This window comes from Sphingomonas sp. PAMC 26621 (assembly GCF_000251145.1).
Classification (GTDB): Bacteria; Pseudomonadota; Alphaproteobacteria; order Sphingomonadales; family Sphingomonadaceae; genus Sphingomonas.
This window is the reverse complement of sequence record NZ_AIDW01000017.1, coordinates 1-49,998: the sequence shown is the minus strand read 5'-3', so window position 1 is coordinate 49,998 and position 49,998 is coordinate 1. Positions and strand designations below refer to the sequence as shown.

At 66.5% G+C, this 49,998-nt stretch carries 36 protein-coding genes, 1 tRNA gene and 1 pseudogene; 20 read left to right on the top strand and 18 right to left on the bottom strand.

Going from position 1 to position 49,998, the window contains the following annotated elements; translation table 11 throughout:
* Positions 1 to 78 precede the first annotated feature (78 nt).
* From rodA to treF, 7 genes and pseudogenes are all read left to right on the top strand, one after another.
* Positions 79 to 1,193, top strand: a pseudogene (rodA, locus tag RI03_RS09430) (rod shape-determining protein RodA).
* Between the two features lie 108 nt (positions 1,194 to 1,301).
* A tRNA-Lys gene (locus tag RI03_RS09425) sits at positions 1,302 to 1,377 on the top strand.
* A gap of 181 nt (positions 1,378 to 1,558) precedes the next feature.
* Positions 1,559 to 2,230 (top strand): RNA polymerase sigma factor, encoded by a 672-nt coding sequence (locus RI03_RS09420; protein ID WP_238542336.1) that lies wholly within the window; start codon positions 1,559 to 1,561, stop codon positions 2,228 to 2,230.
* Positions 2,231 to 2,270: 40 nt separating this feature from the next.
* Positions 2,271 to 3,185, top strand: a complete 915-nt coding sequence (locus tag RI03_RS09415; RefSeq protein WP_010216907.1) for a FecR family protein — start codon at positions 2,271 to 2,273, stop codon at positions 3,183 to 3,185.
* A gap of 84 nt (positions 3,186 to 3,269) precedes the next feature.
* Positions 3,270 to 5,942 carry a TonB-dependent siderophore receptor gene (locus RI03_RS09410; protein ID WP_010216906.1) on the top strand — a complete coding sequence of 891 codons (2,673 nt, stop codon included), beginning with the start codon at positions 3,270 to 3,272 and terminating at the stop codon, positions 5,940 to 5,942.
* A gap of 159 nt (positions 5,943 to 6,101) precedes the next feature.
* Positions 6,102 to 8,528, top strand: coding sequence for a TonB-dependent receptor (locus RI03_RS09405; RefSeq protein WP_010216905.1), 2,427 nt, complete (start codon positions 6,102 to 6,104; stop codon positions 8,526 to 8,528).
* Positions 8,529 to 8,587: 59 nt separating this feature from the next.
* Positions 8,588 to 10,183: an alpha,alpha-trehalase TreF gene (gene treF / locus RI03_RS09400; RefSeq protein ID WP_010216903.1), complete on the top strand. Its 1,596-nt coding sequence runs from the start codon at positions 8,588 to 8,590 to the stop codon at positions 10,181 to 10,183.
* Between the two features lie 162 nt (positions 10,184 to 10,345).
* Here treF and RI03_RS09395 read toward each other — a convergent pair whose 3' ends face one another.
* The 11 genes from RI03_RS09395 to RI03_RS24625 all read right to left on the bottom strand — a co-directional run bounded on the left by RI03_RS09395 (position 10,346) and on the right by RI03_RS24625 (position 25,127).
* Positions 10,346 to 11,644 carry a glycosyltransferase gene (locus RI03_RS09395; RefSeq protein ID WP_010216901.1) on the bottom strand — a complete coding sequence of 433 codons (1,299 nt, stop codon included), beginning with the start codon at positions 11,642 to 11,644 and terminating at the stop codon, positions 10,346 to 10,348.
* Between the two features lie 362 nt (positions 11,645 to 12,006).
* Positions 12,007 to 12,420 (bottom strand): hypothetical protein, encoded by a 414-nt coding sequence (locus tag RI03_RS09390; RefSeq protein WP_010216899.1) that lies wholly within the window; start codon positions 12,418 to 12,420, stop codon positions 12,007 to 12,009.
* A gap of 36 nt (positions 12,421 to 12,456) precedes the next feature.
* Positions 12,457 to 13,164 carry a phosphatase PAP2 family protein gene (locus RI03_RS09385; protein WP_010216898.1) on the bottom strand — a complete coding sequence of 236 codons (708 nt, stop codon included), beginning with the start codon at positions 13,162 to 13,164 and terminating at the stop codon, positions 12,457 to 12,459.
* A gap of 20 nt (positions 13,165 to 13,184) precedes the next feature.
* A complete protein-coding gene (locus tag RI03_RS09380; RefSeq protein ID WP_010216896.1) occupies positions 13,185 to 15,680 on the bottom strand; it encodes a TonB-dependent receptor in 2,496 nt (831 codons plus the stop codon).
* A 186-nt stretch (positions 15,681 to 15,866) separates the two neighbouring features.
* Positions 15,867 to 17,210 carry a sensor histidine kinase gene (locus tag RI03_RS09375; RefSeq protein ID WP_010216895.1) on the bottom strand — a complete coding sequence of 448 codons (1,344 nt, stop codon included), beginning with the start codon at positions 17,208 to 17,210 and terminating at the stop codon, positions 15,867 to 15,869.
* On the bottom strand, positions 17,191 to 17,871 hold the full coding sequence (locus tag RI03_RS09370) for a response regulator transcription factor (protein ID WP_010216893.1): 681 nt from the start codon (positions 17,869 to 17,871) through the stop codon (positions 17,191 to 17,193). The genes RI03_RS09375 and RI03_RS09370 overlap by 20 nt, the downstream gene beginning before the upstream one ends.
* A 94-nt stretch (positions 17,872 to 17,965) precedes the next feature.
* On the bottom strand, positions 17,966 to 18,865 hold the full coding sequence (locus tag RI03_RS09365) for an ROK family protein (protein WP_010216892.1): 900 nt from the start codon (positions 18,863 to 18,865) through the stop codon (positions 17,966 to 17,968).
* Between the two features lie 112 nt (positions 18,866 to 18,977).
* On the bottom strand, positions 18,978 to 20,240 hold the full coding sequence (locus RI03_RS09360; RefSeq protein ID WP_010163732.1) for an ROK family transcriptional regulator: 1,263 nt from the start codon (positions 20,238 to 20,240) through the stop codon (positions 18,978 to 18,980).
* A gap of 79 nt (positions 20,241 to 20,319) precedes the next feature.
* Positions 20,320 to 21,846, bottom strand: a complete 1,527-nt coding sequence (locus RI03_RS09355; RefSeq protein WP_170318367.1) for a tryptophan halogenase family protein — start codon at positions 21,844 to 21,846, stop codon at positions 20,320 to 20,322.
* Positions 21,847 to 21,957: 111 nt separating this feature from the next.
* Positions 21,958 to 23,556 (bottom strand): TonB-dependent receptor domain-containing protein, encoded by a 1,599-nt coding sequence (locus tag RI03_RS24630; protein WP_010216888.1) that lies wholly within the window; start codon positions 23,554 to 23,556, stop codon positions 21,958 to 21,960.
* Positions 23,532 to 25,127, bottom strand: coding sequence for a TonB-dependent receptor plug domain-containing protein (locus tag RI03_RS24625; RefSeq protein WP_010216885.1), 1,596 nt, complete (start codon positions 25,125 to 25,127; stop codon positions 23,532 to 23,534). Before RI03_RS24625 ends, RI03_RS24630 begins: the two co-directional genes overlap by 25 nt.
* Before the next feature lie 452 nt (positions 25,128 to 25,579).
* Here RI03_RS24625 and RI03_RS09345 point away from each other — a divergent pair, with 452 nt between their 5' ends.
* The 5 genes from RI03_RS09345 to RI03_RS09325 all read left to right on the top strand — a co-directional run bounded on the left by RI03_RS09345 (position 25,580) and on the right by RI03_RS09325 (position 35,204).
* On the top strand, positions 25,580 to 28,135 hold the full coding sequence (locus RI03_RS09345) for a glycoside hydrolase family 3 protein (protein WP_010216883.1): 2,556 nt from the start codon (positions 25,580 to 25,582) through the stop codon (positions 28,133 to 28,135).
* A gap of 106 nt (positions 28,136 to 28,241) precedes the next feature.
* Positions 28,242 to 31,652, top strand: a complete 3,411-nt coding sequence (locus tag RI03_RS09340; RefSeq protein ID WP_010216881.1) for a glycoside hydrolase family 2 — start codon at positions 28,242 to 28,244, stop codon at positions 31,650 to 31,652.
* Positions 31,649 to 32,971, top strand: coding sequence for a sugar porter family MFS transporter (locus RI03_RS09335; protein WP_010216880.1), 1,323 nt, complete (start codon positions 31,649 to 31,651; stop codon positions 32,969 to 32,971). The genes RI03_RS09340 and RI03_RS09335 overlap by 4 nt, the downstream gene beginning before the upstream one ends.
* Positions 32,971 to 33,723 carry a GDSL-type esterase/lipase family protein gene (locus RI03_RS09330; protein WP_010216879.1) on the top strand — a complete coding sequence of 251 codons (753 nt, stop codon included), beginning with the start codon at positions 32,971 to 32,973 and terminating at the stop codon, positions 33,721 to 33,723. Before RI03_RS09335 ends, RI03_RS09330 begins: the two co-directional genes overlap by 1 nt.
* Positions 33,720 to 35,204 carry a carboxylesterase/lipase family protein gene (locus RI03_RS09325; RefSeq protein ID WP_010216878.1) on the top strand — a complete coding sequence of 495 codons (1,485 nt, stop codon included), beginning with the start codon at positions 33,720 to 33,722 and terminating at the stop codon, positions 35,202 to 35,204. Before RI03_RS09330 ends, RI03_RS09325 begins: the two co-directional genes overlap by 4 nt.
* Before the next feature lie 97 nt (positions 35,205 to 35,301).
* Here the strand turns inward: RI03_RS09325 and RI03_RS09320 are convergent, their stop codons facing one another.
* Together RI03_RS09320 and RI03_RS09315 are read right to left on the bottom strand one after the other, a co-directional pair.
* On the bottom strand, positions 35,302 to 36,030 hold the full coding sequence (locus RI03_RS09320; protein ID WP_238542335.1) for a fatty acid desaturase: 729 nt from the start codon (positions 36,028 to 36,030) through the stop codon (positions 35,302 to 35,304).
* 53 nt (positions 36,031 to 36,083) lie between these two features.
* Positions 36,084 to 36,608: a sterol desaturase family protein gene (locus RI03_RS09315; RefSeq protein WP_010216876.1), complete on the bottom strand. Its 525-nt coding sequence runs from the start codon at positions 36,606 to 36,608 to the stop codon at positions 36,084 to 36,086.
* Positions 36,609 to 36,819: 211 nt separating this feature from the next.
* Between RI03_RS09315 and RI03_RS09310 the strand changes: the two genes are divergently transcribed.
* Positions 36,820 to 37,794 carry a phosphatase PAP2 family protein gene (locus RI03_RS09310; protein WP_026046595.1) on the top strand — a complete coding sequence of 325 codons (975 nt, stop codon included), beginning with the start codon at positions 36,820 to 36,822 and terminating at the stop codon, positions 37,792 to 37,794.
* On the opposite strand, the gene RI03_RS24620 is transcribed toward RI03_RS09310, so the two are convergent.
* Both RI03_RS24620 and RI03_RS24615 read right to left on the bottom strand, forming a co-directional pair.
* Positions 37,676 to 38,194, bottom strand: coding sequence for a glycosyltransferase (locus RI03_RS24620; RefSeq protein ID WP_238542334.1), 519 nt, complete (start codon positions 38,192 to 38,194; stop codon positions 37,676 to 37,678). The two genes, RI03_RS09310 and RI03_RS24620, sit on opposite strands and share 119 nt — an antisense overlap.
* Positions 38,191 to 38,997 carry a hypothetical protein gene (locus RI03_RS24615; RefSeq protein ID WP_238542333.1) on the bottom strand — a complete coding sequence of 269 codons (807 nt, stop codon included), beginning with the start codon at positions 38,995 to 38,997 and terminating at the stop codon, positions 38,191 to 38,193. Before RI03_RS24615 ends, RI03_RS24620 begins: the two co-directional genes overlap by 4 nt.
* Positions 38,998 to 39,151: 154 nt before the next feature.
* On the opposite strand from RI03_RS24615, the gene RI03_RS09300 reads away from it, so the two are divergent.
* From RI03_RS09300 to RI03_RS09285, 3 genes are all read left to right on the top strand, one after another.
* A complete protein-coding gene (locus RI03_RS09300) occupies positions 39,152 to 39,562 on the top strand; it encodes a DUF2946 family protein (protein WP_010216872.1) in 411 nt (136 codons plus the stop codon).
* 84 nt (positions 39,563 to 39,646) lie between these two features.
* The gene (locus RI03_RS09295; protein WP_010216871.1) at positions 39,647 to 41,698 is read left to right on the top strand and encodes a TonB-dependent receptor; all 2,052 of its coding nucleotides are present in this window, start codon (positions 39,647 to 39,649) and stop codon (positions 41,696 to 41,698) included.
* Between the two features lie 297 nt (positions 41,699 to 41,995).
* Entirely contained in the window at positions 41,996 to 43,228 is a 1,233-nt protein-coding gene (locus RI03_RS09285; RefSeq protein ID WP_338009631.1) for a DUF2252 family protein, read from the top strand.
* A gap of 49 nt (positions 43,229 to 43,277) precedes the next feature.
* Here RI03_RS09285 and RI03_RS09280 read toward each other — a convergent pair whose 3' ends face one another.
* Positions 43,278 to 44,387 carry an aldo/keto reductase gene (locus tag RI03_RS09280; RefSeq protein WP_010216868.1) on the bottom strand — a complete coding sequence of 370 codons (1,110 nt, stop codon included), beginning with the start codon at positions 44,385 to 44,387 and terminating at the stop codon, positions 43,278 to 43,280.
* A gap of 96 nt (positions 44,388 to 44,483) precedes the next feature.
* Between RI03_RS09280 and RI03_RS09275 the strand changes: the two genes are divergently transcribed.
* Positions 44,484 to 45,401 (top strand): LysR family transcriptional regulator, encoded by a 918-nt coding sequence (locus RI03_RS09275; RefSeq protein WP_010216867.1) that lies wholly within the window; start codon positions 44,484 to 44,486, stop codon positions 45,399 to 45,401.
* A 111-nt stretch (positions 45,402 to 45,512) separates the two neighbouring features.
* On the opposite strand, the gene RI03_RS09270 is transcribed toward RI03_RS09275, so the two are convergent.
* Entirely contained in the window at positions 45,513 to 45,698 is a 186-nt protein-coding gene (locus tag RI03_RS09270) for a helix-hairpin-helix domain-containing protein (protein WP_010216866.1), read from the bottom strand.
* Positions 45,699 to 45,979: 281 nt separating this feature from the next.
* Here RI03_RS09270 and RI03_RS09265 point away from each other — a divergent pair, with 281 nt between their 5' ends.
* The 3 genes from RI03_RS09265 to RI03_RS09255 are packed head-to-tail and all read left to right on the top strand — an operon-like array spanning position 45,980 to position 49,246.
* A complete protein-coding gene (locus RI03_RS09265) occupies positions 45,980 to 46,714 on the top strand; it encodes a SapC family protein (RefSeq protein ID WP_010216865.1) in 735 nt (244 codons plus the stop codon).
* Positions 46,701 to 47,753 carry a cupin-like domain-containing protein gene (locus RI03_RS09260; protein ID WP_010216863.1) on the top strand — a complete coding sequence of 351 codons (1,053 nt, stop codon included), beginning with the start codon at positions 46,701 to 46,703 and terminating at the stop codon, positions 47,751 to 47,753. Before RI03_RS09265 ends, RI03_RS09260 begins: the two co-directional genes overlap by 14 nt.
* Positions 47,750 to 49,246 (top strand): tryptophan halogenase family protein, encoded by a 1,497-nt coding sequence (locus RI03_RS09255; RefSeq protein ID WP_010216862.1) that lies wholly within the window; start codon positions 47,750 to 47,752, stop codon positions 49,244 to 49,246. The genes RI03_RS09260 and RI03_RS09255 overlap by 4 nt, the downstream gene beginning before the upstream one ends.
* A 176-nt stretch (positions 49,247 to 49,422) precedes the next feature.
* Here the strand turns inward: RI03_RS09255 and rpmE are convergent, their stop codons facing one another.
* On the bottom strand, positions 49,423 to 49,656 hold the full coding sequence (gene rpmE / locus RI03_RS09250) for a 50S ribosomal protein L31 (protein WP_010163703.1): 234 nt from the start codon (positions 49,654 to 49,656) through the stop codon (positions 49,423 to 49,425).
* Positions 49,657 to 49,998: the final 342 nt, after the last annotated feature.

Here is a 49,998-nt window from a genome sequence, read left to right as displayed (position 1 = left end):
GGCGGCGGAGGCGCTCGCCAACAGCGCGGCGAGCGGCCGCACGGTCGCCGAAGACGGCAGCCCGGAGCACGACCCGCGATGAGCTCGCGTAGCATCGTCCCTGCCCCGCTCGTCCAGCTCCCGTGGAAGATCATCCTGCTCGTCATCGCAATCGGCTGTTTCGACCTGCTGGTGCTGTACTCGGCGGCGGGGGGCAGCGTGCGGCCCTGGGCGCTGTCGCAGGGGATCCGCTTCTTCATGTTGCTCGGCGTCGCGCTCGCGCTGTCGCGGATCCCCGAGCGGTGGTGGAACAGCAGTGCGCTTCCGGCCTATGTCATCCTGTGCGTCATGCTGGTGCTGGTCGAGCTGGTCGGCGCGGTGCGCGGCGGCGGGCAACGCTGGCTCGACTTCGGGCTGATCCGGTTGCAGCCGTCCGAGCTGATGAAACCGTGCATCGTGCTTGCCTGCGCCAAATTCTACGACATGCTCCCGCCCAACGAGACGCGCCGGTTCGGCGCGATCTGGCCCGCGGCGATCCTGATCCTGATTCCGGCGGCGCTGGTGATGAAACAGCCCGACCTGGGGACCGCGCTGATGATCACGATCGGTGGCATCACCGTGATGTTCCTCGCCGGTGTCCCGCTGCGCCTGTTCATCGGCGGCGCGCTCGCGCTCGGCGCGGCGGTCCCGATCGCGTTCAACTTCGTGCTGCACGACTATCAGCGCAACCGGATCCTCGTTTTCCTCGATCCCGAAAGCGATCCGCTCGGGATCGGCTATCACATCAGCCAGTCCAAGATCGCAATCGGATCGGGCGGGATCTTCGGCAAGGGGTTCCTCAACGGCACGCAGAGCCATCTCGACTATCTGCCTGAAGGGCATACCGATTTTGCGCTGGCGACGATGATGGAGGAATGGGGGCTGGTCGGCGGCGTGCTGCTGATCATCGCGTTCGTGCTGATCGTGCAATGGGGAATCTCGACCGCGCTGTCCGCGCAATCGCGCTTTGCAAAGCTCACCGCGGCGGGGCTGGCGGCGACGATCTTTTATTACGTGTCGATCAACATGGCGATGGTGATGGGGATGGCCCCCGTCGTCGGCGTGCCGCTCCCGCTGATCACAACGGCGGATCGAGCCAGATGACGTTCATGCTGTGCCTGGGAATCCTGATGTCGATCGAGCGTTCCAACCGCAAGACCGAGACCCGCTGGTAGATTTTTTGCGGTGCGGTGCAAAAAGGGTTTGCAACCTCCGACCACGCTGCTAACAGACCGCCTCCCGGCAACGGTGGCGCAGACGCGCCGCCCCTACCAAGCGGGAATGGACGCATAGCTCAGTTGGTAGAGCAGCTGACTCTTAATCAGCGGGTCCTTGGTTCGAGCCCAAGTGCGTCCACCATTTCTTCCTGAGTTCAAAATCAACTAAGGTCGGTTCCTCTTCTGGGGCTGAGCCTGAACGGTTTCGCGCCGGAGTAACGGTTACGGCCTTGCCGGATCGTGCCTCCGCAGCGTTCGGCTCGGTCAAACCTGCGTCTGGACGTCATCTGGCCGGCATCAAGCCCCACAAGCTTCGCTGAAATGTGGGCGCAGCGGTCCGCGTGGCCCGATCAATGGGCGTCTCCATTTCCTTCCAGGGCGTCCGGTCGGCGCTCCTTGAAAGCGGTGTCCAGAGGTGGCAAGCGGTCGGAATGGAGCGCGATAGAACGTTCATATCAGAGAGGGTTCGCGCAGACGGTCCGGTCGCGGATCGCAGCGTCGTGCTGGCACGACTGGCGCATGTCTATGAGCGCGCGCTGAGCCGCTACTTTGCCCGCCGGGTTCGCTCGAAGGCGGACGTGCCGGATCTGGTCCAGGACGTCTATCTCCGGCTCAGCCAGATGCCGGACCCGACCGCGATCGAGAAACCCGAGCATTTCCTGTTCGTGACCGCCGCGAACGTGTTGAAGGACCGCGCCCGGCGCGATGCTGCGCGGGGCGGCGGGCTGCACGACGAAATTGGGGACACCCTCGCCGGTTCGGAAATTCCGCCCGACCGCGTCTTGGAAGGCAGGGAGGCAGCGGATCGCCTGCAGGCGGTGTTGCTGGAGCTTCCCGAACGGACACGCGACGTGTTCGTTCTGCGTATGCTCGAGGGATTGCGAATGGCCGACGTTGCCCATGGGATCGGTATTTCAACGCGTGCCGCCGAAAAACACCAAGCCAAGGCGCTCGCCCGCGTGACGGCGGCGTTGGAGGACTGGCGCCATCGTTGAGTCCACGCTCCTGATCGAAGCCGCCGAATGGCACGAGCGGATGCGCGACGCCGACGACTCCACGTGCGCCGCGTTCGAAACGTGGCGCGGGGAAAGCGCGATGCGCGCGGCGGCGTATGGCGCGGTCTGTGCCGCGCATGCCCGCACGCGCGCGCTTGCCGAGGAAGCGCCACTGCTGTCGCTGCGCCAGCAGACGTTAGCACGAACGATGCTCGCACGGCGGCCGTCGCGGATGCGGTGGCGGGTCGTCGCGACCGGCGCGGTGCTGCTGGCGGCGGCTCCGCTCGCCGCTTATGGCATCAGCGCCTGGACCGCGCCCGTGGCCCCGCCGCCTGCCGAGATTTTCCGCACCGGCATCGGCCAGCAGGCCGATGTGACGCTCGCGGACGGGTCGATCGTGACGCTCGACACCGCAACCACGCTCGAGGTCCGCGTGTCCGAGGGCATGCGCCGGGTCAGGCTCGACGGACAGGGCTGGTTCAAGGTGAAGCCGGCGAGCACGCCGTTCGAGATCAGCGCGGCGGGCCGGACCTTCGTCGCGACCGCCGGCGAGTTCAACGTGCGGACCGATGCCAGGCGGATGCGCGCGTTCGCCGCGGACGGGACACTCAAGCTCGTCGGGGCCGATAGTTCGCTCGCCTTGCCGGCCGGGCGCATGATTGCGGTCAGCGGCGACGACGTCACCGTCCGCACGCCGAGCAATCCCGGCAGTTTCAGCGGCTGGCGGACCGGTGCCCTGCAACTCGACGACGTGCCGCTCGCCGAGGCGGTGAGCGAATTCAACCGCTATCGCCGCCACCCGATCCGGCTTGCCGATGGTCGCGCGGGGGCGTTGCGCGTGTCGGGCGCGTTCCGCACGACCGGTTCGCTGGCGTTCGTCGATGCGCTCGCGGTCGGCTTTCCAGTGCGCGTAAAGCGGGACGACGATGCGGGTATCGTCATCTCCGCGCGCTGAGGCGCCAGCACTTTTGAGAAAAAGAATGCGATTGCGGTTCGGGTTTTGTCCGGGCGCGCGTCTTGTCCTTCGAAAGCCCCGCACATGATGGGGCTGCCGAAGGGGGGATGGTTGCGATGGCGCGCGTATGGCGGACATTTGGGTGCGATCGTCGCAGCCCTCGCCGTGCCGACTGCCGCGATTGCCGCGCCCCCCATGTCGTTCGACATTCCTGCCGGTTCGTTGGGCGATGCGCTCATCGCATTTGCGCGGCAGAGCGGGCGTCAGATCCTGTTCGCGCCGACGCAGGTGCGCGGGTTGCGCGCGCCGAGGGTGCGCGGCGCGCACGACCCGGATCGTGCCCTGGCACGGTTGCTGGCGCGAACCGGCTTTCGCGTACGGGCCACGCCCGGCGGCGCCTGGCTGCTGGAGGCCGTTCCGGTGGCTAGCGCTGCACGACGCCCTTCCCTTCCGCAGGCGGACCTCGCGCCCGCCGATGTCGCGCAGAACGCCGACATCGTCGTGGTCGGTACGCCGGGTGGCGGCCGTCGACGGCAGGAAGCCGCGTTCGCGGTGACGTCCGTCAGCCGTTCCGCGATCGACCGACTGGGTGCCGCGAGCACCGCCGACGTGCTCAAGCTCGTGCCCGGCCTCACCGTCGAAACCTCCGGCGGAAAGAACGGCGCGAACATCTTCGTGCGGGGGTACCCGTCCGGCGGCGATGCCGAATACGTCACCTTCCAGACCGAGGGCGTGCCGTTCTTTCCGCCGGCGACGCTCTCTTTCCTCGAGAATTCGCAGCTTTACCGGATCGACGAGACGGTACAGCGCGTCGAGGCGCTGCGCGGTGGCACCAGCGCGCTGCTTGCCTCGGGCCAGCCCGGTGCGACCGTCAACGTCATCCAGCGTGAGGGCGGCGATCACCTTGCGGGCGAGATCAATGGGAGCATGATCGACACGGGCGAGGTGCGTACCGACGCCTATGTCGCCGGGCCGCTCGACCAGGACACGCGGTTCCTGATCGGTGGCTATGCCTCGCGCGGCACAGGTATCCGCTCGCCGCGCTTCGCCGCGGATCGCGGGGGGCAGATCACCGCCAATCTGCGGCGCAACTTCGCGTCCGGCTCGGTGCTGCTGTTCGCGCGCTACCTCGATGATCGCAGCCAGTGGCTGTTGCCGATCCCCGTCGTGCAGAGCGGACGGCGGATCACCGCTTACCCCGGTTTCGATGCCGGAAGCGGCACGCTGGCCGGGCCCGATACGCGCACCGGCATCCGCAACGATGGCAGCCGCTACGATCTCGACGACGGGCGTGGTGCGCGGATCGTCAACATCGGGACCAATATCGAGCTGCGGCTCGGCAGCGGCGTAATGCTGCGCGACAAGGCGAGCTGGCTTTCCGGCCACGCCGACACCACGGGGCTCGTATCGGAGAATATAGCGCCAAAAAGCGCCGCCGCTTACGCGGCGAGCCTGGGCGGCGGGATCGCATCGCTCGTCACGACCGCCGACGGCCGCACCGTGTCGCCCGATCAGGCAGTCGTGCGCGCGGGCATCTGGACGGTCGCCAAGCGAATCGACGCGCGCGTCAACGATGCCACGCTGGAGTGGAAGACCGGACCGAGCAAGGCGACCGTCGGCGTCTATGCGGCGGACTATGGCGCGCGGGACCATTGGGATATCGGCAACGCGCTGCTGCTGACCGCGCAGCCCAACGCGCGTCGGCTCGGCCTGACGCTGACCAACGGCGACATCGTCTCGCGCGACGGCTTTGCCAGCGGCTCCAGCTTCCTCGTCGACGCGCGCTATCGCGGCAGCGATCTCGCTTTCTACGCGGTCGAGGAACTGATGGTGGCGGATCGCCTGCGGCTCGACGGCGGGATCCGCCATCAACGCCACGCGGTCGACGGCTGGGCTGTGGACACCAAACCCCCCGGTCCCGGTGGCCCCGACGGCAACCCGGCCACGCTGTACGACAATGACGACGTAGTGTTTACGGGCACGCAGACCCCGGTACGGTATCGCGGCGGTGCCTGGTCGTGGACGCTCGGGACCAATTACGACGTCACCCGCACCCTCGCCGGGTTCGTGCGTTTCAGCCACGGGAACAGCTTCCCGTTCTTCGACAATTTGCGCGACGGCATCTCCGTCGCGCCGCGCGTCGATACGATCGAGGGCGGCGTGAAGCTCTCGACGCAGTCGCTCAACCTGTATGCGACGCTGTACCGCAACCGCTTTAAGGGCCTTGCGACGACCGTCATCACCAGCGGCGCGCCGCTCGCCTCGATTGGCGGGGCGCGCGCGACCGGGGTAGAGCTCGACGGACTGTGGCGGCCGGTGGCACCGCTTTCGGTGACGTTCTCGGGCAGCTGGCTCGACGCGCGTTATCGTGGCTTTTTCACCGACGACGGGCGGACCGACCTCAGCGGCAATCGCGTCCAGCGCCAGCCGCAATGGCAATGGCGCATAACCCCGGCCTGGGACTTCGCCGTCGCCACCCGCAAGGCGAGCCTGTTCATGACGTTGAGCCGGATGGGCGATCGCTGGTCCGACGTGCAAAACCGACAGTTGTTGCCCGCTTTCGTCAAATGGGACGCGGGTGCGGCACTGGACGTGAACGACCGGCTGCGCGTCCAGCTCAGCGCCGACAACCTCACCGACACGATCGGCCTGACCGAAGGCAACCCGCGGACGCTCGGCGCGCAGGCAACGGGGGCAATCTTTGCGCGCCCGATCCTGGGGCGCTCGGTCGAGCTGTCGGCACGGTACAGGTTCTGAGGATGCCCCGTTTGCGCAGCCCTCCGTAACCCGTCCGACGCTTGGCCGTGCCCACCGATCCGCATCGCCGCGACGCTGTCCGGCGATACGACGGCGCGCGTCCACCGTTTTCCAATGCCATCCCGATTACCAAGACCAGAAACGTTCAGGAGGAACCTCATGACCCATACCCGCACCATCATGGCACTCGCGCTGCTGTCCGGCACCGCGCTCGGCGCCCTGCCCGCCTTCGCGCAAGACGTCCCCGCCCAGGCAGCGGTCCCGGCAACCGAGCCCGTCGCCGATCAACCCGACATCGTCGTCACCGGCAACGCCAACCGCGCGGGCCAGCGCAAGCTCGATGCGAGCTATTCGATCTCGACTGCGACCGCCGAGCAGATCCGCGAAGTCCAGCCGACCTCGACCGCTGACCTGCTCAAGATCGTGCCGGGCGTGTGGGTGGAAAGCTCGGGCGGCAACGCGGGCGCGAACGTCTTCATCCGCGGCTTCCCGTCGACGGGCGATGCGCCGTTCCTTACGCTCCAGCTCAACGGCTCGCCGGTCATCGCGCCTTCGTCGCTGTCGTTCCTCGAGGACAGCTCGATCTTCCGCCTCGACGACACGATCGAGCGGCTCGAAGTGCTGCGCGGCGGCCCGAGCCCGATCTTCTCGAACGGCCAGCCCGGTGCCACGACCAACTTCATCCTCAAGGAAGGCACGCGCGATCCGCACCTGTCGCTGCGCGCGACCTATGGCACCGAGGGCACCTATCGCGGCGACTTCGTCGCACAGGGGCCGCTCACCTCGGACACGACCTATATGGTCGGCGGCTTCTATCGCTATTCGGATGGCTTCCGGAAGACCGGCTTCCCCGGCGACCTCGGCGGGCAGATCACCGGCAGCATCACGCACAAGTTCGACGCGGGCAAGCTCACCGTCTACGGGCGCTATCTCGACGACAAGAACGCCTTCTACACGCCAATGCCGCTGGTCGAAACCAACGGCAAGTTCAGCACCTTTACGGGCTTCGACGCACGCACCGACACGCTGGTCGGCCGGGAAATCGAGAATACGCTGATCGAGGTCGGCCCGAGCATCAACGGTGGCCCGACGCAGAAGAAGGCAGTCGACCTGTCGCGCGGGCGCGGGTCGAACGTCTACACCTTCGGCTCGACCTTCAGCTATGACGTGGGCGGCGGGTTCGCGGTGCAGAACAACGTCAACTTCACCAAGGGCACGTCGACGACGTTCGCGCTGTTCACCGGGTCCAACCCGCAAACGGTCGGGCAATATCTCGCGGGTGCAGGCGGCGCGGGCGCGGTGACCTATGCCGGCACCGGTCAGGCGTTGACCGCCGGGCAACAGACGATCCAGGCCGGAATCTGGTCGGTGACCAAGCAGATCGAGAGCTTCACCGACGAGCTGAAACTCTCAAAGGAGCTGTTCTCGGGCAACACGCTGACGCTCGGCGGCTATTATGCGCATGTCGGTGATCACGACCAGTGGAACCTCGGCAACAACATCCTGCTCGCGCTCGAACCCAATGCGCGCGTGCTCAACGCGACGCTCGTCAACGGCACGATCCTGACGCGCAACGGCTTCACCAGCGCCAACAGCTATGACGTCAATGCGTTTTACACGAGCAGCAACGTCGCCGGATATCTGAGCGACGAATGGAAGCTCGGCGCGCTGCGGGTCGACGGCGGCGTCCGCGTCGAGCGCGTCGTGCTCCACGACCGCTTCGAGAACAGCGCGACCGGCGATCTCGATAACAACCCGCTGACTGCGTACAACAATGGCGCGACGTATCTCAACGGCACTTTCAGCACGGCGCGCTACGCCAAGACGCAGGTGTCGTGGACCGCTGGTCTCGATTATGCCTTCACCAACAAGCTGAACGGCTTCGCCCGCGCCAACTCGGGTGCGCTGCTCCCGCAGTTCGACGATCTGCGCGGCAATGCGACGTCGCTCCAGAACATCAAGCCGCAGACCGCCGACCAATATGAGCTCGGACTGAAGACCGCGACTCGCTATTACGACCTGTACCTTACCGGCTTCTACAACCGCTTTCACAACCTGATTTTCCAGGACATCCGCGTGATCGGCGGGGTCGAGCAGAACGTCGTGCAGTTCGGTGGATCGCGCGCGTACGGGCTCGAATTCGAAGGCGCGTTGCGCCCGGTCGACGGGGTCCAGCTCGCGGTGCGGGGCGTCGTGCAGGACGGCAAGTTCAAGGATTTCGGGACCAACACCGGCAATAGCGTCAACCGCCAGCCAAAATTCCAGATCGCCGCGACCCCGTCCTACACCTTCCGCAGCGCCTGGGGTAAGGCGCGGCTGTTCGGGACGTTCACGCATATCGGCAACCGGTTCGCCGATATCGAGAACCAGCAGCAGCTCGGCAGCTATGAAACGGTCGATCTCGGCGCGTCGCTTGACCTCAACGATCGCTTCTCGCTGCAGGCGACGGTCGAGAACTTGACCGACACGCTCGCGCTGACCGAAGGTAATGTGCGGACGGTCGGGTCGGCCAATTCCGCCGGCTTCTTCCTGGGCCGCCCGATCTTCGGCCGGCACGCGACGATCACCGCGGCCTACAAGTTCTGACCCTCCCGCCGGTCGGGGTTCACGCCCCGACCGGCACCTCTTATTTCGAGTTGCTCCTCATGACCTTGCGCCGATCCTTCGCCCTGCCCCTCGTCGCGCTGTCGATCGCCTTGAGCGCACCTGCCGCCGCGCGCGAGATCACGCCTGCGCTCGCCGCCAGCGCGGTCCGCACGCCCGAGGACATCTACGGCCCGCTGTACCGCGCGGTCGAGCTCGGCCGGGTATTTCCCGACAGCAAGACCTTCGCGGACATGGTTCCGCTCTCGGCACCCGACGCAATCCTCCAGGCGTATCGTACCGAAGCGCCGCAGGGTCGCGATGCGCTCGCCGCCTTCGTCGCGCGGCACTTCCGCAAGGTCGGGGACGCGGACGCGCGCAAGCTGTCGATGCGCGAGCATATCCGCGCGCTCTGGCCGGTACTCGCCAAGCCGCCGGTGGCGGTGGTGCCGGGTTCGTCCGCGTTGCAGCTGCCGCAGACCTATGTCGTGGCGGGCGGACGCTATCAGGAGATGTATTACTGGGACAGCTACTTCACCATGCTTGGCCTGAAGGCCGATGGCGAACGGCCACTGATCGAGTCGATGCTCGCCAATTTCAGCGCGTTGATCGCGCAATACGGGCATGTGCCGAACGGCACGCGCAGCTATTATCTGTCGCGCTCCCAGCCGCCGTTCCTCGCGTTGATGATGGACCTGTCCGACACGCATGACCCAGCGCTCGACCGCGAACGCCTCGCGACGCTGAAGGCCGAGCACGCTTATTGGATGGCGGGTGCGAAGTGCGTCGCCGCCAGTGGCGCGTGCGAGCACGTCGTTCGGATGCCCGACGGCAGCCTGCTCAACCGCTATTGGGACGCCCGCGACACGCCGCGCGACGAATCCTATGCCGAGGATATCGCGACCGCCGCCGCCGCTGCGGGTCGCGCCGCCCCGCAGGTCAATCGCGATCTCCGCGCCGCCGCCGAGAGCGGCTGGGATTTCAGCTCGCGCTGGCTCGCGGACGGCAAGACGCTGGCGACGATCCACACTACCGATATCGTGCCGGTCGATCTCAACAGCCTGATGTGGAACCTGGAAAAGGCGATCGCGCGACGCTGCACGACCATCGGGGACACCGCATGCGCCCGCGCGTTCGAGACCCGCGCCACCACCCGCGGCGTGGCGATCAGCAAATATCTCTGGTCGGCGGGCGACAAACGTTGGGTGGACTGGGACCGCATGACGGCCAAGCCGACGGAATCGGTCAGCGCCGCGATCCTCTATCCGCTGTTCGTCGGCCTCGCCACGCGCGAGCAGGCCGATGCGACTGCCGCGCTCGTCACGGCAAAGCTGCTCGCGCCCGGTGGCCTGCGGACCACGACCCTCACCACCGGCCAGCAATGGGACCAGCCCAACGGCTGGGCACCGCTGCTGTGGATCGGCGTTCAGGGCCTCGACCGTTATGGCAAGACCGCGCAGGCCGAGGACCTCGCGCGCCGCTGGCTGCGCACCGTCTCGCTTTATTATGCTTCCAACGGGCGGATGGTCGAGAAGTACAACCTCGAAACCGGCGAGGCCGGCGGCGGGGGCGAGTATCCGGTGCAGGACGGGTTCGGCTGGACCAACGGCGTGACGCGCGCCCTGCTCGCGAAATATCCCGCCTTGGATCACGGTTGATCCCCGGTGAGTGCTACCGTTTGACCAGGCGGGCATAGCGACATTGCGCGTGTTGACCGGCCCCGAGCAGCCAGTTGCCGCGCGGGCCGGTGAACCTGCGACGGGCGGACTACGCCCTGCTTCACGGGAGGGGCACGCCCGAGCCGGTCGGTCGCGAGCCGCCTAGCCTCTGCTGGCGGCGAGGGCATCGAGCGCGACGAGGATCGTGTCGGCTGCGGTATCCGCCCCGTTTTCATCGGCCATTGCCGCCGCCACGCGTTCGGCGGTCTCGCGGTACGTGGGGCTATGGAGCAGTCTGGCGATCAGCCTGGTCGCGCGACGGACGGTAAAGTGGCGTGCCTTGAGCCGTAATCCGGTGCCCATGCGCATCACACGATACGCGTGATCGTACTGATCCCCCATGTGCGGCACTACCAGTTGTGGTTTCCCCACGCGAAGAGCCTGGCCGGTCGTCCCGACACCCCCGTGCTGGATGATCACCGCGACATGCGGGAAGAGCAGCGAGTGTTGGGCATAGCCGACGCGAAGGATATCGCCGTCGATGCTCGGCTCGTCGGTACCGCCAACCAGAAGGATCGCCCGCATGTGCAGCGCTTTGGCGACGTCGCTTGCCTTTTCGTAAAAGCGGCCGGGACCATTGACCGCGAACGAGCCGAGCGTGAAGACCAGCGGAGCAGGCCCAGCCTCGAGAAACGCGACGATCGCGGGGTGGAGCGGGTCCTTCCCGCCGCTGCCCTGATCGAACAGCGGAAACCCGACGATCCGGGTCGTCTGCGTGGCATCGGGCGGCAGTGCGCCCAGTTGCGGTGAATAGCACCCGAGCCGCAGCAGGGCTGTCGGCGGCGGATCGAGGAGATGCGCGGCACCGCCCGCCGGCAGGCCGTGCTCGAACCGCACCCGATCGATCCGCTTCCCGTACAGACGGTCGACCAACCGGCGCAGCGCGCCGAAAGCGAAACGATTCCACGCCACGCCGATGCCAGTCATCGGCGCTCCGAGCATCATCCAGAAATCGAGCGTCCGGGGTGGATCGTAGGGCGAGAGCATCGCCATCGGTTGGAGGATCACGGAGACCAGCGGCAGGCGGCGCTTCTCTGCCACGATGGGGGCAGCAAAGACGAAGATCGACGCGACGATCGCCTCGGCATCCGCAACCAGCGCGTCGAGCGCGACGGTGCATTTGGACAGGCCCGGGAGCAGCACGCGTTCGAGCATGATGCGTTGATCGCTCATGATGCGGCGCACCGCGTCTTCATGACCGAGCCCCATTCCCGCACAGATCTCCGCGAAGCTCGTCAACACGCCGACCGCCTCGAGCCCTGCCTGCGTGCACTTCTGCACGTGATCCTCGGGGACCGCCAAAACGGGCGTGATGCCTCGCTCCCTCAGCGCCAAGGCGATCGCGATAAAGGGATGCAGATCGCCAAACGTGCCGGCAGTTGTCAGGACGATCTTTCGCATTCACCACTTGCTCGCTGAAGGATCTGCCATCTGCAGGCAAGAACCGGGATTGCCCCGTACCGAAAGCGATATTTGCGCGTTCGACGATGACATCATGAGGAAAACGATACGCGATTATGCTGCGTGCGGCACTACTGCCATTCGCCCTTTTTAGGGGGCGGTTCCAGGCCTCTAAGCCCGAACGCCTCTTTGACGAAGGCAATTCGGCGCGACGCTCCCCCCGACGTTTCGGCGTTGGCGACGGACACGATACAAGTCCTGCAGGGGCATCTCGACAGGGCGAAACGCGGCGGCTGACCCAATACTATTCGTACCGGCGGGCGCATTCGGCATCGGGTGCCACTGCGGCGATCAATCCTGGTTCACGCAAGCAGGAGAAGGACCGGCACACCTATGCCGGCCAGCAGTAGCAGGAACGACGTCGGCCGATTGCGTCGGTTCAGCATGGCGATCCAGATCCCGAGTGCGGTGCCGGCGCTCAGAAGGAGCCCGAGCAGCGCCGCGAAGAGACTGAACATATTGGCGACCTTGGCCGGTGCCGCCTTGCTTTCGGGGGGCTTCGTGGGGGCAGCCTTGCGGTCGCGCCGGACGACACCGTGCTTGTGGACGTTGGCGACCAGCGTCATCCACGCCGGAGGATCATAGTGCGCGGCGCGATCCTGGAAGCCGAGCGCCTGCAGACTCCCGCTCAGCGCGAAGAACAGGATCGCGGGCGCGAAGAACAGTCCGATCCAGCTGTGGAGCTGCCGCAGGCGACGCTGGGATTGCGCTTTCATGATTGTCTTTCTTCGGCATGCGCGGGCGCCAGGCGGTCAGGCACCAGCGACATGCGCGTCGACCAGTTCCTTGTGCGCCGCGTCGAATTTCGCGCGGAATGCAGGGACGTTCATCAGATCGGCGGCGACCAGCGTGCCGAGCGCGTGGCTCGCCTCGATATCGCTCGGGAAGTGGACGCCGCACAATTCGCGGCTCATCGCATAATCGGCGGCGCGGTCGAGGATCGCGGAGGAACGCCCGCTGAGCAGATGCGCCAGGACGAACCCGGTCGAAAAACCCAGCGTTGCGTGACCGCTCGGATAGGATTTGTCCGGTTTCCTGCCCTGCACGCAGGTCGCAATCGTCGGATCGACAGCAAAGGGCCGCGTTCGATGTAAATAGGCCTTGGTCATGCCGGCGGTGGCATCCCCTTCTTCCTGAACCTCGCGCAGCAATGCCCAGGTCAGCGGGTATGTCTCGAGCGCGAGCCCAAGCGTCCGGTCGAACAGCGCGGGCGTCTCGTGCGCATCGTCCCAGCGCGCCGCGTCGATCCGGGCGGGCGTTGCGGCGGCGATCATCGCATGGATTGTGGCGAGCTCGCCCCGCTCCTGCGGCGATGCCGGTGCCGGCGGCGCGGGCAGGACCAGCGCTGGGCGGACGGTGTCCTCCGACAGATAATGCAGCGCATGCGGTGCCGCTGCGGCCGCCCCTCCCCCAAGAACGAGCGCGAGCGCCAGACACGTGGCTTCGATCGGCTTTCCCATGTGCCGTCCTCCCCCTTTCGTCAGAAACCGATGCGGGCAGACAGGAGGAACGAGCGCGGCGGCAGGTAATTGAACTGGTCGAGCTGGCCATAGCCGTTCTGATAGCCAGCCGTGACCGGCGCCCCGGTCGCACTCGTCGAGATCGCGGTGACCGCGCGGCTGTTGAAGACGTTGTTGACCGTCACGCCGAGCCGCAATCCGCCCTGAATCTCCTGACTGATCGCGAACTCGCCGATGCTGTAGGGGCGGATGCGATAGAGCCGGTAGCCCGGGCTGCCGGTATATTCGTTGGCATATTGGGGGCCGGTGAATTTCTGGTCGAACGACAGGCGGAACCCCTGCCGCCGATAGATGAACCCGCCCGCCGCGGTCGTGAACGGCGCCTTGGCGATCTGCGCGCTGGTCATGACGTTGTGCGCGTAATTGTACGAGCCGTTGCCGAACAGCGTCAGCCCGCGCACCGGCATGTAGCTGAGCGCGCCCTCGACGCCCTTGTAGCGGACCTGACCGATGTTGACGAGCAGCGTCTGGTCGCAGCCCGTCGTGGTGCAGGTGCCGATCTTGTTGTCGATGTTGATGATATAGCCGTCGACATCGACCGAGACCTTGTTGCCGTGCCAGACCGTGCCGACCTGATAATTGGTCGAGGTCTGGGGCTTGAGCGCATCGAGCGCGGTCGAGAGCGTGCCCGAGGCCGAGTAGAAGCTCGACAGATCGGGGACATACATCCCTTGCGCATATTGGCCGTAGAACGACCAGTTGGACGTCGGCATGTAATTGATCGTCGCGAACGGCAGCGTCTTGGTCCAGGTCTGGCTGGTGTCGAGCGGCAGGCGCGTTTTCTGGTTGACCGGCGCTGCGACGCCACGCTCGAAATGGACGTATTTCACGCCGGGCGTGATCGACAGACCCGCGACCGGGTGGAATTCGAACTCGCCGAACAGCTGATACTGGTTCCAGTTCGAATGCTGGACGTAGCTGAGATCGGCCTGGGTGATCGGCGGCAGCGCGTTCTGCGCGGCGGTGCCGTTGCCGTTGTTGAACTGCTTTTCGCTGTAGCTGAAAGTGTTGGTCGTGCGGTCGAGATCGACCAGATGGCGGTCGGTGACGGCATGTTCGTACCAGCCGCCGACGCGGATCTTGCCGAGCGCGAAGTCGTAATTGACCTGGCCGATATAGCCGAAGACGCGGTATTTGTTGAGCTTGCTATAGCCCAGGATATCGCTCGTTGGTCCGGCGACGGCCTTGTAGGGCGATGCGGCCGTGCCCGCGCCGCTGAACCCGGTGATCACCGAGCCGGTGTTCCCCGACAACGTGTTGTTGGTATAGCCATACATATAGCCGCGATTGTCGAGCGAGAAGCCCGAGCCGAGGTCGGTCTGCAGCCGGACATAGGAGAAGTCGGTGGTCTTGTCGGTGCGGTTGTACTTCCAGTAATCCTGCTGGCTCGGGGTGTTGCTCAGGCCGTAGTTTCGACCATATTGTCCGACGTTCGACGCCACCGAGCAGTTATTGCCCGTCAGCTGAGTCAGCGGCTGGCCATCGGTGCCAAGCGCGGTCGTCTTGTTCGCGCCGACCGCCGCGCTGCCGCAGGTCGCGCCCTTGAGCACGTCGGACTGGTAATAATGGTTGCGGTTCCACGTGCTCATGATCGTCAGCGTGTTGTGGCTGCCGATCGGCGCGACGATCTTGCCGTAGAGGTTTTTGGAACCCACCGGCGAATAGGTCAGCGCGCCGTCCGATTGCAGATACTGGCCGGTCAGCACGATCCGCGCGCCGCCGAGCTTCTCGATGCTGCCCGACTGCAATTCGGCGCGGCCAATGAAGGTGTTCCAGTTGCCGACGATCCCCTCGACCTGCGCGCCGCGTTGCTCGGTCGCGGCGCGCGAGTACATGTTGATGTTGCCGCCATAGGTCGCCTGGCCGAGCTGGCTTGCGTTGCCGGGGCCCCGGTCGACGACGATCGTCTCGATCGTGTTGGACGGGAAGAACGAGGTCGAATGGTGCGTCGGGTTGTTGGTGTCCGCGAACGGGATCGAATCGTAGGTGACGTTATATTCGCCGTCCTGGAAGCCGCGGATCGTCGCCTTGGTCTCGCCCAGACCATAGCCGTTGCCCGCACCCGAGATCGAAACGCTCGGGGTCAGCGCGATCAGCTCGTTGAAATCGGCCGAGGCGGTGGTGTTGGCGATGTAATCGCGGCTGACCGCAGACTGCGGTTGGGTCGTCGTCAGCGAGACGGTGATCGGCGCGCTCTGCGCGGTCTTCGATCCGGTCACGATGATGTCGGCGGAGGTCAGCGACTGCTTGTCGTTGGCCTGGCCTGCGCTGTTCGCGCTGGTCGTGGTCTGCGCGTCCGGGCCGGACCCCGCCTGAACCGACGCGGCTGCAGCAGGCACGCTTGCGTCGCTCGCGGCGGGAACGGGCGGCGTCGGCACCACCGTGGCGGCGTGGGCCGGAAGGGCTACGCAGAAAGCGACCCCGGCAAGCAGGGTCTGACGGAAAGTCGCACGCATCGAATGATCCCCGAATGAACAGTCGTCCCCGGGTGCGCGCTTCTGACGCTGCAACCCGGCGGTCCGACGGCGCGCCGACCGGCACCCCGCTGAGTAGCGCTCTAGACACGGGCTGTTACGCTTGCGTGGCCATTCCATGGCCCGCCCGTGTCGAACACTTAAATTCGAGTTAATCTGCGCGCCGGATCACAACGCCGCCAAGGTAGCGACACAGCCGGGCGCGCAGTCGCCGATCCGCAGCTCCAGCCGGTGGATTCGCGCGATTGCGGCGACAAGCGGCAGCCCGAGGCCGTTGCCGGGCTGGCTCCGGCTGGTCTCGACACGGTGGAAACGACCAAGCACCTTGTCGCGTTGTTCCGCCGGTATCCCGGGGCCGTCGTCCGCGACGGTCAGGATCGGGCCGGCTTCCAGGCTGATGACGATCTGCCCGCCCTCGGGCGTATATTTGATCGAATTGTCGACCAGATTGCCGACCGCTTCGAACAACAGGTCGGCATCGCCCTCGAACGCGACGTCGTCGGGGACCCGGCGTGTGATGCTGATCCCGCGTTCCAGCGCCGCCACTTCGTGGAAGTCGGCGGCGTCCGCCACCACGCGGGACAGGTCGAGCATGCGAAACCCCTGGCGCCTTGCACCCTCGTCCATCTCGGCGATCCGCAGCAGCGCGTCGAACATGCCGATCATCCCGGTCACTTCCTCGACCGCGTCGCCGATCACGACCGCCATCCCCGGAGCGCTCGCCGCGCCATCGTCGGCCTGCCGCAGGTTCGCGAGCAACCGGGTCAGCGGCGTGCGCATGTCGTGCGCGATATTGTCGCCCGCGGCCTTCACCTCGAGCATCAACCGCTGGACCTCGTCCAGCATCCGGTTGACCTCCAGGGTGAGATCGTCGAGTTCGTCGCGGCGGGGTGACGGCGTCAGCCGGGCGTCGAGCCGCCCCGCCATGATCGCGTGCAGCCCCTGCGTCAGTCGACGGACGCGCGATTCCTGCGCCAGCGCCAGAAGCACCGAACCCGACAGGCCAAGCACCAGCAAGCCCAGTCCGCCCCAGATGATGGTAAGGACGAGGTCGGTCGCGAACGCCCGCGATTCCCGCAGATCCTGCGCCACGAGGAAACGATCGCCATTGGCGAGCGGCACGATCATCGCGCGCAAATCCACTTCCCCGCGCGACGTGACATTCGCCATTTCGAACGCCTGCCCCTCGGGTTGATCCAATGGAAGTGCGGCCGGTGCGCCGGACAGCCGCCGCCCGGCGGAATCGAACAGGCCGAACGGGCGCAGGTGATGCACGTCCGCGCGATTGTGCCGAACCACCCGTTCGATCACATCGGCGCGAGGCAGGGTGGCGGGCAGCTTGACGGTCTCGCGCGCCAGCCATTCGTCGGTCTGCGCATTGAAATTCGCGATCGCACGATAGTGGACGAACGCGAACAGGCTGATCGATGCCGCCCCGTACAGCAGCAGGAAGATCGTCGCGAAGCGTGCGCTCGAACTGCGCCGCCAACGCCTAATCGCAGCGAAGGACATAGCCCGTTCCTCGTACCGTTTCGATCAGCGGTGGGCGGTCGGGGCGCTCGATCTTGCGGCGCAACCGGGTGACGTGCACGTCGATGACATTGGTCCGCTGGTCGTAGCGATACCCCCAGACATCCTCGAAGATCATTGCACGCGTGACCGAGCGCCCCTGGTGGCGCAGCAGATATTCGAGCAACAGCAGTTCGCGTGGCTGCAGGTCGACCCGTACGCCGTCGATCCAGGCTTCGCGTGCGATGAGATCGATGCCCACGCGACCGTGCTCGAGCCGGATCGTCGATACCTCGGCCACCCGGCGTCGGATCAGCGCATTGACCCGGGCGGCAAGCTCGAGCGGTTCGAACGGCTTGGCGAGATAATCGTCGCCGCCAGCGCGAAGGCCGCGAATGCGTTCCTCGACCGCGGAGAGTGCGCTGAGGATCAGCACCGGCGTGCTGACCCCGCTGCGGCGGATCAGGTCGAGCGCGCCGATGCCGTCGATCCCGCCGGGCAACATGCGGTCGAGCACGATCGCATCGAAAGACCGTTCCGTGGCACCCAGCACGGCGTTGGTTCCGGTCTGGACCGCCACAACCGAAAGGCCTTCGTCGGCAAGGATCGAACAGATTGCGTCGGCCGACTTGGGATCGTCCTCTACCACCAGGACAGTCGCCATGTGTCTTACCCTAGAGCGGAAAACCACAGGTCTCGGCGCGAAATGTGAAACCGTCGTGACAGGGGTACTTGGCGGTTCGGTGCGACCCCGGCCGTCACCGCGCCCACAGGCGGGCGGCGCCGCGCACGCCCGAGGCATCCCCCCATTTGGCGGGGACGATCCGCCCCTCCCATGCGCCGCCAAAAGTGTGGCTGCGGATGATGTCGGGCAAGCCCGGATAGATTTCCGGGACGTTCGACATGCCCCCCGCCATCACGAACACGTCGGGATCGACAATGTTGACGACCATCGCCATCGCGCGCCCGAGCCGGCTGACATAAGCATCGAGCGCGGCCACCGCGACCGCATCGCCGTCCCGCGCCCGGGTGACGATCGCGGGGCCATCGAGCGTCTCACCGCTGCGCAGTGCGTGGTCCTTGCGCAGTCCCGTTCCCGAGATCAACATGTCGAGGCAGCCCGAATGGCCGCACCAGCATGCCGGTCCGGGGAATTCCGCCGGGGTCATCCACGGCAGCGGGACATGCCCCCATTCCCCGCCGATCCCGTGCGCACCCTCGACGATCTGGCCGTCGATCACCAGACCGCCGCCGACGCCGGTCCCGATGATGACCGCGAAGGCGACCCTTGCCCCCGCGGCCGCCCCGTCGACGGCTTCGGACAAGGCCATGCAATTGGCGTCGTTGGCGATGCGAAGCTCACGCCCGATCGCCTGCTCGAGATCGTGACGGAAATTGCGGCCGTTGAGGTAAGTCGAGTTGGCGTTGCGCATCAGCCCCGAGCGCGGGCTGATCGACCCCGGCGTGCCGATCCCGATCGTCCCCGAGGCGCCGACGTCCCGCTCGACCGCCGCGATCAGGTCGCGGACGTCCCGGATCGCCGCATCGTAGGTGCCGGGATTGGGAATCCGCGTCCGCGCGAGATACTGTCCGGCGGCATCCAGCGCCGCAGCCTCGATCTTGGTCCCGCCGAAATCGACGCCGATCTGTATCACCACCAAAATGCCTTCCAAGGTCGACGGAGCGCCCGCCAAGAGCGTCCGCGCTGTTCGGCGACGCTACGGCTACCCTGCCCCGTCAATAATTAAAGTCAATTTCTATAATCGTCCCTCAGCTTTTGATGAGGATCGAATCCGATGGCAAGATCCGGTCGAGGAACGGCAGGATCGCCGCGCCGACGGCGGGCGCATCGCGTGAAAGCGTCGCGCGCGCCATCGGCGCGAGCGCGGGGAGATTGGGGGCCATCGCGCGCAATTTGCGGTTGCTCGTTTCGGCGAGCCGATCGAGGATCTCGTCGGGCAGCCGCCCCCCGATCAGGACGACCGCGGGGTTGATCAGGCAATTGACCGCGGTCAGCGGGGGGACCAGCGCATCGGTCGCATCGTCGATCCAGCCATCGATGTACGGCCGTGCGGCATCCGGGAACGCGATCGTCGGATCGACCCCGTCGAGCGAGACCCCGGCGCGTTCGATCCGTGCGGACAAGGCGGAGAGCGACACGACGTCCTGCAACACCTGCCCGCCGGGGTCATTGCGATGCAACGGGAGGAACCCGATCTCGCCGCTGCGCGCATTCGCGCCCCGGTAATACGCGCCATCGACGACCAGCCCGCCACCGAGCCCGGCGCTGACGAGGATGTAGAAGAAGCTCTCATGGTCGAGGCCACCGCCGAATTGCGCTTCGCCGATGGCGGCGGCGGCGGCGTCATTGTCGACGTGGATCGACAAGGGCACGATCCCGCCAAGCAGCGTCGGCAGATCGACCTCGCTCCACATTTCGTAATTGGCGGGGCGATGCGGCAGCGCGACCCGGCCGAGATCGTCGGGCACCGCGACGCCCATGCCGAGGATCCGATCCTCCCGCAGCGCCCCGCTACGCTGGATCTCGCCGAGCCCTTCGCGAACGATCGCGACGACGTCGTCGGGCATCGCGAAGGCAATCTGCCGCGTGAGCCGCGAGCGGACGGTGCCGGCAAGATCGAGCGAGACCAGCGTCACGTGGTCGCGGTCGACGTTGAGTCCGATCGCGAAACACCCGTCCGGGTTGATCCGCAGCCGCGTCGCAGGCTGGCCGCGCCCGCCCATGCGGCGACCCGATTCCACCACCAGGTCGCTCTCGAACAAACGCGCGGTGATGTTGGCGATGGTCGGGGCGGTCAGCCCGGTCATCGTCGCGATTTCGGTGCGGGTGATGTCCGGGTTCTTGCGGATCACCTGAAGGACGACACGCTGATTGTAATCCCCCGCGCGCACGAGATTGGTCCCCGACAGGCTGGTGCCAAGCCGGGCGGCACGATCGCTCGCGGTCACGCCGGCGCCGGCGGGGCCAAAGTCCGAAAGATCCAAGATACCACCCGCTCCCTGCACCATCATCTCCCCCACGCCCGGATGCCGCCCCCGGGCAGCATCGGGCACCGCATCGCCCTCGCGCCGCCGTGCGGTCCGACTACTGTCACCCTACACCATAAGTCCGCAGGAACGCATCATGCGGCTCCGCCAGCGCGACCGCCTTGCCGATCGACTCGCGCATCCGCGCCAGCGCGGATTGCAGATCCGGGACCGAGAAATAATCGGCTGCCCGATCGTGCGACCGCGCCGCGATGTCGAAGCCCGCATACATCGACAACCAGCTTGGATCGTGAAACGATTCCCATTCGTACCGGACGAGGCTGCCGTTCGCGCGGAACAGCCGCAGCTTGTGCGCGAGCGGGTCGGGCAAGGCGGTATCGCGGCATTGATCCCACATCGGCTCGCCGCGCCGGTCGTTCGCCCAATAATGGAGCAGCAGGAAATCGCGGATCCGTTCGTATTCGAGCGTGGTCGAACGGTTGTATTCGCTTGCCAGCGCCGGATCGAAATCGCGGTCGGGAAACAGCGCGAGCAATTTTTCGATTCCGGTCTGAATGAGCGTGATGCTGGTGGACTCCAGCGGTTCCATGAACCCCGCCGCGAGCCCGAGCCCGATGCAATTGCCCCGCCAGAAATCGCGCCGGTGCCCGGTGCGGAAACGGATCAGGTTTGGCTCCGCCAGCGGCGCGCCCTCTAGCCGCGATCGGAGCGTGTCGATCGCCGCGTCGTCGGACAGATGGCGGCTCGCATAGACCAGTCCGTTGCCGACGCGGTGCTGGAGCGGGATCCGCCATTGCCACCCTTGCGCAAACGCGGTGCTGCGTGTGAACGGGGTGAGCGGCCCCGCCCGCTCGCACGGGATGGCCACCGCGCGGTCGCACGGCAGCAGGTTGCTCCAGTCCTCATAGCCGCTCCCGAGCGCCGCACCGAGCAGCAGCGAGCGGAACCCGGTGCAATCGATGAACAGATCGCCGTCGATCGCCTTGCCGCACGCGGTATCGACCCCGTCGACCAACCCGGTCTCGCCATTGATCCGCACGTTGGTGATGGTCGCGTCGACCCGGCGAACCCCGCCCGCCACCGCACGGGCCGCGAGAAACTGGGCGAACAGGCCGGCATCGAAATGCACCGCCCAGTCGAAGAACAACAGGTCGTGGACCGGCCGGTCGGTCGGCAGCATGAACAGATTGCGCTTCGCCATGACAGTCGCGAGGCAGTAATCGGCGAGTTCGACCGGATCACCCGCACTGCGCAGTTTCTGCCAATAGTGGTGAAACGCGACGCCGCGCGACCGCATCCCGTACAGCCCGAACGGGTGGAAGAAGCTGTGCCCCGGTCGCTTCCAGTCGACGAATTCGATCCCGAGCTTCGCCGTGCCCTTGGTCGCCGCCATCACCTCGCGTTCGGTCACGCCGAGCTCGCGGAAGAAGTCGCGGATGCCGGGAACGGTCGCCTCGCCGACGCCGACGGTGCCGATCGTGCTCGATTCGATCACCGTGATCTGCACCGGCTGCTTATCGAGCCTGCGCGCGAGCATCGCCGCGGCCATCCAGCCGGCGGTTCCGCCGCCCGCGATGACGATCGAACGGATCGCCCGTTCGCCGTGGAGCCGCTCCGTCTGTCCGGTCATCCGATCTTCCCCAAGCGCGGTGCGCGCCACCGCGTTGCCCAAAGGTTCGGCGTCCGCCCGCCCCAAAAGGAGCGGACGGACGCCGGGACGGTCAGACCGCCCCCGGGCGCATCAGAACTTGACGCGCACGCCACCGGTGAAGCGGCGCTCGTAGATGTTGTTGTAGGCCTTCTGGTCGGGGAAGGTCAGGTAGTATTTCTCATATTCGCCGCCGAGGTTCGAGCCCTGCGCATAGAAGGTGATGTGCGAATTGACGTCGTAGCTGAGCGACGCATCGATGTAGTTGGTCGGCGACTGATACAGCTCCAGACCCTTGATGCCGCTGAAGTCCGACTGCACCGCGCGCTTCGAACGATAGTTCCAGGCAACGCGCGCCTGGAAATGCCCGTCCTGGTAGAAGCCCGCGAGGTTGGTCTGGATCTTCGAATTGTCCTGGAACGGGATCGACGCGCCCGCCAGATCGGTCTGGCCCGAGTCCGACGGCGAATAGGTGATGTTCGCGTCGATGCCGAAGTTGGTCAGCAGCCGCGGCATGAAGCCGAGATCGCTGAACGACTGTTTCCAGCCAGCTTCGACGCCCTTGAGCGTCCCGCCCTGGCCCTGCACCGGCGTGGTGATGAACACCGTGCGCCCACGCACGACACCGTCATTGTCGGGCAGATCGCTGCGCGTGACCGTCCCCGACTGGATGAAGCTGGCGACGTCGATGTAGAAGGCGCCGAAGCTCAGCAGGCTGCTCCGCCCGATGTAATATTCAAGCGAGCCCTCGACGTTGGTGGCGCGCCACGGATCGAGCTGTGGGTTGCCGTTCGAGCTGCCGCCGGTCACGCGGAAAACGGGCGAGCCCGCGTTGGTCGTGTCGATCGCGTAGTTCGGGTTGAGCCCCCCGCCCCACTGGTTGAGATCGAGCAGCGTCATCGTCTGGCTGAACGCGACGCGCAGCTTCAGATTGCGCTGCAGGTCGAACGCAAGGTTGAAGGCCGGCAGGTAATCGGTGAAGTTGCGCTTCGTCTCGACGATGCCGTTGCTGAGGTTGGCCAGACCGTAGGGTTGTGGCGACCCGGTGACGAACTGGATGATGTCGAGCTTGGTGTTGATGATCTTCATGCCGGCATTGCCCGACACGGGGATGCCGAAGACATCACCCTTCACGTTCATCTGCACATAGCCCGAGATCTGCTTCACGCCGACGTTGAACGAGGCGCCGGGATTCTGCACCTCGACATTGCCCGGGTAGAAGCTGTTCTGGAACGCGAGTGCATTGTCCATCGCACCCGGGTTGAGCACGTAGATCCCCGGAAGGCCGGCACCCGGAAGGTTGTACTGCTTGACCTGGTTGTTGAAGATCGCGTTGCTTGCGTTGCGGACCTGCCCCGCAGTGTAAGCACCGCCGACCGGCCCGGCCGAGCAGCTCGGGTCGCTGAGCGGAACGTCGAACGCCTTCCACTTAACCAGGCACCCGCCAGCGCGCGACGCCTGCCCCGCGTAGAGGGGCGCGGCGCGATCGAACTCGAAGTCGTTGACCGACCGCTCGCTGTACCGCCCACCCGCGCTGAAGCTGACCGCATCATTGGCCTCATACGACACGTCGCCACGGATCAGCTTGAGGTCGCCGTTGCGGCGGTAATTGCCTTCCGACGAGGTCGTCTTCATCGAGTAGTTGTTGATGTTGCCGAGCAGCGTGGTCAGCTGCGACGGCAGCGTGAACACCGGCTGGCTGCCGGAGAAGTTGACCTGCGCGGGGAGCGATGCCGTCCCTGCGATGGTGTTGACGACATAGCCGCCCGGGTTGAACGCGACGTTCCCGGTCGGATAGCGCCCGATCCCGCCCGGCTGCCACTCGCGCCGTTGCTGACGCTAAACTGCAGGTAGCTCTGGTCGTAATCCGAATAGGCCTTGCCGTAGATGCCGCGCAGGCTGGCCTTGAAGCCGCTGCCATTGTCGTACTTCAACTCGGCATTGTAGTTCTGCGACTGCGACTTGTAGTGATCGTTCTGCGAATAGGAATCGAAGTTTCCGAGCGCATAATCATACACTTGCGTCGAATAGAGATCGTATGCGCGCGAGATGCCGTTGCTGGTCTGGGTGATCTGCGCACCGGTGTTGCGCGACCCCGTCGGGAGGGCTTCGCCCGCCTGCCAGTTGACGTTCTGCATCTGGATGCCGGCGGTGCGATCGTGCTCGTTCTGCTGCGTGAAGAACGCGTCCGCGACGAGCGTCAGCTGATCGCTGATCTCCCATTGCGCCGACGCGTTGAGACCGATGCGCTCGCGCTGGTTGATCTTGTTCCACGCGGTGAAGGCCTGCGGGGTCAGGAAGATGTCGTTCGCGGTGCCGTTGCCGTTCACGTCGCGACCGCTGCCGACGACCGTGCCGCGCGGACGGCCGGCGGGCGAGAAGCCGTTCGACGTGTCGACGTCGCCGGTCGGATTGGCGGCGGTGTTGAACTGCTCGTTGTGCAGCCCGACGCCGTAGCCCTCCTGGATCCCGTTGTGCGAGTTCGACAGGTGCAGGTTGGAATAGGCCCCGGACACGAGCACGCCGAACCGCTCGCCATGATAAGCGACGAGCCCGTTGAAGCTCTTGTCGAGCTCCTTCGCCTTGTCGCCATACGACCCTTCGGCCGCGGCAGCGACGGTGAAGCCGCGCTTGAGGTCCATCGGACGGCGGGTGCGGAGGTTGACCGTGCCGGTAATGCCCGCGTTGAGCAGGTCGGCGGTGCTCGACTTGATGACGTCCGCGCCTGCGAACAGCTGCGAGGGGATGTCGTTGAAGTTCGGCTGGATCGTCGTGATCGACTGCGCGCCGAGATACGCCTCGCCGTTGAGCAGCGTCGTCACCTGCGGCAGGCCGCGGATGTTGATCGCCGCGCCCTCGCCCGCGTCGCGGCGGATCTGGACGCCCGGGATGCGCTGGAGCGAATCCGAGATCGTGACGTCGGGGAGCTTGCCGATGTCCTCGGCCGAGATCGAGTCGGTAACGGACCCGGCCGAGCGCTTGAGGTTGACCGCGCGCTGCTGTGCGCCGCGAATGCCGGTGACGACGATGTCGGCGGGTGGCGTATTGTCGTCGGCGGGCGCCGCGACTGCGACGGGATCGTTGGCCGTGCCGGCCTGGTCGGCCGCCGCGGCCGAGGGCGATGCCGCCTGCGCGGTCGGCGCGTTCGCGAGAACGCCCTGCGTGGTTCCACTCTGCTGCGCGTACGCCGCGGTGCCGGTCAGCAATGCCGACCCGGAAACGGCGATCAGCAAGGACGCCTTATGCCCAAATTTCAAAATCATTCCCAATCCTCTCCAACCCTGATTCGGCGGACCGCGGCTTGGCGGCGATCCACGGGTATGGAGAAAACTGCGGCACAGGCCGTGCCTGCTCCCCCTCCCCTGACCGCGTTCGCGACTTACCGTCGTCTCCGAGACCCGAACAATTCCACCATGTGTCGATGTGCGTCAACGATTAAATAATGCAATTTGTGGTTTTATAAAATTGCGTGGGATTTTGGTGACACGTCCCTGGTCTGCGACCAGATCGTTCGGCACGGAGGCCGGATTGGCGGAAAGCGATTGTGACGCTGGGAAAATCCTAGTTTCGCGACAATTGTCAGTGCTCGTCGATACACGAGGGTGTCGTACGGCTGATTCCACCGCATTCGCCAATTGATTTTCGTTATGTCGTGTCGCAACGGTGGACATAACGCAGAAGTGCGGTCGTGTTCGACCAGCCTGGGGAGAGTTTGATGGCTGCCGGTTTGTCTTCGATCAAGGTCGCATTGCTGGTTCAGGCGGCAGTCGCGCCGCTTGCTGCCGTTCCCGCGACGTCGCCAGCACCCGTGGCGCCAGCGCCGCTATCCGCGGTCGCGCATCCGGAAATCTGGCCAACCGCCAATGCCCGGCCGTTGCGGGATGCCAAGGTCGAGGCGCGGATCGAGGCGATCCTCCGGCGGATGACGCTCGAGGACAAGGTCGGCCAGCTGATCCAGGTCGACATCGCAAGCATTAGGCCCGCGGACCTGCGCACCTACAAGCTCGGATCGATCCTCAACGGCGGGAATGCCGGACCCAACGGCGACGATCTCGCCCCGCCGGTCGAGTGGCTCAAGCTGGCGGACGCCTTCTACGACGCCTCGGTCGCGCGCACCGACGGCCGCCCGGTCATCCCGGTGATCTGGGGCACCGACGCGGTGCATGGCAACAACAACATCCCCGGCGCGACGCTTTTCCCGCACAATATCGGGCTCGGCGCGGCGCATGATCGCGACCTGATGCGCGAGATCGGCCACGTCACCGCGATCGAGACCGCCGCCGCCGGGATCGACTGGACGTTCGCCCCCACGCTCGCGGTGGTGCGCGACGATCGCTGGGGGCGGACCTATGAAAGCTATTCCGAAGAACCGACGATTCCCGCCGATTATGCCGGTGCGGTGATCGAGGGCGTGCAGGGCAAGGTCGGCACCCGGGATTTCCTCGCGCCCGACCATGTGATCGCGACGACGAAGCACTTCCTCGGCGACGGCGGCACCGGCGGTCGCGACCAGGGCGATGCGCGCATCCCCGAGACGGTCCTGCGCGACATCCACCTCGGTGGCTATCCCGCCGCGATCGAGGCGGGGACGCAATCGGTGATGGCGAGCTTCTCGAGCTGGAACGGCGCGAAGATGCACGGCAACAAGAGCCTGTTGACGGGGGTGCTGAAGGACCGGCTCCACTTCGACGGCTTCGTCGTCGGGGACTGGAACGGTCACGGCCAGGTCGACGGCTGTTCCAATGAGAGCTGCGCTGCCGCGATCAACGCCGGGCTCGACATGTTCATGTATTCGGGCAGCGCGTGGAAGGTGCTGTACGCGAACACGCTCAAACAGGCGCAGTCGGGTGAAATTCCCGCCGCACGGCTCGACGATGCCGTGCGCCGCATCCTTCGCGTCAAGATCCGCGCGGGCACGTTCGACCGTGGACGCCCCTCGTCGCGGGCGCTCGCGGGCAAGATGGCGCTGATCGGGGCGGCCGAGCATCGCGCGATCGCCCGGCGTGCGGTGCGCGAGTCGCTCGTGCTGCTCAAGAATGCGGGCGGCGTGCTGCCGCTCAAGCCGTCTGCCAACATCCTCGTTGCCGGCGGCGGCGCGGACAATATCCCGCAGCAGGCCGGTGGCTGGTCGCTGACGTGGCAGGGCGGCGGGACGACCAACGCCAATTTCCCAAATGCGCAATCGATCTGGTCGGGGATCGACGCCGCGGTCAAGGCCGCGGGCGGGACCGCGACCTTGTCGGTCGACGGCAGCTTCGCGAGCAAGCCTGACGCCGCGATCGTCGTGTTCGGCGAGCAACCCTATGCCGAGTTCAAGGGGGACCGCCCGACGCTCGATTACAGCACCGACGACAAGTCCGACCTCGCGCTGCTGCGCAAGCTGAAGGCGGCGGGCGTGCCCGTGGTCGCGGTGTTCCTGTCGGGCCGCCCGCTGTGGGTGAATGCCGAACTCAATGCCTCGGACGCGTTCGTCGCGGCATTCCTGCCGGGCAGCGAGGGCGGTGGCATTGCCGATGTGCTGTTCCGCAAGAAGGACGGCAGCATCGGCAGCGATTTCCGCGGCAAGCTCAGCTTTTCCTGGCCCAAACGCCCCGATCAATATGTCCTCAATCGCTCGGACCCCGGCTACGACCCGCTGTTCGCGCTCGGCTACGGCCTGAGCTACGCACGGCCTGGCACCGTCGCGACCCTCGACGAGGCGCGCCCGGCGGGTCTTGCTTCGGCCTTCAGCGGCACGGTGTTCGGCAAGGGGCGCGTTCCCGAGGGCTGGTCGCTGGCGCTGGTCGAGCCCGGCCAGTCGAAGGTCCGGCTGCTGGGCGTGACGGCGACGACCGCCACCAGGCGGCTGACCGCCTCCGCGGTCGACCGGCGGCGGCAGGAGGATGCGCGCGCGTTCGTCTGGACGGGCGGCCCGGCCGAGGCGCGGATCGAGACCGACCGTCCGATCGACCTGACGCGCGAGAGCAATGGCGAACTGAGCCTCGTCGTCGACGTCCGCGTCGACCGCGCCTCCAGCGCCACCGCCCGGCTCGGGATGGTCAGCAACGACGGCAAGGCCGTCACCGTCCCGATCGGCGGCATGCTTGCGGCGGCGAAGCCGGGGGTGTGGCAGCAGGTGATCGTCCCGCTGCAATGTTTCGCGGCGCGCGGGGTTGACATGGCGCACGTCAGCGCGCCCTTCGTGCTCGCCACCGACGGTGCTCTGGCCCTGTCGCTCTCGGACGTGAAGATCGATTCCGCCCCGGTGCCGATGACGCAATGCGGTGGCTGAGGTCACGCTTACGTGTCGCAATTAAACAAAATTGATTTGGCATTCAGCCGCCTCTGTGCTTTTGGTCCATCAAGCCGACGGGATCGGCACTGTTGGGAGGCGATCGATGGGCAAGACACACGCAGGCGCGATACTCGTTGCGTTGCTGGCAACCGCGGCAACCGCACGCGCGCAAACCTACGGGCCGATCAGCGCCGACCTGCCCGCAGGTGGCGACGCCGTCACCAGCCGGATCGGTGGCACCGACGTCACGACGATCGCTGCGCCGACCTGGACGCTGTCCGCATGGGTCGCGCCCACCGCGCTTCCCGCCGGGCGCGCATTGGTTGGCGGCTTCGGCGATCCCGCTACAGGGCCACGCCGCTTCCTGGCGCTCGACGCCGGACGCCCTAGCCTCGTCACCGAGGGCGGAACGCTCACCGCGCCGGCGCGACTGACGCCCGTCGGGTGGCATCACCTCGCGGCCAGCTTCGACGGGACCACCGCGCGATTGTTCGTCGACGGCAAGCCGGTCGCACAACGCAAGATGACCGCCGCGCCCGTATCTCCGGTCGCAACTCTCGCGCCCCGCTCGGGTGATCCGGTCTTCGCCGGTCGCGTGGCGGACTTCAGGTTGGTCGCCGGCGCAAGCGACGCGCAGACGCTGAAGGCCGCGGCGACGCGTCGGCCTGACCCGGCGCTGATCGCCTTCCAGCAGGGCAGCCCGAGCTGGCCGGTGCAGGTCCGCCAGATGTATGGCCAGACCGCGCCGCAGGATGCCGCGACGCTTCCGAAATCGAAGATGCCGTTCGACGCCCCGGTCGCCAAGCCCGAGCCGACGACCGCGGCGATCGTCGCGACCGGTCCCGGGCAATGGGACGTCAACGGCTGGCGCCTCGCCGAAGCGCCGAAAGTCAGCGCGCCGGGCGCGACGCTCAGCCGTGCCGGGTTCGACACGCGCGGCTGGTATGCCGCGACCGTCCCCGGCACCGTGCTGACGACGCTGGTCGATCGCGGCGTCTATCCCGATCCCGCGCATGGCCTCAACAACCTCGCCATTCCCGAGCAGCTGGCGCGGCAGGACTATTGGTATCGCACCGAATTCGACGTCCCCACCGACGCTGCAGGCAAGCGCCAGCAACTGACCTTCAACGGCGTCAACTATGCCGCCGAGGTGTGGCTCAATGGCCAGGTGATCGGTACGATGAAGGGCGCGTTCATCCGCGGCCAGTTCGACGTGACGGGCAAGCTGCTCCCCGGTCGCAACGCGATCGCGGTCAAGGTCTCGCCCGCCCCGCATCCCGGCATCGCGCAGGAGGAATCGCTGACCGCCGGCGTCGGCGAGAATGGCGGGATGATGATGCTCGACGGCCCGACCTTCGGCGCGGCCGAGGGCTGGGACTGGATCCCGACCATCCGCGACCGCAACACCGGGCTGTGGCGCGGCGTGACGCTGGCTGCGACCGGCGTCGCGACGCTGGGGGATCCACACGTCGTCACGACACTGCCGCGCGCGGACAACAGCGTTGCCGATGTCGAGATCACCGTGCCCGTCTCGAACGCATCTTCCCAGCCGGTCACGACCGTTGTGCGCGCCGCGTTCGACGATGTCACGGTCGAAAAATCGGTAACGCTCGCACCCGGAGAGAGCAGCGACGTCGTGTTGCGTCCGTCCGAGTTCAGGCAACTGTCGGTCCGCAACCCCAAGCTGTGGTGGCCCAACGGCTATGGTGCCCCCGCGCTGCACGACCTGACGCTGACGAGCACCGTCGCGGGCCAGCCGAGCGACACGCGGCGGCTGCGCTTCGGGATGCGGCAGGTCACCTACGACATGTCGCTGATGGACCAGAAGGGCACGCTCGAACGCGTCGGGATCGACCTGAGCAAGGCACGCGTGCTCGGCCAGCAGATCGTCGATGGCAGCCATACCGGGATCCACAAGGTCAAGGACGGCTGGGCCGCCTCGCTGGTCCCGGGCGCGGAAACCTCGCCCGCGGTGCGCCAGATCAAGGATGAGGACGGGTTGACGCCGTATCTCGTGATCCGCGTCAACGGCGTGCGGATCGCGGCGCGTGGTGGCAACATCGGCATGGACGACTTCATGAAGCGGGTCGATCGCGCGCGGCTGGAGCCGTTCTTCCGGCTCCACCAGGACGCCCATATGAACATCATCCGCAACTGGGTCGGGCAGAATACCGAGGATACGTTCTACGATCTGGCCGACGAATACGGTTTGATGATCCTCAACGATTTCTGGGAATCGACGCAGGATTACAACATCGAGGCGCAGGACCCCGCGCTGTTCCTCAAGAACGCGACCGACGTGGTGAAGCGCTACCGCAACCACCCCTCGATCGTCGTGTGGTTCGGCCGCAACGAGGGCGTGCCGCAGCCGATCCTCAACGAAGGGCTGCAGGCGCTGATCCACCAGGAGGACGGCACGCGGATCTACATGGGGTCGTCCAACCGCGTGAACCTGCAGAACAGCGGGCCGTACAACTGGCGCCCGCCGGTCGAATATTTCACCGAGCATGCCAAGGGCTTTTCGGTCGAGAGCGGCACGCCGTCGCTGCCGACGCTGGAAGCGTGGAAGCGCGCGATTCCGGCAGCGGACCGCTGGCCGATCAGCGACAGCTGGGCGTATCACGACTGGCATCAGACCGGGAACGGCGCGGTGACGAGCTACATGAATGCACTCGCCACGCGTTTCGGCCCCGGCACCAGCCTCGAGGATTTCGAGCGCAAGGCGCAGATGATGCAGTATGAGTCGTACCGCGCGATCTTCGAGGGGATGAACGCCGGCCTGTGGACGCAGAACAGCGGGCGGATGCTGTGGATGACCCAGCCCGCCTGGCCGTCCTCGGCGTGGCAGATGTTCTCTTCCGACTATGACACGCAGGCGTCCTTCTACGGCGTCAAGAAGGCGTCGGAGCCGGTCCACGTCCAGATGAACCTGCCCGATTACAAGGTCGTGCTGGTCAACAACCGGGTCGGCGACCTGCGCGGTGTGACCGTGGCGGCGAAGGTCGTCGCCCTCGACAACCGCGTACTCGCCGAGAAGCGCACCACGCTGACCGCGACCGGCGAAACCGCCAACGCGGCGTTCACGCTCGACCTCGCGCCGATACTGGCGAAGGGGGTCGCGCTGGTCCGGCTGGAAGCGCGCGACGCTGGCGGCAAGGTCCTGTCGACCAACCTCTATTGGCAGGCCGCCAACGACGCACAGTTCCAGGCGCTCAACACGCTCGCCTCGGTCACGCTCCAGTCCACCGCGAGCAGCCGGGTCGACGGTGCCGAAACCGTCGCGACGGTCACGCTGACCAACCCGAGCCAGACCCCAGCGATAGAGACCAAGCTGACGGTGCTGAATGCGGACGGCAGCCAGGTCCTGCCCGCCTACTTCACCGACAATTACGTGTCGTTGCTGCCGGGTGAAACCCGCTCCGTCGAGATTCGCTACCCGACCGGCAAGGCCGCGACCCCGAGCGTCACGCTGCGCGGCTGGAACGTCGCCGCGTCGAGCACGGCGCTGCGGTGAGCGGGCGCGGCGTCCTCGCGGCGAGCATCGGCACCGCCGCGCTCGCCGGGCTGTTGTTCGGGTTCGACACCGCGGTCATCGCGGGTGTCACCGGCGATCTCACGCGGATCTACCGGCTTACCCCGGAAACGCTGGGGGTCACCGTCTCCGCCGCGCTGTGGGGGACGCTGGTCGGGGCGCTGTTCACCGGCAAGCCGGGGGATCGCTACGGCAGCCGCCGCGTGCTCGCGCTGCTCGGCATCCTCTATGTCATCGCAGGCATCGGCTGCGCGTTGGTCACCGACTGGACCGCGTTCCTCGCCTTCCGGTTTGCCTGCGGGCTCGCGATCGGGGGATCCTCGGTCCTCGCGCCCGTCTACATCGCCGAGATCGCGCCCCCTGCCCGGCGCGGCATGCTGGTCGGGCTGTTCCAGCTTGCGATCGTCACGGGAATCCTGGTAGCCTATCTCAGCAACGCGGTCGTCGGGTCGTTGGTCGGCGAGGCGGCATGGCGCTGGAAGCTCGGCGTCACCGCGGCGCCAGCGATCCTGTTCCTGGTCCTGCTCGCGCGTATTCCGGACAGCCCGCGCTGGCTGATCCTATCGGGACGCCTCGACGACGCTCGCACCGCGATGGCCCGGATCGGCCTGACCGCGGCGGAGGCGTCCGCCGAGATCACCTCGGTCGAGACGGCGCTTCGGCAGGACGAACCTGGCGAGGCCCTGTCGTGGCGCAAGCATCGCAAGCCGATCCTGCTCGCGGTCGCGACCGCGATGTTCAACCAGCTCGCCGGGATCAATGCGGTCCTCTATTACCTCAACGACATCTTCGCCAAGGCCGGAAGCCTGTCGCCCGATCGGCAGGCGATCCTGATCGGTGCCGCCAACCTGCTGTTCACGCTGGTCGGCATGGCGCTGATCGACCGGGTCGGGCGGCGGACGTTGCTCGCCGCCGGCGCGGCGGGGATGACGGTGTGCCTGTCGGTCGCCGCGCTGGTACTGTTCGGGCGGATCGGCAACGCTGCGCTGCTGCCCGCGCTGGTCGGCTTCATCGCCTTTTTCGCGACCAGCCAGGGCGCGGTCATCTGGGTCTATCTGTCCGAGATCTTCCCGAGCGCGGTGCGCGCGCGCGGCAGTGGCCTCGGCGCGAGCACGCACTGGTTGATGAACGCCGCGATCGCCGGGGTGTTTCCGGTGCTCGTCGCCTGGTCGGCGGGCGCGCCGTTCGTGATCTTTGCGGTTGCGATGGCGGTGCAATGCGTCGTCGTGCTGCTGTTCTTCCCCGAAACCAAGGGCGTCGCACTCGATGCGATGCACGCCCGGATGATGGAGTCCCGCTGATGCGCCGTGCGATGCTACTGCTGTCCGTTTTGTTGCCAATGGCCAGCGCAAGCCAGGCGCAGACCCCGGCGGCCGACAAGGCCACCCCGGCGCAGGACGCCGAGCAGCGGCTGCATCAGGACTGGGCGTGGCTCGGCCGCTACCAGCAGGCGAATGCCGCGATTCCGCCGTCCGACACCCGCAAGCGCGTCGTTTTCATCGGCGATTCCATCACGCAGGGGTGGTTCGACAAGGTTCCCGGGTTCTTCGGCCCCGACCGGATCGATCGCGGGATCGGCGGACAGACCACGCCGCAGATGGTGCTGCGCTTCCGGCAGGACGTGATCGACCTGCACCCTGCCGTGGTGCAGATCATGGGTGGCACCAACGACATCGCCAGCAACACGGGGCCGATGACGCTGGAGCAGACACAGGCCAACATCATGATGATGTGCGACCTCGCGCGCGCGAACGGGATCCGCGTGATCCTCGCGTCGATCCCGCCCGCCGCCAATTTTCCATGGCGTCCCGGACTGGAAGTGTCGTCCAAGATCGCGCGGATGAACCTCTGGCTAAAGGGCTATGCCGCACGGATCGGTGCGACCTATGCCGATTACTGGACCGCGCTCCACGACGGGTCGGCGCAGCGCGCGGCATTCACCGTCGACGGCGTCCACCCCAATGAACGCGGCTATGCCGCGATGGCCCCCGTCGCCGAAGTCGCGATCCGCGACGCGCTGGCGCGCCCTGCCCCCGCCGGCCTGCTGCGGTGAGCGTTCTGCTGGCGCTCGCGCTGGCGGCCGCCGGACCGATCGTCACGACGGATGACGGTCCGGTCCGCGGTGCGGCGATCGCGGGCGGCGGGGCGGTGTTCCGGGGTATCCGCTATGGTGCCCCGCCGACGGGGGCGCTGCGCTGGCGGGCACCGGTCCGGCCCCGACGCTGGACCACGCCCATAGCGACGGTCGCGGACCATGCGGGCTGTCCGCAATCCGACTATGGCACGTGGAACCGCGCCGCCGCGCGGGGCGGATCGGAAGATTGCCTGTTCGTCGACGTCCGCACCCCGCGCCTGACGCCCACCGCTAAGCTGCCGGTGCTGGTCTGGATCCACGGTGGCGGCAATCGCGGCGGGGCCGGCGGTGGCACCGTCGAAAGCCGGATCACCGAGCGCGGGATCGTGCTGGTCAGCATCCAATATCGGCTGGGGGCGCTCGGGTTCCTCAGCCACGCCGCGCTGAGCGCCGAGGACGGTGGGCATTCGGGCAATTACGCGCTGATGGACCAGCAACTCGCCCTTCGCTGGGTGCAACGGAACATCGCGCGGTTCGGGGGAGATCCGCGGCGGGTGACGATCGCGGGCGAATCCGCCGGCGCACAGGACGTCGCGCTGCAGCAGCTGTCCCCGCTGGCGCACGGGCTGTTTCACGCGGCGATCCAGGAAAGCGGGACGGCGGGGTTCGGCGTGCCGCCGCGCAGCCTGGCGCAGAATGAGGCGGTGGGCGCGCTTTTCGCTCGGGCGGCGGGTCTCTCCCCCGACGCCACCACCGCGCAGCTCCGTGCGCTTCCGGTCGATCGCGTCCTCGCGGCGCAGGAGGCGATCGTGGCGCCTGGGCTCGAGGACAACAGCTTCATCTGGCTGCAGGCCGTGGTCGATGGACGCGTGCTACCCGATACGCCCGCGCATCTGCTCGCGCGCGGACGCGCCAACCCCGTCCCGCTGATCATCGGGACCAACGCACGCGAGTTGCCGTTGCACGGTGACCTGTCCGCCGCCCCCGGGATCGTGACGCAGGCCTTCGGCAGCCACGCCGGCGCGGCGCTGGCCTATTACGGGTTGGGTCCGGGACGGATGCCCGTGTCGGACCCCCGGCTCGGCAGCACTACCGACCAGATCGCCACGGACCTGACCTTCCGCTGCCCGACACGCGTCACCGCCGCAGCCGTGGCCGGGCACGGCGGATCGGTCTGGCACTACGTCTATGATTATACGGCACCGGACGCAGCACCCGTAACGCACGGAAGCGAACTGCGCAGCGTGTTCGGCACCCCCGCGACCGGGCTCGAGCGTGGCGCGCCGCCGCTGCAATCCTATTGGGTGCAGTTCGTCCGGACCGGTAATCCGAGCGCAACCGGCTCGGCACTCTGGCCCGAGGTCTCGGCCGCCAGCCCGCATGCGCTTGCATTCACCAATGCGGGGCCGATCGTGCGCGATGCAACACGATTGCCCTGCCTCTGGCGCGATGCACCTTGAGATCGCAAGACGACACGAATTTGACGTCGCATAGCGACGCAAGGACCTTAAGAGCCGCGCCCGCCCCGCAAAGTTGCTGGAGCGCGGCGTTGGGGTCCTATCGGTAGGCCTGCGGCGATGATCGATCATTTGCTCGCTGTGCGAGCGTGTGACGTCGTGCTGGTAGCCCCCACCAGGGTGTTCCCGGCGACACGTGGTGCTCGTGATGATAGCCACCGAAATGAAAACAGGTCAGCAACGACAGAACCGGGCCGATGTCGATGCTATGGGCGTGGTGCGCATCGGCAAAGGGTTCGGCGCGGTCCCGGTGCGGAAGCCACGTGCCGAAGACGAACAATTGACCCACCGCCCCGAGCGCCGGCAGCGCCCAGAAGATGACGATGTTTCCGAGCGGTGCCCCCAGCACGAGCGTGTAGACGAGCGCGACGAGCGTGATCCGCGCAATCTGCGCGTGTGAATAATAGGACCGGAAGAACTGCAGGAACCAGCCGCCAAGGCTCGCATCGCCCCGGTGGAAATCGGGGTCTCCGGCGGTTCCCGTCTCCTTGTGGTGCAAGTGATGTTGCGGCAGCAACGCAGCGTAGGACAGGCAGGCGTAGAGCGAAAGCGCGGTTGCCCCGATCACCCGGTTCAGCCGCGGACGCGTCGGCGCAAGCGCGCCATGCATCGCATCGTGCGCGACGATGAAAAGCCCGGTGCTGAGCCATGTCTGGACGGCGACCATCGCTATCGCAACCGGAACACTCGCCCAGCTCCAGTGCCAGAAGAAAATCCCCGTGATATGGATCGTCAGCCACGCCAGGATCAACGCAGCGGCCAATGACACGCCGATACGAGTCTGGCGTCGGGCGGCGGGTGTCGCCGGAGGCCGTAACGCACTCACTCCCGTACCGCCAGCGCAGCGTCGGTGACCGCTGCCGGACGCGCAGTACGCCGCTGCGGATCGGCGTTCGCGCGCAGTTGTGCCTTCAGGACCGAGGGCTTGCGCGCGAAGAGGAACCCATGGCTGACGGTACCGTCCCGGCCCTCGACCGCGTGGTGCAGCCGATGCGCCTGCAACAGGCGTTTGAAATAGCCTTGCTTCGGCACCCACCGGAACCCGCCACGCTGGTGCACGAGCATATCGTGTACGAAGGCGTAGATCCCGCCGTAGACGGTAATGCCGAGCGCTGCCCACCACAATGGTTGCCACCATAGCCCGGCAGTGAACAGGACGATCGGCACGATCGCGAAGACGATCGCGTACAGATCGTTCTTCTCGAACCAGCCGGAATGCGTTTCGTGATGGGACTTGTGCCACCCCCAACCCACGCCGTGCATGACATAACGATGCACCGCCCAGGCAAAGCACTCCATGAACAAAACCATGAAGGCGACGATCGCGAGGTTTTGATACCAGGCCATCAGGCGCGGTCGTCTTTACTGGAGGCGGACAGGTAAAACGGCTTCAGCATGCACCGCACATAAGCGTAGCAGCGGCATGATGCGAGAGGCCGTGCCCGAATAATCCCGCCGTCCGCGCATCCTGGAACGTCCGCAATAAGAACGGTTCCGGGAAAATGGGCGGCACCGAAGATTTTCGGGACCGCCTCCGCCCGACCTGCGTTCGGTCGCGATGCGCGCCTTCTTCAATCCTGCCGACCGCCCGGAAATACCGTCCTGGCTGCTTCTTGCGGGGATGACGATCAGCGTCTTCCTCGCTCAATACGGTCATGCCTTCTCAGTCGATCCGGTCCGCGCCCTGCCCGCAGCCGGGGCGCTTTGCGCGCTCGGCGCTGCGATCGTGGCGGGCCGGACGACCGGACGTCCGCGGCTCGCCGCCGGCGCGGCGGCTTTTGCGCAGATGACGCTCTTCACGCTGCTCGGGGTCGTCCTGGCCTATGCGTTTGCGGCAAACGCCGGGGATCTCTGGGACGGTCGGCTCGCCGCCGCCGACCGTGCGATCGGCTTCGATTGGCCGGTGGTGCGCAGCCTGCTGGACATGGCGCCGCCCGTCGTCTGGTTGCTGGGGTTCGCATACCACAGCCTCATCCTGCAGATGATCGTCGTGATCGTCGTCCTGAGCGGGCTGGGCAAGTTCGACACGCTGCGGACGACCGTGTGCGCGGCGATCGGTTCGGGCTTCGTGACGATCCTGATCTCCGGCGTTACGCCGGCGATGGGGAACCTGTTCGATCCCGCGGATTACCTGCACTTGTGGCCGTCGGTCGCGTGGCAGGAGCAGGGCTTGATCACGGGCCTACGCGACGGGTCGCTCCGCTCGCTCGACCTGACCATGCTGATGGGGATCGTCAGCTTTCCCAGCTTCCATGCAACGCTCGCCGCGATCTTCATCTGGGCGTTCCGCGCGGTGCCCCGCCTTGCCGTTCCCGGCGGCGGATGGGCGGTCCTCACGATCGTCGCGACGCCGGTCTTCGGGGGACATTACGGCGTGGATGTCATCGCAGGCCTGCTGCTGGCGCCGCCTGCCATCATCGCAGCCCGACGCCTGACGCGACCCGCGGCGGCGAGCCCGATCGGGTCCGCGTCGCCGGCGCAATTGCGTCGTCCGCGCGCAACGCGGCCAGGACCAACGCCGCGGTCGCGGTGAGGTCGTCCGCCGCCGCGATCTCCCCGGCGAGGGTCTGCGCGGCGTGCCGGTAGCGTGGATAGCCCAGGACCCGTTTCAGCGCCGTTTCGAGTCCGCCCCTGCCAGCCTCGGCTGGCGACACAACGCACGCCGCGCCGATCCGGTTCAGTCGCGCCGCGGTGGCGGGCTGTTCGAACGCCAGCGGCACCGCGACGATCGGTACGCCCGCCGCCAATGAGTCCAGTACGGTGTTGAAGCCGCCATGCAGGATCGCTGCCGAGCAGCGCGGCAGGATACGGGTCTGCGGCCAGAACGCGCGCACCAGCGGGTCGCCCGGAAGCGAGGCGACCTCGTCCGCGGTCAGCCCACCGCCATGCGCCACCACCGCGCGTGCCCCAAGCGCGGCGCAGGCCCGCGTCATCGACGCGAACAGTGATCGTCGCGCACCCTGCAACGATCCGAGCGAGCAGAAGACGAGCGGCCGGTCGTCGTCCGGCAGCGGCATGTCAGCCGCTTCCTCGAGCCGCCACGGTGCGCCGTAATGAAAGCGTGCCGGCAAGGCCGTCCGCGGGAAATCGAGCGCCGCCGGGCATTGCGCAATTTGCGACGGTCCGACCATTGCTTTCGCGGACTCGGATCGAGACCCCAACGGCGAGCATGCGCGGAGACGGTTTCGGTGATGGGCCGCAACAGGGCGTCGCTGACGACATAGCCTCCGCCGTTGCGAAAGCGTCCCCAGCGGTCCGCGCGATAGGCCCAGCCGAGGAACGGCGGCGGAACACCCAGCTCCCGTAGAAGCGGCAACCCCGTCACCGCAGTGACGAACGGCAAGTCGAGATGCCGTGCCACCAGCGCTCCCGCCGGTTCGGCCGAGTCCGCGATCACCGCGTCGACTTCGATGTCCTGCAACGCCGCCGGCAGTGCCCGCAACAAAAGCTCGGTGATGGCGGCGGTACCGCGGATCATCCTGGGAAGCCCGATGACCCCGGAGGGTTGCGCAAGCTTCCGGTAATAGTCTGCCAGCTTCCCGGGGCGATCGTCTGCATGACTGAGTCCGGCGAAACCGACTACGGACCCAGGTACAAGCGACCGCGCTTCGGCCATATGCACGAAGGTGACCCTGGCACCGGCGGCGGCAAGCGCCGTCCCCAAAGCCGCCAGCGGATTGAAGTGTCCGGCAGTCGGCGGCGCGATGATGGCAATGTGTCGCCCAATATGGGTCAATGTAAGGAGCTTTCCGACGCCGTCCGATGGTGGAATGGTCCTACCAGCATGTCCGGGACGCGCGATAGCTCCATTCCTCTGAACGGTTTCGTGCATGGGGGCCGGGACGCAATGTCCAGGTGACACGCCCCGCCGCCGCGGTTAGGCGACTCCCGTGCAGGCGTTCCGGCATCTCCTGGCGCAACGCCATCTCGCGGTGCTGATCTGCGTCGCGGCACTCATCCTGAAACTGGTGGTGCCCGTCGGCTATATGGTCGGCAGCGATCATGGTCGCATCGCCATCACGCTGTGCCCGGGCATGGGTTCTGCCCCGATGACGATGGCAATGCCGGGCCTGCATGGCGGTATGGCCGATCACGGAAAGTCGCAGGATCACGGCAAGGCCGAAATGCCGTGCGCGTTCGCCGGGCTGTCGGCTGCGATGCTGGCTTCGGTCGATCCGATCCTGCTCGCGAGCCTGGTCGGTTTTGTGATGGCGATCGGAACGATCGGCGTTTCACGACCGGAACTGGCGGCTCCGGGCTTTCTGCGGCCACCGTTGCGCGGACCACCAACACCCCTTTGACGTGTCAATCCGCGCCGGTTCGCCCGGCGTGCCCGTGATCCATGGTCCGCGTTTCGAAGGTTCGGGCCAGTCGAAGGTATCTCCATGTCTCGATCCTACCTGCTCGCCGGGGGCGCTTTGCCGTGCCTCCTGCTCGCCACCCCGGCGTCATCACAGAACCTCGCCTCCCCCGCAGCGAGCGACATCGTCGTCACCGCCACCCGATCCGCGCGCGCGCTGGCCGACGTGCCGGCGAGCGTCAGCGTCATCACCGCAGCCGAGATCGAAAAAACGCCAGCGCGCACGATCGACGATGTGCTGCGGCGCGTCCCCTCGGTCGATCTTCCGATCGCCGGCACGAACGAACAGCACCCCACCAACACCATCGTGTCGATGCGGGGATTGAGCGGCATCCGCTCGCTGGTGCTGCTCGACGGTGTGCCGATCAACGATCCGTTCTTCGGCTACGTCCAGTGGAGCGAAGTGCCGCTGGAGACGATTGACCGCGTCGAGGTGGTCCGCGGCGGCGGCGCACCGCTCTGGGGCAATTACGCGATGGGCGGGGTCATCAATATCCTGACCAGGCCGATCACGACGACCGGCGCGGTAGCGGAAGTGGCGGGCGGCAGCCGCGGAAACTACCGCGCGGACGGCCACGCGGCATTTGCCGGCACCGGCTACGGGGTGGGTCTCGATGCCGGGGTGCAGCATAGCGACGGCTATGTCGAACAGGTCGAAAGTGCCCGCGGCGCGGCGACGGTGCCGACCTCGTTCACGGCCCGGACCGTTGCCGTGTCCGGGAACGTCGACCTCACGCCGGACCTGACCGCACGCGCACTAGTCAGTTATTATGATAACGACCAGACGTTCCTCACGCGTGCCAATACCAACGACCAGCGGACATGGCGCTACACCGGCACGATCCGCTGGGCGCCGCGCGCGGGCGGGTCGCTGGACCTGACGGCGTTCCACAACGACGAGCGGTTCATTACCAACAATCCCGGTTCGCCAGCGGACGCCAACCCCAACGACGTCGAGTTCGTCCAGAACAGCCACCGCACCCGCGCGAACGACTGGGGCGCATCGCTGGTCTGGACGCAGACATTCTCGGGTCTTGTCCGCGCATTGTCGGCGGGGGCCGACTATCACGGTGTTCAGGGGATCGACCGGGCGGCCATCTTCGATGAAACCGGCGCGCGGGTTCGAACCGATACCGGGTCGGGCAACCAGCGGTTCCTCGGCGGATATGCCCAGGCGGACCTCCGGCCGCTCGAACCCCTGCAGGTGCTGCTCAGCGTCCGTTACCAGGATTTCTACAGCTTCAACGGCGTGGACGATACGCCGGGCGGCCTCGGCAAAACCGCGAACCGGCACGACAGCGACGTGGATCCACGCCTCTCGCTGCGGTACCAATTGCCCGCCGGCTTCGCGCTCCGCGGTGCGCTCTACCGCGCGTTCCGGGCGCCGACGCTCGACAATCTGTACCGTGGCGCGTCGGTCCCCGGGTATATCCTCTACGGCAACGCAGCGCTGAAGCCCGAAACACTCGAGGGGGCGGAAGCCGGGTTCGATGTCGATCGCGGTCCGGTCCGCTTCCAGGCGACCGCTTATACCAGCCGCATCGCCGATTTCCTGACCTACCGGTATCTCGACCCCGCCACGCTGCCCGCCGGATTTGCGATCGGCGCGCGCCTCATCAACGCAGGCAGTGCGCGCAGCCGCGGTGTGGAAGCGGAACTGACGTGGCGGCCGAGCCCCAAGCTCGGCGGCACGTTGGCCTACACCTATGCGGACTCGATCGTGACCCGGAACCCCGAAGACCCGGCCAGCATCGGCCTTCAACAGCCGGGCATCCCGAGGCATCGCGCAAGTGCGAGTCTCGACTGGACCGCCCCCTACGGCATCAAGCTCAGTCCGCGGGTCCGCTACCTCTCGCGCACCAACGGCGATCCCGATGGGATCTACCGGACCGATGCGCACGTCATCGCCGACTTCGGTGCCAGCGTGGCCGTACGCCGCGACGTCGAACTGTTCGGACAGTTCGAGAATTTGTTCGATCGGCGCTACATCGGCACCAACGACGGCTTCACCGCCGCGCTCTACGGAAAGCCGTTTACCGCCACGGGAGGGGTGCGCCTCAAGCTGGGGAGCCTGTGATGTGCAGCAGGCGAATTGATGAACCTCTCGCCGGTCCCTTTCCCGGCGTCCATGCCCGCCACCGCCGACTGCTCCCTCCCTGAGATAAATCGGCGGTTTTCCAGCCGTTTTTCGCCGTTACGATCTAAATCAACGAGAAATACCGCATCGTAACGGCATCGGCGCTGAACCAGTCCGGTGAAGGGGCGTTCAGGCAAGCTGCGACCTGTTTGTAGGACTTCATCATTGCGACGCCGCCGGGTCTGGTCGCTTCGAAATTTCGGCGCGCTGCCCGGATCGTCGGCGTGCGGAGCTTGCCTGCCACCGTATTCGCCCAACGCGGCGCAAAGGACCCGAATGCCCAAACCGACCCTTGCCGAGCGGCCTGCCCTTCTCGCTGCCAAGCGCCAGCTCAAGATGGCGCGGTCGACCCATGCCTATGTCCGGGGCAATACGGCCAAATTCTATGAGTGGCTGGAGGAATCGCCGGCATCGCGGCGGGTTCCGCAAGGGCCGGCGATCTGGATCTGTGGGGACTGCCATCTCGGCAATCTCGGGCCGATCAACGATGGCGGGGGGCGCGTCGCGATCCAGATCCGCGATCTCGATCAGGCCGTCATCGGCAATCCGGCGCACGATCTCATCCGCCTCGGCCTGTCGCTTGCGACCGCTGCGCGTGGTTCGGATCTTCCAGGGGTCACTACGGCGCACATGATCGAGGAAATGGTGACCGGTTACGCCAGCGCGATGGCGGATCCGGCAAATGGTGAAGCCGGTCCCGAACCCGATGCGGTCCGCAGCGTCAAACGCCGCGCGCTCGGTCGCCGCTGGCGTCATCTGGCCAAGGAGCGCTTCGCCAGCGACGAGCCGGCGATTCCGTTGGGGGACAAGTTCTGGCCCCTGGAGAAGGCGGAACGCGATGCCCTCGCCGCGCTCGTCACCGAACCGGACGTCGCTGCGCTCGTGCTTTCGCTCGACGAGAAGGACCGGGACCGCACGGTGCGGCTGGTCGATGCGGCCTATTGGATGAAGGGGTGCAGTTCGCTGGGTCTGCTGCGGTTCGCGGCGTTGGTCGGGTTGAAGAACGCCAAGGGCCGGTCGGACTATGCGTTGATCGACTTGAAGGAAGCGACGACCCCGATCGCTCCCGTCGCCAGGGGGGCGAAGATGCCGACGGACGAAGGTGCGCGCGTGGTCGCCGCGGCGCGCGCGCTGTCGCCGCACCTCCGGAGCCGGATGGTCGCCGCGCACGCGCTAGATCGATCACTGTTCATTTGCGAACTGTCTCCGCAGGACCTCAAGCTCGAGGTCGAACAATTCAGCGCGGGGCAAGCGGTCAAGGCGGCGCGGTATCTCGCCTTCGTGGTGGGCAAGGCGCATGCACGCCAGATGGATAGCGCGACGCGGCACGCGTGGGTCGATATCCTCGACGCGGATCGTCGCGGGGCGATCGATGCGCCGAATTGGCTGTGGGAAAGCGTCGTGTCGCTGGCGGGAAGTCATGAGGCCGGATATCTCGACCATTGCCGGAAGTACGCGATGCGAGGGTGACGCGCGTTCGAGCCGGGGCGCGGAGGCGCGTTTGCGCCCCCGCCTTCCCTCACGCTACGATCGGCGCCCACGGCTCGACGTGCTGGCCCCCGAAAATCGCGGAGCGCGGCAGGTCGAAGATGAAATACGGGTTGAGCATCGGTGGAGCACCGGCGCCGTCCAGACGTGCCTGCTGGTCTGCGGTGAAGACAATATCGAGCGCCGCGATGTTCTCCATCAATTGCGCCGGTCGGCTTGCGCCAACCAGTACCGAAGCAACCCCGCCGCGTGCTGCGACCCAGGCGAGCGCTACCTGTGCCATCGGTCGACCGATCTCGGCCGCGACCGATTGAAGGACGTCGACGCCGTCGAAGTTCCGCTCAGTGAAGAGCATTCCGCCGAAGGGGTTGTCGCCATTCAACCGGCCGTTGCTCCCGTCTGCCGTGGTGCCGCCGGACCGATTGGGCAGGCTTCCCGCCGGACCCGCATCGGCGAGCTTCTCGCGACCATATTTGCCGGTCAGCAACCCCGCCGCCAGCGGACTCCAGGCGACCAGCCCCAGTCCAAGCGCCTGACCGGCGGGGATCACCTCGAGCTCGACGCCGCGATCGATCAGCGAATAGGAATATTGCAGCCCGATCGGCTCGGGCAGGCCATGCGCGCGTGCCAGCGTCGCAACCTGCGCTGCATACCAGGCCGGCGCATTGGAAAAGCCATAATATAGAATATCGCCGCGGCGGACCGCGTCGGTCAGCGCGCGAAGCACCTCCTCGGGCGGGGTCGTCCGGTCCCAGACGTGGGTCCAGTACATATCGATGAAATCGGTGCCGAGCCGACGCAGCGATCCGTGGATCCCGTCGCGGATGTTGCGCGCAGAATTGCCCCCGGCAAGCGGCGTCCCCGCAGTGCGCGGAAAGCCGGATTTGGTGGCGATCACCATCCGCGCGCGATTGCCGCGCTCGGCGACGAAGCGCCCGAGCATTTCCTCGCTCTCGCCGCCCGAATAGACGTCGGCGGTATCGGCAAAGTTACCGCCGGCTTCGACATAGGCGTTGAAGATTGCCCGCGACGTCGCCTCGTCCGCCCCCCATCGTCCGGCGCCGAACGTCATCGTGCCGAGGGCAAGCGGACTGACCGCGAGGCCTGATCGGCCCAATGTACGGTAGGTGGTGAGGCTCATGACTGTTGCTCCGTTGAGATACGATCATAAGATACAGCTTGGCGCCCCCCTGATTAGACGGCATCGGCGGCATGGGCTTGTGAAGGGCATGCAGCAATGCGACGTGGCGACCTGGACGATCTGGCAGCCTTTGCGGCGGTCGCCCGCGTGCGGAGCTTTACGCGCGCGGCCGCCGAACTCGGCCTTTCTCCCTCCGCGCTCAGCCACGCGATGCGCAGCCTCGAAACGCGGCTCGGCGTCCGGCTGCTTGCGCGGACCACGCGCAGCGTCGCGCCGACCGCGGCGGGCGAGCGCTTGCTCCGCTCGCTCGATCCGGCGCTTGCGGAAGTCGCGCGCGGGCTGTCCGCGCTGGCCGACTGGCGCGGCGTTCCTTCCGGCGCGATCCGGTTGACGACGTTCGGCTATGCCGCGCGCACGGTGCTCGTGCCGAGGCTGCCGCATTTTCTGCGCGCGCATCCCGAGATTTCGGTCGAGGTGATCGTCGAGGACCGGCTTGTCGATCTCGTGGCGGGTGGCTTCGACGCCGGGATCCGCCTCGGCGAGACGGTCGATCTCGACATGGTGGCGGTCCCGGTGGGGCCTGCCCTCCGCACGCTGGTGGTGGGAACGCCGGGATATTTCGCCGACCGTCCCCTGCCCGCCACGCCTGCCGATCTGGAAGGTCATAACTGCATCAATTATCGGCTGCTCGGCGGTGGCGGTCTGTTGCCGTGGGAATTCGAGCGGGATGGGCGCGAAATCAGGTTTCGCCCCGCTGGACAGTTGATCGTGAACGAGGAGCGCCTCGTGGAGGCGGCGGTGCGCGCCGGGGCGGGGCTTGGCTATATGCTGGAACACGACGTCGCGGAGGAAATCGCCGATGGCACGCTGATCCAGGTCCTCGACGCCTGGTGTCCGCCCTTCCCCGGATGCTACCTCTATTATCCGAGCCGCCAGGTGACACCGGCGTTGCGCGCGCTCGTCGACTGCCTACGCTGGACGTCGGACGGAGCGCCGGCCTTGCCCACCGAGTGAGCCGCCGGGTTGGCGCCCGCATTGGCGAAGGGCGCTAGTGCGTCGTCGATACGACACCCGGAGGTCCGCAAAATCGACGCAACGAACGCGGCAATGGGACGCGCCGCACCGTCAGGCCACCTCGACCATCGCCTCCGCGCCATCCCATTTCGTCGCCAGTCCCGGAACCTCGTCGAGCTGCCGCATCGCGCCGAAGCGCCCGCGTTCCTCGCGGTATCGGACGATCTCGAATCCGTGGCCCTTCAATTGGGGTACGGAGTCGAGTTCCGCGGCGGAGGCAGTGTTCAGATCGATCATGGTTTTTTCCTCGCTGGTCCCACCGCACCGCCTGCTTGCGACTGCCGGACGATGGTGAACTCGTCAGGCGGGACGCCGTTCCCGGGCGGGTTCTCCCGTCGTCAGCCTGTGCCGCGCCAACGCATCCGCAAACCCTGCACGTGATGTGTCCTGACGGCCGAGGCGGCGGGAAGCGCACTGCACACCCCGCACTTTGCGCTGCGGCCCCCGCACGTCTGGGGTGACGGGCGGATGCGATCGTGTAAAACGAGCCGGACCTTCACGAAAGCGCACAAGCGACCATGGCCGGCCCTGATTCCGCAAGCACCCGCGTCCTGCTCAACAATGTCGATCACCACGACCTCCGCATCAGGACCGAGCGCGGGGCGGCCTGGGGGGACGGGATCAACGAAATTCCGGTCTTTCCAACCGAATTCGATGCGCTCGCCCGCGAATATGTCATCCTGTTCCGCCGGACCGACGACGGCCGATATAACGCATCGGTATTGCTGGGGCTCGACCGGGACGAGAACCTGTACCTCGACGGGACGACGTGGAACGCGCGTTTCATTCCCGCGCTCCTGCAACGCGGCCCCTTCTCGATCGGCATGCCGGCACCGGGGGAGCCGGGGGAACCGATGATCCATGTCGACCTTGCCGATCCCCGCGTCAGTCGATCCGACGGGGAACCGGTGTTTCTCGACCATGGCGGCAATGCCCCCTATCTCGACCATGTCGGCGGGGTATTGCGGACGATCTTCGCCGGCGACCAGGTTTCGCCCATCATGGCCGCGGCGTTCGCCGACGCCGGACTGTTCGAGGCGGCGACGCTCGAGCTCGAAATCGGTGACGGACGGCGCTATGCCATTCCCGACGTCTACCTCGTCTCCGCCGCGCGGTTCGCAACGCTCGACGGCGCCACGCTGGCAAGCCTCAATGCGCAGGATTTCCTGCGCTGTGCCGTATGGGCGATCACGTCGCTGGGGAATATCTCGGCGTTGATCGAGCGCAAGCTGTCGCGCGATGCCGTCCGCTGATACGACGCACGTGCCGACGCTGCGACGGACCGAGACCCGTTCGGGCATCGCCGTCGACGCGATTGCGCTTGGAGAGCTGCTCGCGGAGGGGCGGCCGGTGATCCTCAAGGGCGCGGCGCGGGACTGGCCGCTGGTTCGCGCCGGGCGCGAATCGCCAGCGGCGGCGGCGGCGTTGCTGCGCAAGGCGGACGGGGGCCGACCCGTGATCGTCTATGTCGGCGATCCGGCGATCCGCGGGCGGTTTCACTACACCCCCGATGGCACCGCGATGAATTTCACCAGCGAGCGGGCGGCGCTTGGCGGCGTGCTCGACCGGTTGCTCGCGCTTCCCGACAGCGAGGAGAGCCTCTCGCTCTACGTCGGCTCGACCGATCTCGATCTTTTCCTCCCCGGTCTGCGCGCGGAGAACGATATCGTCCCGTGCGACGGCACCTTCGCCGACCATCCTCCGCTCGCGAGCATCTGGATCGGCAATCGCACGATCGCCGCGACGCACTGGGACATGTCGAACAATCTCGCCGTCTGTGTCGCTGGCCATCGGCGCTTCACGCTGTTCCCCCCTGACCAGGCGAGCAATCTGTATCCCGGCCCGATCGACCCCACCCCCGCAGGGCAAGTCGTCAGCATGGTCGACCTGCGCGCGCCCGATCTGGAACGGTACCCGCGTTTCGCCGATGCGCTCGCGGTGGCCGAAGTCGCGGAGCTCGAGCCCGGTGACGTGCTGGTCTATCCCGCCTTGTGGTGGCATCATGTCGAGGCGCTGGACGGCTTCAACATTCTCGTCAATTATTGGTGGAACAAAGTTCCCGCGTATTTCGACTCCCCGATGACGACCCTGCTGCACGGGCTGCTCAGCCTGCGCGGACGGCCCGATTCCGAAAAACAGGCATGGCGTGCAATGTTCGATCATTATCTGTTCGGCCCCACTGATACGGCAACCGCGCATCTGTCCCCGGCGGCGCATGGCCCGCTTGCGCCCCTCGACACGCTGACCGCGCGACGCCTGCGCGCGATGGTCGCGCAGAAGCTCAACCGATGATCGCGTCTTCCGGGGCACGACCGCTCAAGCGGGTGGTCATTGCGGGCGGCGGAACGGCGGGATGGCTGGCCGCGACCGCACTGGTACGGCAGCTCGCCGGGCTGGTCGAAGTGACGCTGATCGAATCTGACGAGATCGGCACCGTCGGCGTCGGCGAGTCGACGATCCCGACGATCCGCACCTTCCATCAGTTCATCGGGGTCGACGAGGATGCCTTCATCCGCGCGACCAACGCGACCTTCAAGCTGGGCATTTCGTTCGAGCATTGGGACCGGATCGACGCACGCTATTTCCACGCCTTCGGCTCGGTCGGGCGATCGACCTTCGTCGCGGATTTCCAGCACTTCTGGCTCGAGGCGCGCGCGCGCGGGTTCGGCGGGGACTATGGCGACTACTCGCTCGAACTCCAGGCGGCCGCGGCAAAGCGGTTCGCGCTCGATCGCGACCAGACGCTCGCTTATGCGTACCACCTCGATGCGACCGGCTATGCGCGCTTCCTGCGCGGTGTTGCCGAGCCCGATGGCGTCACGCGAATCGAGGGCCGGATCGCGCAGGTCGAACGCGACGGCGAGAGCGGCGCGATCACCACGCTGGTGCTTGCCTCCGGCGCGCGGGTTGACGGTGACTTTTTCATCGATTGCACCGGTTTCCGTGCGCTGCTGATCGAGGACAGCCTCGAGACCGGGTTCGAGGACTGGTCGCACTGGTTGCCGACCGACCGCGCGTTCGCGGTGCAGAGCGAAACGACCGAAGGCCCCCTGCCCTACACCCGCGCCATCGCGCACGGCGACGGGTGGCGCTGGAAAATCCCGTTGCAGCATCGCACGGGCAACGGACTGGTCTATTCGAGCGCGTACCTCTCGGACGACGAAGCCCGCGCGCGGTTGCTCGCCGGCATCGACGGCAAGCCGCTGTTCGAGCCGCGCCAGATCCGCTTCACCAGCGGGATGCGGCGGCGGGTGTGGAACCACAATTGCCTCTCGCTCGGGCTTGCCAGCGGGTTTGTCGAACCGCTCGAATCGACCAGCATCCATCTCGTCATGGTTGCGGTGACATGGCTGGTCCAGAACTTCCCGTTCGGTGAAGACAGCAAGGCGCTGGCCGACCGTTTCAACGACCGCACCCGCCGGGAGTGGGAGCAGGTCCGCGACTTCATTATCCTGCACTATGTGCTGACCGAGCGCGACGACACGCCGTTCTGGCAATCGCGCCGGACGCTGCCGATTCCCGACAGTCTCGCAAGCCGGATCGCCTTGTTCCGGGAATCGGCGATGGCGTATCAGGACAAGGACGAGCTGTTCCGCACCGATTCCTGGATCGAGGTCATGCTGGGCCAGGGCGTGACCCCGCGCAGCCACCACCGCCTTCCGGCAACGATGCCGACCGCCCAGCTGCAGGGCGCGCTGTCGGAATTGAAGCGCGGCATTGCCGCAACCGTTGGCCGGCTCCCGCCGCATGCGGCGTTCCTGGAGCGTTTTGCACAGCCGGCGTGATCGACAGTTCGACGGCTATGGCGGCAACGAGACAGATCAAAATACGAAAAAACCGCTCGTTTCCAGCGAAGTCGAGAAACCAAGCACCACGTTGGGTGACCGGTTTCTCAACGATGCTCGAAACGAACGGTTTGTCCGCGTAAGAAGAGGCGCCTCGCGGCGCCCCCCGACAGGTCTTACTTCTTGCCGATCGAAGACATCGCGCCGAAACGCTTGTTGAAGCGGGCAACCTGGCCGCCTGCGTCGAGCATCGTGCCACGACCGCCGGTCCAGGCCGGATGCGCGAGCGGATCGATGTCGAGCGTCATCAGGTCGCCTTCTTTGCCCCAGGTGGTGCGGGTCTGGAACTGCGTACCGTCGGTCATCTGCACCGTGATGGTGTGATAATCGGGATGGATGTTCTTCTTCACGACTGAATTCTCCGAAAAGTCGCTGGTTTCCGACCAGCAAACAAGGTGCGGGGCGTATCAGGGACACGCGGGCAATGCAACTATCGCGCGCGCGGGCTTGCCCGAATTGCCCACCATCGCCGCAACGCGACAAGCGACCAGATCGCCTCAACCAGCCCAAAGGGCCAGGCCCCTTGCAGGAACCCATAGGCAGAACCGAGCACACACGATCCCGAGAACCCCAGCACCCACCAGGGCGAGCGGTCCTCCAGCGCATAGCACAGTAACATCGCCGAGACCGCGAACAGCCCGAACCAGGTCAGGCCGTCCATGCCGAGACTGCCAAGGCACACAGGGGATAGG

What these genes read in the sequence shown, in the direction of transcription:
- RI03_RS09415 (WP_010216907.1), top strand. Translation starts at nt 2,271, where the DNA reads ATGCGCGACGCCGACGACTCCACGTGCGCCGCGTTCGAAACGTGGCGC.
- RI03_RS09410 (WP_010216906.1), top strand. Translation starts at nt 3,270, where the DNA reads ATGATGGGGCTGCCGAAGGGGGGATGGTTGCGATGGCGCGCGTATGGC.
- RI03_RS09405 (WP_010216905.1), top strand. Translation starts at nt 6,102, where the DNA reads ATGACCCATACCCGCACCATCATGGCACTCGCGCTGCTGTCCGGCACC.
- treF (WP_010216903.1), top strand. Translation starts at nt 8,588, where the DNA reads ATGACCTTGCGCCGATCCTTCGCCCTGCCCCTCGTCGCGCTGTCGATC.
- RI03_RS09395 (WP_010216901.1), bottom strand. Translation starts at nt 11,644, where the DNA reads ATGCGAAAGATCGTCCTGACAACTGCCGGCACGTTTGGCGATCTGCAT.
- RI03_RS09390 (WP_010216899.1), bottom strand. Translation starts at nt 12,420, where the DNA reads ATGAAAGCGCAATCCCAGCGTCGCCTGCGGCAGCTCCACAGCTGGATC.
- RI03_RS09385 (WP_010216898.1), bottom strand. Translation starts at nt 13,164, where the DNA reads ATGGGAAAGCCGATCGAAGCCACGTGTCTGGCGCTCGCGCTCGTTCTT.
- RI03_RS09380 (WP_010216896.1), bottom strand. Translation starts at nt 15,680, where the DNA reads ATGCGTGCGACTTTCCGTCAGACCCTGCTTGCCGGGGTCGCTTTCTGC.
- RI03_RS09375 (WP_010216895.1), bottom strand. Translation starts at nt 17,210, where the DNA reads ATGTCCTTCGCTGCGATTAGGCGTTGGCGGCGCAGTTCGAGCGCACGC.
- RI03_RS09370 (WP_010216893.1), bottom strand. Translation starts at nt 17,871, where the DNA reads ATGGCGACTGTCCTGGTGGTAGAGGACGATCCCAAGTCGGCCGACGCA.
- RI03_RS09360 (WP_010163732.1), bottom strand. Translation starts at nt 20,240, where the DNA reads ATGATGGTGCAGGGAGCGGGTGGTATCTTGGATCTTTCGGACTTTGGC.
- RI03_RS09355 (WP_170318367.1), bottom strand. Translation starts at nt 21,846, where the DNA reads ATGACCGGACAGACGGAGCGGCTCCACGGCGAACGGGCGATCCGTTCG.
- RI03_RS24625 (WP_010216885.1), bottom strand. Translation starts at nt 25,127, where the DNA reads ATGATTTTGAAATTTGGGCATAAGGCGTCCTTGCTGATCGCCGTTTCC.
- RI03_RS09345 (WP_010216883.1), top strand. Translation starts at nt 25,580, where the DNA reads ATGGCTGCCGGTTTGTCTTCGATCAAGGTCGCATTGCTGGTTCAGGCG.
- RI03_RS09340 (WP_010216881.1), top strand. Translation starts at nt 28,242, where the DNA reads ATGGGCAAGACACACGCAGGCGCGATACTCGTTGCGTTGCTGGCAACC.
- RI03_RS09330 (WP_010216879.1), top strand. Translation starts at nt 32,971, where the DNA reads ATGCGCCGTGCGATGCTACTGCTGTCCGTTTTGTTGCCAATGGCCAGC.
- RI03_RS09315 (WP_010216876.1), bottom strand. Translation starts at nt 36,608, where the DNA reads ATGGCCTGGTATCAAAACCTCGCGATCGTCGCCTTCATGGTTTTGTTC.
- RI03_RS09310 (WP_026046595.1), top strand. Translation starts at nt 36,820, where the DNA reads ATGCGCGCCTTCTTCAATCCTGCCGACCGCCCGGAAATACCGTCCTGG.
- RI03_RS24620 (WP_238542334.1), bottom strand. Translation starts at nt 38,194, where the DNA reads ATGACGCGGGCCTGCGCCGCGCTTGGGGCACGCGCGGTGGTGGCGCAT.
- RI03_RS09295 (WP_010216871.1), top strand. Translation starts at nt 39,647, where the DNA reads ATGTCTCGATCCTACCTGCTCGCCGGGGGCGCTTTGCCGTGCCTCCTG.
- RI03_RS09280 (WP_010216868.1), bottom strand. Translation starts at nt 44,387, where the DNA reads ATGAGCCTCACCACCTACCGTACATTGGGCCGATCAGGCCTCGCGGTC.
- RI03_RS09275 (WP_010216867.1), top strand. Translation starts at nt 44,484, where the DNA reads ATGCGACGTGGCGACCTGGACGATCTGGCAGCCTTTGCGGCGGTCGCC.
- RI03_RS09270 (WP_010216866.1), bottom strand. Translation starts at nt 45,698, where the DNA reads ATGATCGATCTGAACACTGCCTCCGCCGCGGAACTCGACTCCGTACCC.
- RI03_RS09265 (WP_010216865.1), top strand. Translation starts at nt 45,980, where the DNA reads ATGGCCGGCCCTGATTCCGCAAGCACCCGCGTCCTGCTCAACAATGTC.
- RI03_RS09260 (WP_010216863.1), top strand. Translation starts at nt 46,701, where the DNA reads ATGCCGTCCGCTGATACGACGCACGTGCCGACGCTGCGACGGACCGAG.
- RI03_RS09255 (WP_010216862.1), top strand. Translation starts at nt 47,750, where the DNA reads ATGATCGCGTCTTCCGGGGCACGACCGCTCAAGCGGGTGGTCATTGCG.